This is a genomic window from Variovorax sp. GW821-FHT09B05 (assembly GCF_059418265.1).
Window position 1 is genome coordinate 1 of record NZ_JBWKPN010000016.1, and the last position, 53,729, is coordinate 53,729.

Genomic DNA, 53,729 nt, shown 5'->3' on the forward strand with positions numbered 1-53,729 from the left:
CCCGCAGCGAAATAAAGGAGGAGGCCGAAGGCCGGGGGACATTCGCGGAGGGGAGTACCCCGTCGGCGTGAGCCCGCTCCCAACCGTACCTCCGGCAGCAAGAAGCGCAACTGATCGACCCCCCGAATCCCATCCTAGGTACTCTTGCTGACCGTGATCGTCGGAAACTTCGCCGAGAAATCCTTGGCCTTCTCGGCGATACCCACCGCCACCTGCAGCGCCACGGCGCGGTAGAGCCCGGCGATCTCGCCCTCGGGATCGGCCACCACCGTGGGCTTGCCGCTGTCGGCCTGCAACCGGATGTCGATCGACAAGGGCAGCGCGCCCAGGTAGGCCATGCCGTTCTGCTCGGCCAGCTTCTTGCCGCCATCGGCGCCGAAGATGTGTTCGACATGGCCGCAGTTCGAGCACACGTGCACCGCCATGTTCTCGACCAGGCCGAGGATCGGCACGCCGACCTTCTCGAACATCTTGATGCCCTTCTTGGCGTCGAGCAGCGCGATGTCCTGTGGCGTGGTCACGATCACCGCGCCGGTCATCGGCACGCGCTGGCTCAGCGTGAGCTGGATGTCGCCGGTGCCCGGGGGCATGTCGACGATCAGGTAGTCGAGGTCCTTCCAGTTGGTCTGGCGCAGCAGCTGCTCGAGCGCCTGCGTGGCCATCGGGCCGCGCCAGATCATGGCCTGGTCGGCGTCGACCAGGAAGCCGATCGACATCACCTGCACGCCGTGGTTCTCCAGCGGCTCCATGGTCTTGTTGTCGGTGCTCTCGGGGCGGCCCTCGATACCCATCATCATGGGCTGGCTCGGGCCGTAGATGTCGGCGTCGAGCAGGCCCACGCGCGCGCCCTCGGCCGCCAGCGCCAGCGCCAGGTTGGCCGCGGTGGTGCTCTTGCCCACGCCGCCCTTGCCCGAGGCCACGGCCACGATGTTCTTCACGTTGGGCATCAGCTGCACGCCGCGCTGCACCGCGTGGCTGATGACCTTGGTCGTGATGTTGACCGACACGTTGTCCACGCCCGGCACCGTCTTGGCCGCGGCCACCAGCGCCTTGCGCAGCGCCGCGTGCTGGCTCTTCGCGGGATAGCCGAGCTCGATGTCGAAGGACACGTCGCCCTCCGATATTTGCAGGTTCTTGAGCGCGCGGGTGGACACGAAGTCCTTGCCGGTGTTGGGGTCTGCGACGCTCTGGAGGGCGTTCGAGATCGCCTCGGGGGTGATGGCCATTGATCTAACTCCTGGAAGGCGGGTAGTCTAGTGCGCCCCGTCGGGGCCGACTCCCAACGCTTCGAATAACCGAAAAATGCCAGAGACAAGCCCCGCGACGACCGGCCTGCTGCTCACCGGCGGCGGCGCCCGCGCCGCCTACCAGGTGGGGGTGCTGCAGGCCATCGCCGAGATCCGGCGCGCGGCCGGCGCCGCCGGTGGCGGCAACCCCTTCCCGGTCATCACCGGCACCTCGGCCGGCGCCATCAACGCGGCCGTGCTGGCCTGCGGCGCCGACGACTTCGATGCCGTGGTGGCCCACATCGCGCAGTTCTGGGGCGAGTTTCGCGCCGGCCAGGTCTACCGCGCCGACTCGCTCTCGGTCATCGGCAGCGGCGCGCGCTGGCGCATGCTGCTGGGCCTGGGGCGCTTCGCGGCCAACTGGATGCGCGTGAAGCCGCGCTCGCTGCTCGACAACACGCCGCTGTCGGAGATGCTCGAGCGCATGGTGCCGCTGGACCGCCTGCCGAAACTGATGCAGCAGGGCCACCTGCAGGCGCTGGCGGTCACGGCCTCGAGCTACAGCTCGGGCGAGCACGTGACCTTCTTCGAATCGGGCACGCCGATGGAGCCCTGGGTGCGCTCGCAGCGGCTGTCGGTGGGCTGCCGCATCTCGCACGCCCACCTGCTGGCCTCGGCCGCGATCCCCTTCGTGTTCCCGGCCACGGCGCTGCCGATGGAGGGCCACACCGAGTACTTCGGCGACGGCTCGATGCGCCAGTCGGCCCCGATCGCCGCGGCCATCCACCTGGGCGCGCAGCGCATCGTGGTGATCGGCGCGGGCCGCATGCACGAGCCGCGCGAGGCGCCCGCGCCCAACACCCACAGCGGCTATCCGACCATGGCGCAGATCGCGGGCCATGCGCTGTCGAGCATCTTCCTCGACGCGCTCGCGGTCGACATCGAGCGCCTGCGCCGCATCAACCACACGCTGGGCCTGATCCCCGAGGAGGCGCGCGCCGCGAGCGCGCTGCGCCCGATCGACCTGCTGGTGATCTCGCCCTCGGAGCGCCTCGACGTGATCGCCGCGCGCCACGTCGACGCCCTGCCCGGCGCCGTGCGCCACCTGCTCGGCGGCTCGCAGGTCGCGGCCGACGTCAAGGGCGGCGCGCTCGCGAGCTACCTGCTGTTCGAGTCGGGCTACACGCGCGAGCTGATAGCGCTCGGGCATGCCGATGCGATGCGGCAGCGCGAGGAGGTGCTGCGCTTCTTCGGTTGGGAGGAGGCGAGGCAGCCGGAGTCGACGGCGGCCTGAGCGCCGGCCGTTCAGCCCGCGTCGGAAATCCCGAGCTCCGAGCACACCCGCCCGAGCAGCGCCTTGAGCTGCGCCACCTCGGTCTCGAGCCGCGCCACGTTGGCCTTGAGCGCCGCCACCTCGCCCAGCGAGACATCGTGCGCGGCGCGCGGCGCCTCGTAGCCGCCCGCGGGTGCGACCTCCTCGGCCGGCGTGCCGCTCAGCAAGTGCGCCCAGCGGCTCTCGCGCGCGCCGGGCAGGCGTGCGAGCTTCACCACCAGCGCGCCGGCCGAACGCTCGGACAGCTCGTCGAGGAAGCCCTCGACCGAGGAGATGTCGGCGAAGTTGTGCATGCGGTCGCAGGCGATGCGCAGTTCGCCCGCGGTCTGCGGGCCGCGCAGCATCAGCACCGTGAGCAGGATCACCGACTGCGAGGGAATGCGCAGCACGCGGTCGATGTTGTGCTCGTAGCGCCAGGCGCGGCCGCCGCTGGTCTCGGCCACCAGGCTGTAGCCCTTGAGGCTGTCGATCGCGGCCTGCACCTGCGACTCGCTGAGCTCGAGCACCGGGTTGCGGCTGGTCTTCTGGTTGCAGCCCGACACCAGCGCGTTGAGCGTCAGCGGATAGCTGTCGGGCACGGTGCGCTGCTTTTCGGCCAGCACGCCGAGGACGCGGGTTTCGACTAGGGACAGGACAGGCAGCGCAGTGGTCATGGCTCGGCAGGAAAACGAAGGGGAACGGGATTCAGGGCGAAACGACCGCGAGTATGGGCCCCAGCTCGCGCACGAAGTCGCTGCGCCCGAGCGCGGTCGAATGCAGGGCCGAGACGGTGCCGTCGAGATAGAGCGCGTCGCGGCAGTGCAGCACGTCGCGGAAGTAGAGCGCGAACTCGTGGAAGTTCACGGGCGTCTCGCTGAGCACGAAGATCGCCGTGTGGCCCGACACGCCGACGCCGTTGCGGATCTTGCGCGAGGGCGAGTCGACGATGAACGAGCGATGCACCGCGCCATGGCGCAGCAGCAGCGGGCCCGACTGGGTGGCGATCGACAGCCCGCGCAGCCGCGGCGCGAGCGCCGGGTATTCCGACGACTCGATCACGCGCGGCCCCTCGTCCGAGACCAGGAACACGCCGTTGGGCCGGAGGAAGAAATTGCCGGTGCCGGCCTCGAGGTTGAGCGGCGACTCCTCGCGGCCCTCGCGCACCAGCAGGCCCACGGGCGCGAAGTCGGCGTGGTACATGCCGGCATTCACCGCGAAGTCGAGCCGGCGCCCGCGCTCGGCCAGCCAGGCCTGCAGCCGGTCGAAGCGCTTGAAGGCGATGCCGCTGTCGTCGTTGAGGAACAGCGAGAGCCGGTCCTTGCGCAGGTCGACGCGCACCACCGTGTAGCGCGCCGGCTCGGCGCGTGCCGACGCGGCCAGGCCCAGCACGAGCCCCGCCACCAGCATCGACAGCCACAGCAGGCGCCTGGGCATCGGGATCGTCGGCCGGCGCGCGCGGCCTCAGGCGTTCTGGATGCGCGCCACCAGCGCCTTGGTGAAGGCCTCGGTGCCGGCGCTGCCGCCCAGGTCGCCGGTGCGCACCTGGTCGATGTTGAGCGTGTCGTCGATGGCCTGGCGCAGGCGCGTGGCGAGCTCGGGCAGCTTGCAGTGATCGAGCATCAGCGCGGCCGCCAGCATCAGCGCGATCGGGTTCGCGATGCCCTTGCCCGCGATGTCGGGCGCCGAGCCGTGCACGGCCTCGAAGATCGCGGCATTGGTGCCGATGTTGGCGCCGGGTGCCATGCCCAGGCCGCCGACCAGGCCCGCCACCAGGTCCGACAGGATGTCGCCGAACAGGTTGGTGGTGACCAGCATGTCGAACTGCCAGGGGTTGAGCACCAGCTTCATCGCGCAGGCGTCGATGATGACCGTGTCGAGCTCGAACTGGCCCTTGTACTTCTTCTCGTAGAGGTCCAGGCCGGTCTCGAGGAAGATGCCCGTGAGCGCCTTCATGATGTTGGCCTTGTGCACGATCGTGACCTTCTTGCGGCCGGTGGCCACGGCGGTCTGGAACGCGTACTCGAGGATGCGGCGGCTGCCCTGGCGCGTGTTGATGCCGGTGGCCATGGCCACGGCATGCGGGTCGCCGTCGATCGGCACGTAGTGCTCGTGGCCGATGTACAGGCCCTCGAGGTTCTCGCGCACCACCATCAGGTCGATCTTGTCGAAGCGCCCGCCCGGGATGATGGTGCGCGCCGGGCGCAGGTTGGCGTAGAGCTCGAACTCCTCGCGCAGCCGGACGTTCGACGAGCGGTAGCCGCCGCCCGAGGGCGTCTCGAGCGGGCCCTTGAGCGCGAGCCGGGTGCGGCGGATGCTGTCGAGCGTGGCCGCGGGCAGCGGGTCGCCCGAGGCCTTGACGCCGCCCAGGCCGGCGATCTGGCGGTCCCACTCGAAGGGCGCCTTCAGCGCGTCGAGCGCGGCCAGCGTGGCGTCGACGATCTCGGGGCCGATGCCGTCGCCGGGAATCAGGGTTGCGGGAATGGGGGTGGTCATGAGGGGCGCCCTTGGTCGAGGAATGGGGAGTCGCGGCCGCCGGGGCGCGCGGAGGCCGAAGAATAACGCCGGGCCCATGGCACCGCCTTGACGAGGCCCGGCGCCGCGAGGGTCATTCGCGGGCCAGCCAGGCCAGCGCCTCCTCGCGGCTGTCGAGGAAACGGCAATAGCGGCCCTGGCGGGCCTCGCGCAGGTATTCGGCGAAGCGCTCGCCATGGTCGGCCGCGGGCGACACCACCACGGCCGCGCGCAGGCGGTAGGTCTGAAGCTTCTCGAGGAATTCGCCCGCGAAGCGGGTGCGCAGCGCGAAGAAGGCCGGCGGCAGCACGGCCTCGTCGAGCAGCACGCGGTCGGTGTCGTGCTCGAAGCAGGCGCCGACCACGTCGGTGGCCTCGCGGGCATCGGTCAGCGGATGGGTCCATTCGACGATGCGCGCCGGGCCGTGGACCAGCAGCAGGTGACGGGCGGACGCGTTCATGGCGCGATCTCCTGGTCGAGCAGCGACGCCCGCGCCACGACCCGCCCCGGCGCCAGCAGCGCGCCCGGCGCGATCACCGCGTTGGCGCCGATGCGCGCGCCATCGCCGACCAGGGCGCCGAACTTCTCGCAACCGGTGGGCCGCAGCGTGCCGTCCGCGCCGCGCACCAGGATCTCCTTGGCGGCGCGCTCGTTGCGGTGGTTGCAGACGATGCTGCCGGCCTCCAGGTTGACGCCCGCGCCCAGCACCGAATCGCCGACGAAGTTGAAGTGCGCGAGCGCGGTGCCCGCGAACACGAAGGAGGACTTGAGCTCGGCGCCCGGCCCGATGCTGCAGCGTGCATCGAGCCAGTTGCCGCCGCGCAAGTAGGCACCCGCGGCGATGAAGCAGCCCGGCCCCACGATCAGTGGGCCCTTGAGCACGGCGCCGGGCTCGACGGTGGCGCTGCGGTGCACGGCCACTTCGCCGTCGATGGCGTAGTCGGCGGCCGGCAGCGCCGCCAGCAGCCGGCGCACGATGGCCGGCGCCTGCGGCGGCAGCGCCCAGGGCGCCAGCGCGGCCCAGGGTGCGAGCGGCGAGGCGGCCAGGGTGGCGATGTGGCCCTGGAGAAGATCGGAGTCGGCGGGGTGCGGCATGGGGTCGATGCTGCCATCGAACCCGCCGGAACGCGGCGCCACCTAAAATGCCCGGTTCTCCCGCTGCGTCGCTTCCGACGCTCCCGCAACTCCGAAAGCGCCTCCCCCGATGTCCGCCCCGCGCAAGCTCTTCGTCACCACCGCCCTGCCGTACGCCAACGGCAAGTTCCACATCGGCCACATGATGGAGTACATCCAGGCCGACATCTGGGTGCGGAACCAGCGAATGAACGGTGCCGACGTCAACTTCGTCTGCGCCGACGACGCGCACGGCGCGGCGATCACCATCGCGGCCGACAAGGCCGGCGTGACGCCGCAGGCCTTCGTGGCCGAGATCGCCGCGGGCCGCAAGCAGTACCTCGACGGCTACCACATCGCCTTCGACAACTGGCACTCGACCGACGGCCCCGAGAACCACCAGCTGGCGCAGGACATCTACCGCGACCTGCGCGCCAACGGCCTGATCAGCACCAAGAGCGTCGAACAGTTCTACGACCCCGAGAAGGGCATGTTCCTGGCCGACCGCTTCATCAAGGGCGAGTGCCCGAATTGCCACTCGAAGGACCAGTACGGCGACAACTGCGAGGTCTGCGGCGCGGTCTACGCCCCCACCGAGCTGATCAACCCCTACTCGGCGCTGTCGGGCGCCAAGCCCGAGCTGCGCAGTTCCGAGCACTTCTTCTTCAAGCTGTCGGACCCGCGCTGCGAGGCCTACCTCAAGGAATGGACCGCCGCGCCCGGCCACGTGCAGCCCGAGGTGCAGAACAAGATCCGCGAGTGGCTCTACAAGGACGACGAGGGCAAGGGCGGCCTCGGCGACTGGGACATCAGCCGCGACGCGCCCTACTTCGGCATCGAGATCCCCGATGCGCCGGGCAAGTACTTCTACGTCTGGCTCGACGCGCCCGTGGGCTACCTGGCCTCGCTGAAGAACCTGCTCGACAAGCGCTGCATCGAGCTGGGCGGCGACGGCATCTCGTACACCGAGTACATGGCCGACCCCGAGCTTGAGCAGGTGCACTTCATCGGCAAGGACATCATCACCTTCCACACGCTGTTCTGGCCCGCGATGCTGCACTTCAGCGGCCGCAAGGCGCCCGACGCGGTCTACGTGCACGGCCACCTGACGGTGAGCGGCGAGAAGATGAGCAAGAGCCGCGGCACCGGCATCGACCCGCTCAGGTACCTGTCGCTCGGCCTCAACGCCGAATGGCTGCGCTACTACATCGCGGCCAAGCTCAACGGCCGCAACGAGGACATCGACTTCAACCCCGAGGACTTCGTCGCGCGCGTCAACAGCGACCTGGTGGGCAAGTACATCAACATCGCGAGCCGCGCGGCCGGCTTCGTCGGCAAGCGCTTCGGCGGCAAGCTCGGCGAGGTGTCGGCCGATGGCGACGCGCTGCTGTTCGCGCTGCGCGAGGCGGCCGGCGAGGTCCATGCGCTCTACGACGGCCGCGACTACGCACGCGCGCTGCGCGAGGTGATGGCGCTGGCCGACAAGGTCAACGAGTACGTCGACCAGAACAAGCCCTGGGAACTGGCCAAGAAGGAAGGTGCCGAGGCGCGGCTGCACGACGTGTGCACGGTCTGCATCGAGGCCTTCCGCCTGCTCACGCTGTACCTCAAGCCGGTGCTGCCGGCGCTGGCCGCGAACGTCGAGGCCTTCCTCGGGATCGCGCCGCTCGCCTGGACCGATGCCGCGCAGGCGCTGCCCGCAGGCCATGCGATCAGCGAGTACAAGCACCTGATGCAGCGTGCCGACGCCAAGGTGGTCGACCAGCTGTTCGACGCGCCCGAGCCGGTGGCGGCCCCCGCCGCCGAACCCGCGGCGGATGCGCTGCCCGGCGGCGAGGCCATCGCGCCCACCATAGGCATCGACGACTTCGTGAAGATCGACCTGCGCATCGCGAAGATCGTGGCTTGCGAGAAGGTCGAGGGCTCGACCAAGCTGCTGCGCCTCACGCTCGACGCCGGCGAAGGCAAGACCCGCAACGTGTTCAGCGGGATCGCCTCGGCCTACCAGCCCGAGCAACTCGTGGGCAAGCTCACGGTGCTGGTCGCGAACCTCGCGCCGCGCAAGATGAAGTTCGGCATCAGCGAAGGCATGGTGCTCGCCGCCAGCCACGCCGACGAGAAGGCCCAGCCGGGCATCCACGTGCTCGAGCCCTGGCCCGGCGCCACGCCCGGCATGCGCGTGCGCTGAATCCCGCGTTCTCCCGAAGAGGTCCCACCATGACGACACCGCTGCCGATGTTCTTTCGCGCCACCCTCGCGGCGGCGCTGCTGGCCATGCTCGGCGGCTGCGCGGTGGTCTCGGTGGCGAGCACCGCGGTCAGCGTGACCGCGGGCGCCGTGGGCCTCGCGGCCGACGCGGCGATCGGCACCGCGCGCATCACCGGCAAGGCGGTGGGCGCGGCGGCCGATGCGGTGATTCCCGACGGCGACAAGTAGATGGGCGCGGCGTTCGGGCCTATGCGGCCTGCGCGCCCACCAGCCGCGCCATCTGCACCTTGCTCGTGACGCCCAGCTTGGCATAGACCTGCCGCAGGTGATGGCGCACCGTGGCCGGCGAACTGCCGAGCGTGCGCGCCACCATCTTGTAGCTCTGCCCCTGCGCGAACAGCCGCGCCACCTCGGCCTCGCGGCGGCTCAGCAGCGTGAGGGCGGCCGGCACCGCCATCGGCGCCTCGTGCAATCCCAGCCCCTGCACCAGCACCAGGTGCGGCATCAGCAGCTCGACCAGCGCCTGCGCGCGCGCCCCGAGGCCGGCCGCCTCGCGGCTGTAGAGCGACAGGTGCATCCACCACGGCGACCCGGGCGCGGGCACGATCACGCTGAGCGCCTGGCCGATGCCATGGTCGGCCGCGAAGGCGCGCATCGAGGCCACGGGCGGCAGCTCGTGCGCGGCCAGCGCGACGCCATGGCCGGGCTGCGCCATCGCGGCCGGCACCACGGGATCGATGTGCCGCACGCGGCACCAGTCGTTCACGAAATCGGGCGCCAGGCCGCGCGTGTGGCCGCCCTGCGGCCGCAGGGTGCCGGACTCGAACAGCGAGCGGCCGAACCAGGCGCCGTCGAAGGCGATGTGGCGCGCCAGCCAGTCGAGCAGCGCGCCCGCGCCCAGCCGCTCGGGCTCGGCGGCCAGCGGATAGAGGCCGAGCAGCATCGCACCGAGCTGTTCGGCGGGAACGCCCGACACCGACGGAAAAGCCTGCTGCGCCATGCGGCGCGATCTTAGGCGCGCCCCGTCCGCGCGGGGCGCGGAGATTCCCGCATCGTTCATCTGAACGACTGCCGCGACAAGCCACGCCCACCTACGCTGCAGGCGGCCTTTCACTCCAACGAAGACACAGGACCCCGCCGCCATGCATCTCGCCGACTACAGCCGCCTCGACGCCACCGCGCTCGCCGACGCCATCCGCCGCAAGGAGACCACCGCCGCCGAGGCGCAGCGCTGCGCGCGCGAGGCCGCGGCCGCGCTGAATCCGCGGCTCAACGCCATCATCGAGCTGTTCGACGCGCCGCTCGCGCACGAGGCGCAGGGTCCGTTCGGCGGCGTGCCCTTCCTCATCAAGGACCTGGTGCTGCAGGCCGAGGGCGTGCGCTGCCAGGCCGGCAGCCGGCTGTTCGGCCCGGGCCTGCCCGCGCCCGCCGACAGCGCGCTGATGGCGCGCTTCCGCCGCGCCGGCTTCGCCACGCTGGGGCGCACGCACACGCCCGAGTTCGGCTTCAACGCCACCACCGAGAGCGCCTTCGGCGGCGCCACGCGCAACCCCTGGAACCCGGCGCACAGCACGGGCGGCTCCAGCGGCGGCTCGGCCGCGGCGGTGGCCGCGGGCATCGTGCCGGTCGCGCATGCCAACGACGGCGGCGGCTCGATCCGCATCCCGGCCGCGGCCTGCGGCCTGGTCGGGCTCAAGCCCAGCCGCGGCCGCGTCAGCGCGGGCCCGGGCTACGGCCTGCCGCTGATGGGGCTGGGCATCGAGGGCGTGGTGTGCCGCACGGTGCGCGATGCCGCCGGCGCGCTCGACGCGATGCACGGCCCCGAGCTCGGCGATCCCTTCCTGATGGCGCCGCCCGCGCAGCCCTATGCGCAGGCCATCGGCGCGCCGCCGCGCCGGTTGCGCGTTGCGGTCACGACGCAGTTCCCGGGCACGCAGCCGGCCGCGCGCGCCTGCGTCGAGGCGGTCGAGGCCACGGCGGCGGTGCTCGCCGACCTGGGCCACGTCGTGGAATGGGCCACGCCCGCCTATGCGCACGAGGCCTTCCTCGCGGCCACGCGCACCTTCTGGTCCTCGTTCCTCGCGGCCGGCGTGGCGGGCGTGGCGCAGGCGCTGCAGATCACCGTCGACCAGGCGCTGGCGCAGGTGCAGGCCTGCACGCGCGCCACCGCCGAGCACGGGCTGCGCCTGAGCGCGCTCGACCTGGAACTGGCGCTGATGCAGATGAACGCGGTGTCGCGCGAGGTCGCGCCCTTCTTCGCGCGGCACGACATCCTGCTCTCGCCCACGATGCGCACCCCGCCCGTGGCGCTGGGCGTGCTCGACCAGGACGACGCCACGCGCGACGCGCAGGGCTTCTTCGACCACCTGTTCGACTACGCCGCCTGCACCCCGCTGGCCAACCTCACGGGCCAGCCCGCGATCTCGCTGCCGCTGGCGATGGCCGGCGACCTGCCGATCGGCGTGCAGTGCATGGCGCCGATGGGCGACGAGGCCACGCTGCCGCAGCTCGCCGCGCAGCTCGAGCAGGCGATGCCCTGGTCGGCGCGGCGGCCGGCGCTGCACGCGGCGGCCTGAGTCCTCACCAGCGCATGTTGACCCCGGCGCTCGCCTGCACCGAAGCGCGCGAGCGCAGGCCGCCGCCGAGCGCGAAGCGGCGGCCCAGTTCACCGTAGACGCTGACCGCGGGCCCGAGGCGCCACGAGAAACCGCCCGCGAGCTCGGCCGCGCTGCCGCTGGCGCCGCTCGCGATGTCGGTGGACGCGGCCGGGCCCGCGAAGCGCGCGATGTCGGCGCCCGCGGCCATCCGGTAGAGGTTGATCCGGCCATAGGGCTCGACCACGCCCTCGCCCGCGGCGATGCGGCCCTTCAGCCGCAGGCCGGCGCGCGCCATCCAGCCGTTGGCGCTGTCCTGCGACACCACCGCGGCCGGGATCAGCGCCTCGTCGATGGAGCGGCTCTGGTGGATCAGCTGCAGCTGCGGCTCGAGCGCCCAGCCCGCGCCGAGCTCGAAGGATTGGCCGATCTCGAACGAGGCCACGGTGCTGCGCCCCTTGCCCTCGATCGGCAGCGCGGCCAGCGGCTGCGCCGTGTAGTCGTGGCGGCCGAACTGCAGCACCGCGTCGGCATAGAAGCCGCCGGGCTCGGCAAAGGTGGCATAGCCGCCGAGGTAGCGGCTGCGCAGGTCGGTGCGGCCGACCGCGCCCCACAGGCCGCTCGCGAAGCCCTGCACGTCGGCCTTGCCCTCGAGCTGGCCCACGTAGACGCCGGCACGCCATGCGGTGCCGGCCCAGAGGTCGGTGCCGGCCTGGAAGCCGCTCAGGTGCATCTCGCTGCGCGGATCGACCGCGCCGCGCTGCGCCAGCGTCGGGTCGGCCACGATGACCCGGCCCCAGGCGCGGCGCATGGGCGGGCCGTCGCCGGCGGCCTGCGGCGCGCCGCTGCGCTGGTGCAGGTTCGACAGCATCGTGAGGTCGCTCTCGCGCAATTGCGCGGGCAGCGCGGCGAGCATCGGCACCTGCACGCGGTAAGCCGGGCGCTCGACCGGTGCGGGGGCTGGCGGCAGCGTCGGCGGGGGCGCGGGTGGCTGGGGGTTGCCGCCGCCGGACGAGGGCGGCGCGGGAGGCGGAGGGGGCGGCGGTGGCGTCACTCCCACGCTCGAGCGCAGGTACCAGTTCTCGCCCAGCCCCTGCGCATCGGCCGCGTGCAGCCGGTATTCGAAAGCGCCCGCGTCCACGTGGGTGCCCACGAGCGCGAAGGCGTCGCGCGTGGTCTGCGCGGTGGTGGTGGCGCCGTTGATCGCGCTCACGACCTCGATGCCGTCGCCGGTGGTCAGCGCGCCCAGGCCGCCGAGGTTGACGATCTGCACCTGGGTGCGGCCCGTGACGCTGGCGGCGGCATTGGCGCGCAGGCCGGTCGCGGTGGCGCTCACGGTGCCGGCCTTCAGGGCGCGGGTCTCCTCGCGGCCGCCGCCGTCGATCACCAGCCGGTCGCTGAGGCTGCCGCTGTCGCCGAGCCGGGTGCCCAGGCGCAAGGTGCCGTCCTGCCCGACATAGGGCCCGCGCACGGTCAGCCGCGTGCCGGGCTCGGTACCGACCAGCGACACCGTGCCCGCCACCGTGAGGCCGGCCACGGTCTGGTCGTGGCCCGCGAGGTCGAGCGTGCCGCCGCGGCGCACGTCGTGGTGCGAGGCCTGGCTCAGCGTGTGGGCGCGGCCCGCGCGCAGCACGCCCTCGTCGACCGCGGTGATGCCGCTGTGGTCGTTGCGGCCCGCGAGCACCAGCGTGCCGGGGCCGGTCTTGAGGATGCCGCCCGAGCCCTCGATGCCCACGTTGAAGGTGGCGGTGACGCCCGCGTCGACGCGCACCGGCGCTTCGTCCAGCCGCGGCACCAGCCGCCCGGGCAGCGAGCCCTCGGCATGCGTGCCTTCCTCGAGCCGGTAGCCGTCGCTGCGGAACTGCATGCCCTTGAAGTCGAGCAGGCCGTCGATGGTGACCGCGCCCGCGCGGCCCTGGAAAATCGCCATGTTGCCGTTCCAGGCCTCCGCGTTGCGCCCCGCGATGTCGGTCCATTGCGGCTCGAGGTAGCGCCAGCTGCCGTCGCCGCCCGCGACCACGCCGTCGCCGGCCGTTCCGCCGCCGTCCCAGAACTGGTTGGTGCCGACCGCGCCGCCGCTGACCTCCAGCTCCACGGTCGAGCCGCGCACGTGCACCGCGTGCGTGAAGCCCGTGGGCATGGTGCCGAGCTCGAGGCCGTTGTCGGCGATGCTGCCGTCGACCCGCATCAGGGTCTGCACGCCGTTGCCATAGCCCACGCGCTCGCTGACGTCGAGGTTGCCGTCGAGCGTGAGGTTGCCGGCCACCGTGACGAGGTCGCCCGCGCCCGGCACGCCCGGCGTGCCGAGGTCGTAGTGCAGCCGGCTGCCGGGATCGAGCGCGAGGTCGCCGAGCACGGCGAAGGTGCCCACGCCGCCGTCGCCGGGTGCCAGCGTGCCGCCCGCGCGCACGGTGGCCGCCTTCACCTGTCCGAGGCCGCCCAGCGTGGCGCCGCCGGCCACCTCGACCGTGCTGCGCGGCAGCGCGCCGTTGACCAGCAGCGTGCCGCCGAGCACGCGCGTGCGGCCGTCGGTGTCGTGCGCGCCGCCGAGCGCCAGGGTGCCGGCGTTCTCCTTGTCGATCGCGATGCTGCCGCCGATGGCGCCGTCGTAGGCCACGCGGCCCGGGCCGCGGTCGAACACGACGCGGCCGAAGCCCGAGAGGTTGCCGGTGATGGACCCGGCGTTCGCGCCGTCGCCCACGCGCAGCGTGCTGCCCAGCACGATGTCGCCGCTCTGGGTGTTGTCGCCGGTCAGCGTGACCGGGCTCGAGACCTCGAACCGGCCCGGGCCGGAGATCGCCGCGCCCAGCACCAGCGGCGCCGTGCCGGCGCGCGAGATGGCGAGCGTCGAGCCCGGCGTGGCGAGCACGATGCGCTCGGCCACCAGCGCGTCGACCGGGGTCTCGCCGATCACCAGCACATGGCCGTCGGCCGTGCCCGCCTGCCCGATCTGCAGCGTGCCCGCGCTCACGCGCGCGCCCTCGTCGAGTTGCATCATCCCGGTGCCGCTGCGGCCGATCTGCAGCTCGCCGGCGACGTTGAGCGCGCTGCCCGCGCCGCTCAGCGACACCGTGTTCTCGGTGCCGCCGCCGCCCTGCGAGACGAAGCGCGCGGCATTCACGATGCCGCCGCTGCCGATGCGCAGCAGGGTCTGCACGTCGCGGCCGTCGCTGCTGCCGAGGTTGAACAGGCCCGTGTCGAGCCGGCCCGCGCCCTCCACCACCATCAGCGTGCCGTTGGAGGCATCGACCGAGGCCGCGCTGGCCGGGCCCGAGACGATGCCGACGACGGTGCCGGGCACCAGGTTCACGGTCACGGCCGTGCCGGCGCCCGGCACGCCCGCGCTCCAGTTGGCGGCGTTGAACCAGTCGGCGCGCGCCATGTCGGCATAGGGCGGCGCGGAGGTCCACGCGCTCTGCGCGACGGCGCGCGGCAAGGCGGACGCGCACACCAGGCCGGCGACGGCGGCGGCGATCAGGGTCGGCGTGAAGACGGCACGCGGCCGAAGAACAGGTGTCATGGCGAGGAGGCGCGAAGGGGTGGAACGACCCGTGCGCGCGGGGCCTGGCGGGCCTGTGCGATGCGCAGCGGGGGCTGCGTTCGAATCTAGGAAAACGGGGCGCGCGGCGCGCCCCATAAAGATGGCGGTTCCTACGCGAGCGGCAGCCGCAGCACCACGCGCGTGCCGGGCTCGGCCTTCTCGATGCGCAGCTCGACGCCGGCCTGCGCGGCGCGCTGCCGCATGGAGCGCAGGCCGTTGCCGCGCGCCTCGCCGAGGCCGCAGCCGTCGTCGCGCAGCACGATCTCGATGGCATCGCCACCGACCGTCGTGCTGACCGCCGCGCTGACCGCGAGCACGCGTGCGCGCGCATGCTGCAGCACGTTCGAGATCGCCTCCAGCAGCATGTACTGCAGGTGCCGCGTGGCCTCGTCGGAATCGCAGCGCCAGCGCGGCAGGTTCGCCACCGACCAGTCGAGCGCGAGCCCCGCGGCCTCGATGCGCGGCTGCAGCCGGAAGCGCATGCTCGCGAGCAGCGCGTTGGCGTCGCCGGCCGGCAGGTTGATGGCATCGATCGACAGCCGCAGCTGGTCGAGCGATTCGCGCAGGGTCTGCATCACCTCCGACTTGGTGGCCACGCCGCGCTCGAGCTGCAGCATGGCGGTGATCAGGTGCGCGCCGGCGCCGTCGTGCATGTCGCGCAGGATGCGGGCGCGCTCGGCCGCGACCGCGCTCGCATGCTCGAGCCGGCGCAGCTCGGCATGCTTGTCGGCCAGCTCGGCCTCGCGCAGGCGGATGCGGTCCTCGAGCGACAGGTGCAACTGGCGCAGTTCCTCGCGCGTGCGCTGGAAGCGGATGCCCACGATGGCGAGGATCGCGAGGCTCACCAGCACGGCCGCGAACTTGGTCCAGCCGGCCTCGTCGAAGCGCTCGACCAAAAGCCGCGCGATCACGCTGTCGCGCACCAGCGCGACCCAGCCCGCGACCAGGATCAGCAGCATCCAGGCGCGCTCGCCGGCCCGCTGGCGCCAGGTCTCCCAGCCCAGCCGCAGCGACAGCGCCAGCCAGCCGGCCACCAGCAGCAGGATCCAGCCGAGCACCCAGTTCTGCGTCTGCTGCAGCGTGCCGAGCGCCAGCGCCACCGGGCCCAGGCCCAGCACGCCCCAGACCAGCCATTGCTCGCGCCGCGGCCGGCCGTGCCAGACCTCCCGGATCACGAGGTAGGTGGCGATGTGGCCGAGCCAGAACACCGCAAGCACCACCTTGAACCAGCTCGGCCAGGCGAGCAGGCCCTCCTCCCACCAGGTGGCGGCGATGCGCAGGCTCCACAGCGCCTCGCACAACGCGGCCCAGCCGTAGACGGCCTCGCGCTGCTGCGCCCACAGCATCAGGCAGAACACCGCCACCAGCAGGCTGAACAGCGTGATCACGCGCGGCAGGGTGACGTGGCGCCATTCGAGCGCGTCCCACTGCGGCTGCAGCAGGCGCTCGGCGCCCAGGCGCACCGGCGCGATGCCGGCGCGGCGCGAGGGATCGGCGCGCACCGCGATCTCGAGCAGGTTCTCGCCGTCGCGCAGCAGCGAGGGCGGCACGCGCAGCCACAGCGGGCGGCGGTTCGACCAGCCGTCGTTGATCTGCTCGAGCTTGCCGGCGGCCGCGATCACCTGGCCGTTGAGCTTCACGCGGTAGGCGTTGCCGATGCGGCTAACGAGCAGCGCCTGCGGCTCGTCGGCATGGCCCGCGGGCGCGGCGAAGCGGATGCGCACCTGGGCCCAGCCGACGGCGCGCGGCCAGTGGGCGTCCCAGTGCAGCGGCAGCGTGACCTCGGCCGGCGGCGGCGAAGGGCGGCCGACGAAGCGCAGCTGCAGTTCGCCGCGGTCGAGCGCGAGCACCTCGCTGGCGGCCCCCGCCGCGCCGGGCGCCAGCAACGCGGCGACCAGCGCGAGGACGACAAGCAGCAGGCGGCGCATCAGCCCAGCATGCGCCCCAGCAGCCCCATGCGGCTGGCCTCGAACACGGCCTCGCCGCGCGAATGCACCGCGAGCTTGCTGTAGAGGTTCTTGATGTGGCCCTGCACCGTGTGCTTGGTCACGCCCTGCAGGCGCGCGATCTCGCCGTACGAGTAGCCGCGCGAGATCAGCTCCAGCACCTCGGTCTCGCGCGGGGTCAGCATCATGGCGGCGGCCGGGTCGGGCGCGGCCGATGCGGCGGGCTTCGCCTCGCCGCCGCGCACGTGCAGCAGCAGCTTGCGCGCGATCATCGGCGAGATCGGCGAGGCGCCGTGCTTGATGTCGACGATCACCTGCGCGATGTCGGCCGGCGAGGAGTCCTTCTGGATGTAGCCCACCGCGCCCGCGCGCACGCAGTCGAGCACCGTGTCCTCGTCGCCGAAGACCGAGACCACCAGCACCTCGCAGGCCGGCTGGCTGCGCACCACCTGGCGCAGCAGCTCGAGCGCGTGGCCATCGGGCAGCGCGAGGTCGGTCAACAGGATGTCGGCCTGGTGGCTGTCGAACCAGGCCACGGCCTCGGCCATCAGGCCCAGCGAGGCGACCAGCTCGAGCTCGGGATGGGCGGCGATGCAGGCCTCGAAGAAGTGCCGGACCTCGGCATCGTCCTCGAGCAATGCGACGCGCCAGCGCAGCGCGGAGGTGGAAGCGGCGGGGATGGCGGCGGCGTCGGGCATGGCGGTGGCGCCGAGCTTAGTCGGCGCCCCGCGCTTCGCGCCCCCCATTTTCATGGGGTGACCGGGGCGCGTTTCCCGGCCTCAGGGCGCCTCGGTGCCTCGGTCGGGCGAGGAGCCGCTGCGCACCACGCGCTGGTCGTCGTTGAGCACCGCGGTGAACACCATCGGCGAGTTGGGCGGCTGCAGCCAGCGCCATTCCCATTCGTACTCGCGGCGCAGCGGATAGGGCGTGACCTTGGCCGGCTTGCCGAGCATCTTGCGCAGGTCCTCCATCGCCATGCCGTTGGTCACGCGCGCGAAGTTCTCGGGCGTGAGCACCTGGCGCAGCGCGCTCATCTTTCCGTCGGCGCCGATGGTGACCATGTAGTTCTTCTGGCCCTGGGGCTGGCGGTTGTATTCGAACACCCGGCCGCCGGGCGCATCCCAGACGTTCTCGGGTTCGCCGAAGCGCGCGCGCACGTCGGCCTCGGTCGACACGCCCTCCTCGAGCTGCTCGATGCGCTGCGAATCGCAGCCCGCGACGAGGGCCGCCACCGCCGCCAGCCATACGGCCGCCACCCCGATCCGCCAGACTCGTACCTGCCCCATGCCGTCCCCCGGTAAAATTCGCGCCCACAAAGGTTCAGTCTATGTCCATCTTCCGCCGCCCCCACTACACCTCCGAGATCACCAGCTTCATCGACGAGATGAAAACCAAGAAGCCGACGCTCGAGGCGGAACAGCGCGCCGGCCGCGCCCTGCTCTGGGACAAGCACCTCGACCGCGGCCTGCTCGAGGAATACGCGGAAGCCCGCGTGCCGCAGCAGCCCTACGTCTACCAGACCCAGGCCAAGTAAGAACATGATGCCGATGCGGCATCCGTCGCCCGCCAATGCTGGGCACGGCGCTACGTTTTCGATAGCGCCTGCCCGATGAGCGGACCGCGCGACGAGGACAGCGACACGCTGGTGGTGGCCATGCCCGAGGTGGTCGACCAGGTCGCGCTCGCCCGGCTCTACGGCGAGCCGCTGTTCGCGATGCCGAAGGACCTGTACATCCCGCCCGAGGCGCTGCAGGTCTTCCTCGAGGCCTTCGAGGGCCCGCTGGACCTGCTGCTGTACCTGATCCGCAAGCAGAACTTCAACATCCTCGACATCCCGATGGCCGCGCTGACGCGGCAGTACCTGAGCTACGTCGACGAGATCCGCCAGACCAACCTCGAGCTCGCGGCGGAATACCTGCTGATGGCCGCGATGCTGATCGAGATCAAGTCGCGCATGCTGCTGCCGCCCAAGAAGGCGGCCGAGGGCGAGGAAGCCGAGGACCCGCGCGCCGAGCTCGTGCGCCGGCTGCTCGAGTACGAGCAGACCAAGCTACAGGCCGCCTCGCTTAACGCGATGCCGACCTACGGGCGCGACTTCTGGCGCGCCCAGGTCTACATCGAGCAGTCGCTCAAGCCGCGCTTCCCCGAGGTGGCGGTGGTCGACCTGCGCGATGCCTGGGCCGACATCATGAAGCGCGCCAAGCTCGTGCAGCACCACAAGATCTCGCGCGAGGAACTCAGCGTGCGCGAGCACATGAGCATCGTGCTGCGCCACCTGCAGGGCCAGCGCTTCGTGGAATTCGAGAAGCTGTTCGACATCTCGCGCGGCGCGCCGGTGATGGTCGTGACCTTCATCGCGATGCTCGAGCTGGCCAAGGAAACGCTGATCGAGATCACGCAGGCCGAGGCCTTCGCGCCGATCTACGTGCGGCTGGCCTACTCTCCCGCCTGAAGCGCCATGCGGCCCACTTCCTTCGCGCGCCGCCCGGCGGCGCGGCACCTCCCCCTCACCCCGTCGGGCCGGACCGGTGCGCTGCCGCACCACCGATCCTGACCCTCGTCCCTTCCCGCGCGCCATGGCCTCCTCCCTCGATTTCGACGTCCTCATCGTCGGCAGCGGCCTCGCCGGGCTCTCCGCGGCCCTGCTGCTGGCGCCCACGCACCGCGTGGCGGTGCTGACCAAGCGCGCGCTGGCCGACGGCTCGAGCGGCTGGGCCCAGGGCGGCATCGCGGCGGTGCTGGCCGCGGGCGACAGCTTCGACGCCCATGTCGACGACACGCTGGTGGCCGGCGCCGGCCTGTGCGATCCGGCCGCCACGCGCTTCGTGGTGGAGCACGCGCCCGAGGCCATCGGCTGGCTGCGCGAGCTCGGCGTGCCCTTCTCCGAGGAGGACGGCGACCTGCACCTCACGCGCGAGGGCGGCCACAGCCAGCGCCGCATCGTGCACGTGACCGACGCCACCGGCGCGGCCGTGCAGCAGGTGCTGATCGAGCGCGTGCGCCGCACGCCCAACGTCACGCTGTTCGAGCACCACACCCTGGTCGACCTGGTCGCCGGCGAGCGGCTCGGCGCGCCCGAGGCGGGCTGCGCGGGCCTCTACGCGCTCGACGACGCCAGCGGCGAGGTGCTGGCCTTCCGCGCGCCGCACACCATCCTGGCCACGGGCGGCGCGGGCAAGGTCTACCTCTACACCACCAACCCCGACACCGCCACCGGCGACGGCATCGCCGCCGCCTGGCGCGCGGGCTGCCGGGTGTCGAACATGGAGTTCATCCAGTTCCACCCGACCTGCCTGTATCACCCGCATGCCAAGTCCTTCCTGATCAGCGAGGCGGTGCGCGGCGAAGGCGGGCTGCTGAAACTGCCTGAATCGGCGGGAGGCACCCGCTTCATGCCGCAGCACGACGAGCGCGCCGAGCTCGCGCCGCGCGACGTGGTGGCGCGCGCGATCGACTTCGAGATGAAGAAGCACGGCCTGGACTGCGTGCACCTCGACATCTCGCACCAGAGCCCCGATTTCCTGCGCGCGCATTTCCCGAACATCCTCGCGCGCTGCGCCGAGCTCGGCATCGACATCACGCGCGAGCCGATCCCGGTGGTGCCGGCGGCCCACTACACCTGCGGCGGCGTGGTGACAGACCTGGCCGGCCGCACCGACCTGCCGGGCCTCTACGCGATCGGCGAGACCGCCTGCACCGGGCTGCACGGCGCGAACCGGCTGGCCAGCAATTCGCTGGTGGAGTGCATGGTGTTCGCGCGCGCGGCCGCCGCGGCCATCGGCGCCGCGCCGGCACGCGAGGCGGTGGCGCTGCCGGCCTGGGACGCGAGCCGCGTGACCGATGCCGACGAGGCGGTGGTGATCTCGCACAACTGGGACGAGCTGCGCCGCTTCATGTGGGACTACGTGGGCATCGTGCGCACCAACAAGCGCCTGGAGCGCGCGAGCCACCGCATCGCGCTGCTGCAGGCCGAGATCCACGAGTTCTATGCCAATTTCCACGTCACGCGCGACCTGCTCGAACTGCGCAACCTGGTGCAGGTGGCCGAGCTGATCGTGCGTTCCGCGCAGGCCCGCCACGAGAGCCGGGGCCTGCATTTCAGCCGCGACTATCCTTCGCTCGCCGAGCCCACCGCACCCACGGTGCTGGTGCCGGCCGACCGATAGCCCCACCCGTTCCCGCCTTCTTCAACCCCCAGGATGCCCGGCCACCGACGCCCGCAGGGAGAAACCCAACCATGTCCAACGCCTCCACCCCGAACGAAGCCACCGCCGCCACGCCCTACGGCACGCTGCCGACGGCCTCGCAGCCCGCCACGCGCAAGCCGCTGAGCCTGCCGCGGCTGGCCGAGCTGCATGCGCGCGGCGAGAAGATCGCGATGCTCACGGCCTACGACGCCACCTTCGCCGCCGTGGCCGATGCCGCGGGCGTCGAATGCCTGCTGGTCGGCGATTCGCTCGGCATGGTCTGCCAGGGCCTGTCGAGCACGGTCGGCGTCACGCTCGAGACCATGCGCCATCACACCGACAGCGTCTCGCGCGGGCTGCGCCGCGTGCAGGGCACGGCCTGGCTGATCGCCGACCTGCCCTTCGGCAGCTACCAGGAGTCGCGCGAACAGGCGCTGCGCAGCGCCACCGTGCTGATGCAGGCCGGCGCCCACATGGTGAAGCTCGAGGGCGGCGGCTGGACCACCGAGACCGTGCGCTTCCTGGTCGAGCGCGGCATCCCGGTGTGCGCGCACCTGGGCCTGACGCCGCAGACCGTGCATGCGCTCGGCGGCTACCGGGTGCAGGGCAAGGGCGACGCCGCCGCGGCCCGGCTGCGCGAGGAGGCCCAGGCGCTGCAGGATGCGGGCGCCGCGATGCTGGTGCTCGAGATGGTGCCGGCCGCGCTGGCCGCCGCGCTCACGGCCGAACTCGCGCGCTGCGCCACCATCGGCATCGGGGCCGGCCGCGGCACCGCGGGCCAGGTGCTCGTGCTGCACGACATGCTGGGCCTGAACCTGGGGCGCATGCCGAAGTTCGTGCGCAACTTCATGGACGGCGCCGGCGGCATCCCGCAGGCGCTCGCGGCCTACGTGCGCGCCGTCAAGGACGGCAGCTTTCCCGACGACCGGCTGCACGCCTGGTAACCCACCCCGTTTTTCTCTTTCCTTCCTCACTCCAAGGAGACCGTTCCATGTTCATCGCCCGCACCATCCCCGAACTGCGCGACCACCTGGCGCGCTTCGAACGCCCCGCCTTCGTGCCGACCATGGGCAACCTGCACGACGGCCACATCGCGCTGGTCACGCAGGCGAAGCCGCTGGGCGACGCCACCGTCGCGAGCATCTTCGTGAACCGGCTGCAGTTCCTGCCGCACGAGGACTTCGACACCTATCCGCGCACCTGGGACAGCGACTGCGCCAAGCTGGAAGCCGCCGGCTGCGACGTGCTGTTCGCGCCCGACGAGAAGGCGCTCTATCCCGAGCCCCAGACCTGCAAGGTGCATCCCGACCCGGCGCTGGCCGACATCCTCGAGGGCCACTTCCGGCCCGGCTTCTTCGTCGGCGTATGCACCGTGGTGATGAAGCTGTTCAGCTGCGTGCAGCCGCGCGTGGCGGTGTTCGGCAAGAAGGACTACCAGCAGCTGATGATGATCCGCCACCTGGTGCGGCAGTTCGCGCTGCCGATCGAGATCGTGGGCGGCGAGACGCGCCGCGCCGACGACGGCCTCGCGCTCTCCTCGCGCAACGGCTACCTGAGCGAGGGCGAGCGCGCCGAGGCGGTGCAGCTCTCGCGCGCGCTCAAGGAGATCGCCGAGGCCGTGCGCGGCGGCGGCGAGCTCGCGGCGATCGAGGGGCGCGCGATGCAGGCGCTGGCGCAGCGCGGCTGGCAGCCCGACTACCTGACGGTGCGCCGGCGCCTCGACCTGCAGCCGCCGGCCGCGCTCGACGGCGCCGAGCCGCTGGTGGCGCTCGCGGCCGCGCGCCTGGGCAGCACGCGGCTGATCGATAACCTCGAGATCGAGCCCTGGGCGGCAACGCGATGAGCTATAGCGTCAAGGAGATCTTCTACACGCTGCAGGGCGAAGGCGGCCAGGCCGGCATGCCGGCCGTGTTCTGCCGCTTCGCGGGCTGCAACCTCTGGAGCGGCCGCGAGGCCGACCGCGCCAGTGCCGTCTGCCGTTTCTGCGACACCGATTTCGTCGGCACCGACGGTACGCTGGGCGGCAAGTTCAAGGAAGCCGATGCGCTGGCCGACACCATCGCCGCGCAGTGGCCCGCCGACGATGCCGGCCACCGCCTCGTGGTGCTGACCGGCGGCGAGCCGCTGCTGCAGGTCGACGCCGCGCTGATCGATGCGCTGCATGCGCGCGGCTTCCGCATCGCCGTCGAGAGCAACGGCACCGTGGCCGCGCCCGAGGGCATCGACTGGCTCTGCATCAGCCCCAAGGCCGGCGCGCCCTGGGTGCAGCGGCGCGGCCAGGAACTCAAACTGGTGTGGCCGCAGGAGGGCATCGACCTCGACGCGATGGCACGCAGCGGCGAGTTCGCGCTCCGCTTCCTGCAACCCATGGACGGCCCGCGGCAGGCCGCCAACACCGCGCTGTGCATCGACGCCTGCCTGCGCCAGCCGCTGTGGCGCCTCAGCGTGCAGACCCACAAGTTCACCGGCATCCGCTGATGCCCGCTTTCCCGTTCTTCCGTTCCCCATGCGATTCACGATCAGCCAACGCTTCTTCTTCGACGCCGCCCACACCCTGAAACGCGAGATCGAAGCCGAAGGCAGCCGCCGCATCCACGGCCACACCTACCACGCCGAGGTCTGGCTCGGGGGCGAGCGCGATCCCGCGACCGGCATGGTGATCGACCTGGGCCTGCTGCGGCGCCGGCTCGAGGCAGTGCGCGAGCAGCTCGACCACCGGCTGCTCGACGAGGTGCCCGGGCTGCATCCGCCCACGCTGGAGAACCTGTGCCTGTTCATCGCCGAGGCGTTGGGCGAACTTCAGGCTTCGCTGGCGCGCGTGCGGGTGTGGCGCGAGGCGTTGGGCGACTCCTGCACGCTGGAGTTCTGACTCAGCGCTCCCGCGCGGCGCCGTGACCGACCGCATCCGCAAGCCCGAGGGCCATGGATAAGAACCGCTGCGCAAGAAAAGCCGGACGACGAAGCCGGTTTGATACAACGGCGGGCGTCCCTTTTTTTACAACACGATCCAGGGAGGATTGCAGCTTGAAACCCCATTCGACCCCACGCCGCTTCGCGGCCATCGCCAGCGCCACGGCCGCGCTGCTGCTCGCCGCGGGCTGCGCCCAGACGCAGGCCCCGCCCGCCGCCGCGGGCGCCGGCACGAACAACCTGCTGATCGGCGCCGTGGCCTGGAAGCAGACCGCGGCCGAGTACCGCGCGCTCTATCACCAGGGCTTCAACGTGGCGCGCATGCACGTGGAGGCGGCGCTGCAGAAGCGCCGCCCGGGCGACAAGCCGCTGGCGGTGGTGACCGACATGGACGACACGATCCTGCTGCCGCTCGCCTACTGGGGCTACCTGATCAACGAGGGCCAGGATTTCTTCGACGATCCGAAGTGGGACGCGTGGATTCCGAAGAACCAGATCGTGCCCTCGCCCGGCTCGCAGGAGTTCCTGCGCTTCTGCCGGGAGAACGGCGTGGAGGTGTTCTACGTGACCAGCCGCGAACAGGGCGAACGCACCTACGAGTACGCGATGGAACACCTCAAGGTGCTGGGCGCGCCCTATGCCGACAAGGAGCACCTGACCGTGCTGCGCGACAGCAGCAACAAGCAGCCGCGGCAGGAGCAGATCGCGCAGCAGTTCGACGTGGTGGTCTACCTCGGCGACAACCTCAACGACTTCCGGCGCAAGTACTACGTGAAGAACGTCGACCAGCGGATGCAGGCGATGGAAGCCGACCGCGAGCAGTTCGGCCGCAAGTACGTGCTGTTCCCGAACCCGACCGACGGCCACTGGATGGCCGCGATCTTCGGCGACTCGGAGCCGCCGGCGAGCGACGCCAACCGCGAGCTGTTCAGGAAGGCCGCGACCCGTTCCGCCTGGGACGGGCGCTGAGGGGCTTCGTCAGGCCGCGCCGATCCCCGCCACCAGGCTGCCCGGCGCGATGCCGTTCTTCAGGCCGGCCGTGAAGGCCAGCATGCGGTCGATCGGCACGCGCGCGCGCAGGCCCAGCGCCGGGTCGACGTGGATCTCGCCGGCGCCGGTCTCGAGCGCGTTCGCGAGGTCGGCCAGCCCGTTCATCGCCATCCACGGGCAATGCGCGCAGCTCTTGCAGGTGGCGCCGTTGCCGGCCGTGGGCGCCTCGATGAAGGTCTTGCCGGGGTTGAGCGTGCGCAGCTTGTGCAGCATGCCGTTGTCGGTCGCAACGATGAACTCGGTCGCGTCGAGCTGGCGCGCGGCGTTGAGGATCGCCGAGGTCGAGCCCACGGCATCGGCCAGCGCGATCACCTCGGCCGAGGACTCGGGATGCACCAGCACCTTGGCGCGCGGATGGGCCTGCTTGAGCAGCTCGAGCTCGAGCGCCTTGAACTCGTCGTGCACGATGCACGCGCCGTTCCAGCTCACCATGTCGGCGCCGGTCTGGCGCTGGATGTAGTCGCCGAGGTGGCGGTCGGGGCCCCAGAGGATCTTGCGGCCCTGCGCATGCAGCGCGCCCACCACGTCGAGCGCGCAGCTCGAAGTGACGAGCCAGTCGGCGCGCGCCTTCACGGCGGCGCTGGTGTTGGCGTAGACGACCACGGTGCGGTCGGGATGGGCGTCGCAGAAGGCGCTGAACTCGTCGACCGGGCAGCCCAGGTCGAGCGAGCAGTTGGCGTCGAGGTCGGGCATCAGCACCCGCTTCTCGGGCGACAGGATCTTGGCGGTCTCGCCCATGAAGCGCACGCCCGACACCACCAGCGTGCCGGCCGCATGGTCGCGGCCGAAGCGCGCCATCTCGAGCGAATCGCTGACGATGCCGCCGGTTTCCTCGGCCAGGTCCTGCAGGTCGGGGTGGACGTAGAAGTGCGACACCATGACCGCGTCGCGCTCGCGCAGCAGGCGGCGGATGCGCTCCTTGAGCGCCTCGCGCTCGGTGGGCGTGGGCTCGGGCGGCACGCGGGCCCAGGCGCGGCGGGTGTCGCAGACGCTCCCTTCGGCAGGCTGCTCGTACTCGACATCGATGACGGCGGAGGAAGCCATGCGCGCGTCCCCCTCAGCGGTCCTGGAAGCGCATCGAGAAATCGATGGCCTTGACGTCCTTGGTCAGCGCGCCGACCGAGATCCGGTCGACGCCGGTCTCGGCCAGTTCGCGCAGGCCGTCGAGCGTGACGCCGCCCGAGATCTCGAGCACCGCGCGGCCTTCGCCGGCGGCGTCGTTGATGCGCACCGCCTCGCGCAGGGTCGGCAGGTCCATGTTGTCGAGCAGCACCATGCGCGCGCCGGCGTCGAGCGCCTCCTGCAGCTGCGCCAGCGTCTCGACCTCGATCTCGACGAAGTCGGCGCGCTCGGCCGCCGGGGCCACGGCGCGCAGGGCGGCGGCCACGCCACCGGCCGCGGCGATGTGGTTTTCCTTGATCAGCACGGCGTCGTACAGGCCGATGCGGTGGTTGAGGCCGCCGCCGGTGCGTACCGCGTACTTCTGCGCCAGGCGCAGGCCCGGCAGGGTCTTGCGCGTGTCGACGATGCGCGCGCGCGTGCCCTCGACGATGTCGCTGTAGAGCGCGGCCTTGGTCGCCACGGCGCTCAGCAGTTGCAGGAAGTTGAGCGCGGTGCGCTCGGCGGTCAGCAGCGCGCGGGCCGGGCCTTCCATCTCGAGCACGACCTGGTTCGGCTCGCAGCGCCCGCCCTCGGCGCAGCGCCAGTCGATGCGCACCTGCGGATCGAGCTGCGCCAGCGTGGCCTCGACCCAGGGCGCGCCGCACAGCACGGCCGGCTCGCGCACCAGCACGCGCGCGTGGGCGCGGCGGCCGGCATCGACCAGGGAGGCGGTGAGGTCGCCGTCGGCGACGTCCTCCTGCAGTGCGCGGGCCGCATCGGCCTGGGCCAGCGCGGCGATGGCCGGCGCGGAGAAATCGAAACGGGAACGCATGGGGCGGCTTGTCTTCCGGATGTTGTTATGGGGGCCGCCTTCAGGGCGGCGGCCGGACCGATTCGGGCACCGGGTCGCGCCCGGTGAGCGCGGCCACGGCATCGGCCGGGCTCACGCGGCCGTCGAGCAGCGCGACCACGCCCTCGGCGATGGGCATTTCCACGCCCAGCCCGCGGGCGCGCTGCACCACGGTGCGGGCGCAGTAGACGCCCTCGGCCACGTGGCCGAGCGAATCGACCGCCTGCGCCAGGGTGCGGCCCTGGGCCAGCAGCAGGCCGACCTTGCGGTTGCGCGACAGGTCGCCGGTGGCGGTCAGCACCAGGTCGCCCAGGCCCGACAGGCCCATGAAGGTGTCGGTGCGGGCGCCGAGCGCGAGGCCGAAGCGGGTCATCTCGGCCAGGCCGCGCGTGATCAGCGCGGCGCGTGCGTTGAGGCCCAGCGCGAGGCCGTCGCACAGGCCGGTGGCGATGGCCAGCACGTTCTTGACCGCGCCGCCGACCTCGACGCCGACGATGTCGTCGTTGGCATAGACCCGCAGCGCGGGTCCGTGGAAGGCGTCGACCAGCGCGTCGCGCACCGCGGCATGCGGGCTGGCGGCCACCAGCGCGGTGGGGCGGCCCTCGGCCACTTCCTGCGCGAAGCTCGGGCCGCTGAGCACGCCGGCCAGCAGCTCAGGCGCGACCTGCGCGCGGATCTCGTGGGCCAGCAGGCCGAAGGAGGAAGCGGTGGTGTTCGCGGCCTGCGCGGGCTCCACGCCCTTGCAGAGCCAGGCGACCGGCACGCGGGTGCCGCTGTCGCGCAGGGTTTCTAGCTGCTGGCGCAGCGCGGCCATGGGCGTGGCCACGATGACCAGGTCGGCGCCGGCCTGCGCCTGGCCGATGCCGCCCGCGCGCACCGAGAGCGAGGCTGGCAGTGCCAGCCCCGGCAGGTAGCGGGTGTTCTCGCGGGCCCGGGAGATGGTCTCGGCCTGGGCCGCGTCGCGGGCCCACAGCGTGACCTCGTGGCGGGCGGCCGCATTGACGGCCACCGCCGTGCCCCAGGCGCCGGCGCCATGAACGCAGATCTTCATCGGCGTCGCGGCGTTGCGTGCCGTCGGGCTTACTGCGTGATGATGGGCGAAGGCTGGCCGGCGGCCTGTGCCTGCTGCTGCTCGTACATGGCCTGGAAGTTGATCTCGGCCAGGTGCACGGGCGGGAAGCCGCCGCGCTGGATCACGTCGGCCACGTTGCCGCGCAGGTAGGGGTAGACGATCTGCGGGCAGGCGATGCCGAGGATCGGGCCCATCTGGTCTTCGGGCAGGTTGCGGATCTCGAAGATGCCGGCCTGCTTGGCTTCGACCAGGAACACGGTCTTGTCGCCGATCTTGGTCTGCACGGTGGCGGACACCGACACCTCGAAGATGCCGTCGGCCACGGGCTGGGCGTCCACGCCGAGCTGGATGTCGACGGTGGGCTGTTCCTGTTCCAGCAGGATCGCGGGCGAGTTGGGTTGTTCGAGCGACAGGTCCTTGAGGTAGACGCGCTGGATCTGGAACACGGGATCTTGGGCTTGCTGGTCGGCCATGGCTGAACTTTCGAGGGTCAAAACAAGGCCCGCCGGGGGATGGTTTCCCGCGGCGGGCCGCAGATGGTGAACGGGCGATTATCGCCCTGCGATGTGACGGCTACGGACCGGCGGTCGGCCGGGTCCGGATCAGGCCGCCTGGCCCTGCAGCAGCGGCACCAGGCCGCCGCGGCTGTCGAGCGCCATCAGGTCGTCGCAGCCGCCCACGTGGGTGTCGCCGATGAAGATCTGCGGCACCGTGCGGCGCTGGGTGATCTCCATCATGGCCATGCGCGCCTGGGGATCGCTGTCGATGCGGATCTCCTCGATCTGCTCGACGCCCTTGGACTTGAGGATCTGCTTGGCGCGTGTGCAGTAGGGGCACACGGCGGTGGTGTACATCTTGACGGCTTGCATGGTTCGTATCTCGGTGGGGTTCAGGCCTTTTCAACCGGCAGATTAGCCGCTTTCCACGCCTTGAGCCCGCCGGACACCGCTTGGGCCTGCTCGTAACCCAGCTTCTTGGCCGCGGCCACAGCGCGCTGCGCGCGCGAGCCGTTCTCGCACACCAGCAGCAGCGGCAGGTTCTTGTTCTTGACCGTGGAGGCCAGCTTTTCCTCGAGCTGGGCCAGCGGCACGTTCTTGGCGCCGATCATGTGGCCGGCGGCGAATTCCTCGGGATCGCGCAGGTCGACCAGCACCGCGCGCTCGCGGTTGATGAGGTGCACCGCCGCGTCGGCCGTCAGCGTGCCGCCCCCCGCGCCGCGAATCAGCGGCCAGGCCAGCATGGCGCCCGAGCTGAGCACGATCAGGACCAGCATCCAGTTCGCAGTGACGAATTCGATCAATTTCACGAGGGTTCCTTGGAGAGAGGCAAACCCGGGATTTTAGAATGTCGGGTTTACAAAGCGCTGCCAAAGGCCTCCGACATGCACAAACTGGTACTGATCCGCCACGGCGAATCGACCTGGAACCTCGAAAACCGCTTCACCGGCTGGACCGACGTCGACCTGACCGAGACCGGCGTCGAGCAGGCCAAGCAGGCGGGCCGGCTGCTGAAGGCCGAGGGCTACGACTTCGACGTGGCCTACACCAGCGTGCTCAAGCGCGCCACGCGCACCCTGTGGCACACGCTCGACGAACTCGACCGCACCTGGCTGCCGGTGGTGCACTCGTGGCGCCTCAACGAACGCCACTACGGCGGCCTGCAGGGCCTGAACAAGGCCGAAACGGCCAAGAAGTACGGCGACGAGCAGGTGCTGGTCTGGCGCCGCAGCTACAGCACGCCGCCCCCGCCGCTGGAAGCCGACGACCCGCGCAGCGAACGCAGCGACGTGCGCTACGCCAAGCTCTCGCCCGAGCAGATCCCGCTGACCGAATGCCTGAAGGACACGGTGGCGCGCGTGCTGCCGTTCTGGAACGAGTCGATGGCCCCGGCCATCCGCACCGGCCGCCGCCTCGTGGTGGCGGCGCACGGCAACTCGATCCGCGCGCTGGTGAAGTACCTGGACGGCATCTCGGACGACGACATCGTCGGCCTGAACATCCCGAACGGCATTCCCCTGGTGTACGAGCTCGACGACGATCTCAAGCCGCTGCGGCACTACTATCTGGGCGATGCCGCCGCCGCCGAGAAAGCCGCCGCCGCGGTCGCCTCGCAAGGCAAAGGCTGAAGCCGCGCTGTAGAAAAACCGTGCCCGCCGCTCCACCCGTGGAACCCCGGCGGGCAATTTGTTTCCAAGCTGTGTATATTGGTTCGACAGCCGACAAGGACACTTACCCATGGGCCAGAAACTCAAGATCACCGGCTGGGTCGCCGCCGGCGCCGTTGCAGGCGTCCTGACCACCGCCTCGCTGCAGACCGTCGCGCGCGGCTCGCTCGCGCCACTGCCGCTCGAGGAACTGCAGCAGCTCGCTGCCGTGTTCGGCATGGTCAAGAGCGACTACGTCGAACCGGTCGACGAGAAGAAGCTGATTTCCGACGCCATCTCCGGCATGGTCGCCGGGCTCGACCCGCATTCCCAGTACTTCGACAAGAAGTCCTTCAAGGAATTCAGGGAAGGCACCACCGGCCGCTTCGTCGGCGTGGGCATCGAGATCTCGCAGGAAGACGGCCTGATCAAGGTGGTCTCCCCGATCGAGGGCTCGCCCGCGTTCCGTGCCGGCCTCAAGCCCAATGACCTGATCACCAAGATCGACGACACCGCGGTGCGCGGCCTGTCGCTCAACGAGGCGGTCAAGCGCATGCGCGGCGAGGCCAACACCAAGGTGCTGCTGACGATCTTCCGCAAGGACGAGAGCCGCACCTTCCCGGTCACGATCACGCGCGAGGAAATCCGCACCCAATCGGTGCGCGGCAAGATGATCGAGCCGGGCTACGGCTGGATCCGCCTGTCGCAGTTCCAGGAGCGCACGGTCGACGACTTCGTGAAGAAGATCGACGACCTGTACAAGGAAGACCCGAACCTCAAGGGCCTGGTGCTCGACCTGCGCAACGACCCGGGCGGCCTGCTCGACGCGGCCGTGGCGGTGTCGGCGGCCTTCCTGCCCGAGAACGCCACGGTGGTCACCACCGACGGCCAGCTCGCCGAGAGCAAGGCGGTCTACAAGGCGGCGCCCGAGTTCTACCAGCGCCGCTCCGGCAGCGACCCGCTGCGCAGCCTGCCGGCCTCGCTGAAGTCGGTGCCGCTGGTGGTGCTCGTGAACGAAGGCTCGGCCTCGGCCAGCGAGATCGTCGCGGGCGCGCTGCAGGACCACAAGCGCGCCACCATCATGGGCAGCCAGACCTTCGGCAAGGGCTCGGTGCAGACCGTGCGCCCGCTCGGCCCCGACACCGGCCTGAAGATCACCACCGCGCGCTACTACACGCCCAGCGGCACCTCGATCCAGGCCAAGGGCATCGTGCCGAACGTGCTGGTCGACGAGAGCGCCGAGGGCAGCCCCTTCGCCGCGCTGCGCATGCGCGAGGCCGACCTCGAGAAGCACCTGGCCAGCGGCCAGGGCCCCGAGGTGAAGGACCCCGAGCGCGAGAAGGCCCGCGACGAGGCCCGCAAGCGCCTCGAGGAAGAAGCCAAGAAGCCGCCGCAGGACCGCAAGGTGCCCGAGTTCGGCTCCGACAAGGACTTCCCGCTGGTGCAGGCGCTCAACCGCCTCAAGGGCCAGCCGGTGCTGGTCAGCAAGACGCAGGTGATCGTCGACAACAAGGAAGAGAAGAAGGAGAACTGACCGGCCGGGGCGCGAGCCCCTTCCGGACGCTCCGACTTCGCATCCCACCGCAGGGGACCGGCCAGACCGGTCCCTTTTGCTTTCTCCCCCGCCATGAACGAAGACGACGACCTGCTGCGCTATTCGCGCCACATCCTGCTCGAGGAGTTCGGCATCGATGGCCAGGCGCGCGTGAGCGCCGGCCGGGTGCTGGTGATCGGCGCCGGCGGGCTGGGGTCGCCGGCCGTGCTCTACCTCGCGGCGGCGGGCGTGGGGCGCATCGTGCTGGTCGACGACGACGAGGTCGACCTGACCAACCTGCAGCGCCAGGTCGCCCACACCGAGGCGCGTGTGGGCCAGCCCAAGGTGGCGTCGGCAGCGCAGGCCATGCGCGACATCAATCCCGGCATCGCCATCGAGACCCACGTGCTGCGCCCCGACGCCGACCAGCTGTCGGCGCTGGTCGCCGCGGCCGACGTGGTGCTCGACTGCACCGACAACTTCGTGACGCGCCAGGCCGTCAACCGCGCCTGCGTGGCGCACGGCAAGCCGCTGGTGGCGGGGGCCGCGATCCGCTTCGACGGGCAGCTCAGCGTGTACGACGTGCGCGATCCGGCCTCGCCCTGCTATGCCTGCCTGTTCCCGCCCGACGCGGCCTTCGAGGAGACGCTGTGCGCGGTGCTCGGGGTGTTCGGGCCGGTGGTCGGCACCATCGGCACCCTGCAGGCGCTCGAGGCGCTCAAGCTGCTCGCGGGCATCGGGCCGTCGCTGGCGGGCCGGTTGCTGATGTTCGACGGGCGCAGCGCCTCGTTCGACACCCTGCGCGTGGCGCGCGATCCGCACTGCGGCGTCTGCGCGGCGCAGCGCGCCGCACCCTAGCCCCGCTCGGGGGTCAGGGCTGCTGCTTCGCGCCCTTGGCCCGCGCCGCGCCGTTGGCGGCCGCGCCGGCGGTCGGCTTGTTGGCCTGGGCCAGCACCGCCTTGCAGTCGGAATCCTCGCCGGGGCCGGTCTCGATGGTCGCGGCCAGCGCCAGCAGCGGGTTGACCGCGCCCAGTGCCAGGGCCGCCAGTCCACGGCCCGCCAGCGGCCCGACCTGCAGCCCGCCCTTTGGATCGCCGAAGCTGCCGCTGACCACCAGCGGCGTGCGGATCGACAGCAGGCTCTTGCTCTTGGGCTCCTGGTGGATCACGAAATCCAGCCCCTCGGTGGCGAAATTGGCCTGTCCCGTGGCCGTGAACAGCGCATTGGTGGTGTCCACCAGCAGGGTGCGGCCGGTCGCCAGCCCCTTGTTCACGTCGAAGGCCACGGCCGCGCAGCGCAGTTCCACGTCGCGGTCGCCGCGCAGCAGGAACTTGAGGATGTCGCCGCCCACCAGCGTCGCGAACACCGGCAGCAGGTTGCCGAACTGGCCGCGGCCGGCCAGCACCGCGACATCGCCCGAGGCGCCGCCGAGCCAGTTGGCCACGGTGCTGCCCGAGCCCGAGAGGTTGATGCGGCCGTCGAGCCGGCCCAGGCTGTTGCCGGTGGTCTCGAGCTTGGGGAACAGTCGCGCGAGCTGCATCGCGCGCACGTCGAGCGCGGCGCGGATGTCGGCCGGGTTCTTCGAGCCGTCGATGCGGATCGCGCCGGCCAGCTTGCCGCCGGCCACGCCGAGCTCGAGCGGGTCGAGCGTGAGCACGCTGTCCTTGAGCTTGACCTGCACGCTGCCGCTGTCGAGCGGGACCTCGCGCACGTTGCGGATGCGCTCGGCCGTGTACTTCACGTCGGCATTCATCGCGCGCAGGCGCTCGAAGTCCAGCGGCGCGGTCGGCAGCACCTTGCCGCCCGGGCGCTTGACCTGGGTCACGGTCGGCGGCGGCGCCACGCCCTCGACGGTGGCGGCGGTGCGCGCGGTCGGCGGCAGGCCGATCAGCGGGCCGAGGTCGTCCATGTCCATCACCTTGGAGCGCAGTTCGCCCGCGAGGTAGGGCACCTGGGCGGCCTGGTCGAAACGCATGTCGCCGCCGATGTCGGACAGGCCCAGCTTGCCCTGCAGCGCCTTGGCCTCCCACAGGCTGCCGCGCTTGCTCAGGGTGCCGCGCACCGCGTAGGGCGAGGTCTGCGGCAGCGCGATGCCCAGCAGCGGGAACAGCGCGCCCAGGGTCTGGCCGCGGATGTCGAACTTGGCATCGATGCCGTCGAGGTCCGCGAGCGAGCCCACGGTGCCGCTGGCCTTGAGCTTGGTCTGGCCCGCGGCCGCGTCGATCTCGAGCGGGAACGGCGGCGCGCCGGCCGCGTTGATCTGCATCACGTTGCCGGTGCGGCCCTGGGCCGTGAGCGGCTGGCCCTTGTAGCGGCCCTTGATGCGGTAGTGCACCGGCAGCGCGCCGCGCGCGGTGTCGTAGCTGACGTCGGCATGGATGTCCACGCCCAGGTGCTTGGCCAGGAAGTCGATGGCGCCGCCGTCGATCTCGATGGTGCCGATCACGGGCGCGGTGCCGGCGTCGGAGGTGTCCTTGCCGAAGGCCCAGGTGCGCCGGCCGTCGGCTTCCATCTGCAGGCCCACGGTGGGCGAGGCGAGCACCAGGCGCGGGATGTCGATGCGGCGCGAAATGAGCGGCCAGAGGCGGATGTCGAACTCGGCGCGCTCGGCCTTCACGAGGTAGGGGTCGCGCGCCCACGAGGGGTTGGCGAACTCGATGCCGTCGAACTTGACGGTGGCGCGGCGCCAGCCGAGATCGACGTCGAGCCGGCGCGTGATCTCGAACTTGCGGCCGGTCTTCTCGCTCACGTAACGGTTGACCGGCTCGCGCAGCACGTCCCAGGGGAAGAACAGGATGGCGATCACCAGCGCCGCGAACAGCGCGAGCAGCAGCACGATCAGCTTCTGCCACAGCGGAAATCTGCGCGGGAGGGTGCGGGTGTGATCCATCGCCATGCCTGCATGATGACCGCATCGCGCGCGCCGTCCAGGTCGGCGCAGGGCCGCAACCCGCGTACGGCATCACCTACCGCGCGCCGAGCGACGCCAGGGCCCTCGCCTGCGGGTGCGTCGGAACCCGCCTACAGATGCCTCGCACTGAACCCTGCATGATGCGCGGCAGGGAGGCCTCATCGTCCAGAGCCCGGTCCAGCCAGCACCAGCCCTCTGTCTCAGAGCGCCGGCCGCGCGGCACACATCATTCGGGCAACGTCGGAGGAAGCGCGGTTCGTCATGGATTCCAGATTGAAGACCTACATCGTCGAGGACAACCTCACGATCCGTGAAAACCTCATCGGCACCCTGGAAGAACTGGCGCGCACCGTGGTGGTCGGCTATGCGGAAACCGAAGACCACGCGATCGAATGGCTGCGCACCCATGCCGCCGAATGGAACCTCGCGGTGGTCGATCTGTTCCTCAAGCAGGGCAGCGGGCTGGGCGTGCTGAAGGCCTGCACCGAGCGGCGCCCCGAACAGAAGGTGGTGGTGCTCAGCAACTATGCGACGCCCGACATCCGCAGGCGTTGTGCGCAGTTCGGCGTGGACGCGGTGTTCGACAAGTCCAACGAGATCGACGCGCTGGTCGACTTTTGCCTGCGCGCGGTGGCGTCGCAGCCACCGGGGCCGGGCTGAGCCCCGGCGCGAACGGTGGCTCTCTCAGTCGATCAGCTTGTTCTTGAGGGCGTAGTACGTGAGGTCGCTGTTGGAGGAGAGGTTCATCTTCTCCATCAGCCGCGTGCGGTAGGTGCTCACGGTCTTCACCGACAGCGACAGCGTCTTGGCGATGTCGCCCGCGGTCTCGCCCTTGGCCAGCTTCAGGAACACCTGGAACTCGCGTTCCGAGAGCTGCTCGTGCGGCGCGGCGTCGTCCTTGCGGTCGAGCTGGCGGGCCAGCAGTTCGGCGACGGCGGGGGTGATGTAGCGACGGCCCAGCGCGATGGTGCGGATCGCGTTGACGATCTCCATCGGGTCGCACTCCTTGTTGAGGTAACCGCTCGCGCCCTGCCGGATCAGGTTCATCGCGTAGTGCTCCTCGGGGTACCCGCTCAGGATCAGGATGCCGACGTCGGGCGCCTTGGCACGGATCATGGCGAGCGCATCGATCCCGCTTTGCCCCGGCATCGACAGGTCCATCACCAGCACGTCGAGTTCGGTCGTGCGCACGAGTTCGATCGCCTCGCGACCGCTGGCGGCCTCGCCGGCCACGCGCAGATCCACGTGCTCGGAGAAGAACTGCCTGAGGCCCGATCGCACGATGGCGTGGTCGTCCACAATTCCAATTTTGATCATCTGTTACTTTCGTCGTTGTGTTGCCGGTCCGCGGGCCGCAACATGCCGGTTCCCTGATCGTTGTCAATTATTCACGATCTTGTCTTGAAAGCGGACTCAATAGTTTCATGCGTTGGCTAGCCTTCCCCAAAATGGCCCTGAGCCTGCTGCTCGCGGCACTGGCGGCGCTGGCGCTCGTCGGCATCAACGAGGCGGGCTACCGGCAGTCCAGTATCGCCTTGGCCGAGATCGACGCCGCCCAGAAGGTGCGCAGCGTGCTCAACCAGCTGCTGCAGAACATCCTCGATGCAGAAACGGGCCAGCGCGGCTATCTGCTGACAGGGGAAGCCGCCTATCGGCAACCCTACGACAACGCCATCCAGCAGATCGACGGCAACCTGGCGAGCCTGCGCCAGCAGTATGCCGGCCGGCCGGCCGAGACGGCCCAGCTGGCCGAGCTGTCGAAACACGTGCTGCGCAAGGTGTCCGAGATGGACATGAGCGTGCGCCTGCGCTCGGACGGCAAGGAGGACGCCTGGAAGTTCGTCATCACCACCGACGTCGGCCGCGAGGAGATGGATTCCATCCGCGAGAAGGCCCGGGGCCTGGTGGAGCTCAGCAACAAGACCCTGCACGACAGCCAGACCCAGGTGATGCTGTCGCTGCGGCTGGCGCGCTTCGGCACCAGCATCGTGGCGCTGGCGGCCCTGTTCGCCTTCTTCCTGTACCTGCGCCAGACGCACGTGCTGCGCTCGATCGGCGAGCGCCAGCAGGAGACCCTGCAGCGCGAGCGCAATGCCCTGGAGGACGAGGTGCGCGAGCGCACCACCTCGCTGGCCGAGCTGGCGACCCACCTGCAGGACGTGCGCGAGACCGAGCGCGGCTTCCTGGCGCGTGAGCTGCACGACGAACTGGGCTCGCTGCTGACCGCCGCCAAGCTCGACGTGGCGCGGCTGAAGTCGCGGCTGGCCGATTCGCCCGATGCGATCCAGCGGCTGCAGCATCTGACCGAGCTGCTCAACAGCGGCATCGCGCTCAAGCGCCGCATCATCGAGGACCTGCGCCCTTCCTCGCTGGCCAACCTGGGGCTGGTGGCCTCGCTCGAGATCCTCGGGCGCGAGTTCGGCGAACGTTCGGGCATCCACGTCGACATGCAGCTGGAGCCGGTCAGCACCGACGAGTCGCGCCAGCTCACCATCTACCGGATGGTGCAGGAGAGCCTGACCAACATCGGCAAGTACGCCGAGGCCACCGAGGCCACGATCTCGATGAAGGACCACGGCACGCACGTGGTGGTCGAGGTGGTCGACAACGGCAAGGGCTTCGACGCCCTGAAGATGCGCCCGTCGACCCATGGCCTGGCCGGCATGCGCCACCGCGTGGAAGCGGCGCACGGCAAGCTCACGGTGGAATCGACGCCCGGGCACGGCACGCGCATCGCGGCGATGCTGCCGGTGGCGTAGGCCCGACGCCCTGCCTCGCGTGCCGGCGCATTCGTGCCGGATTTCACGCGATTTCACGGGCGGCCGGGCGGACTCGGCCATCTCCTACGCCCCGCCCCCCCTGCCACTGACAGGTCCGCCATGGGCCGACCCTTAAGGTCTGTCCATGCCGTGTTCCTCCCCATCGGACACGCGGCTTTTCCAACAACGAGGGCAGCCTCCAAGGAGTTCCGCATGTTGCACTACGCAGTGGTCTTTCTGGTCATCGCGCTGATCGCCGCCTTGTTCGGCTTCGGCGGTATCGCCGCCAGCGCCGTCGGCATCGCCAAGATCCTCTTCGTGATCTTCGCAGTACTCGCCATCGCGAGCTTCCTGGCCGGCTTGCTACGAAGCAAGTAGCGTCGGTACGATTCACAGGCTCTCGCAAATCATTCCCGGAAAGGACTTTTCATGAACACGACCAAGACCCCCCAGCAACTCGCCGATGACGCACGCCAGACCGCCAACGACGCTGTCGATACCACGCGTGCCTATGCACAGAATGCGGTGAATGCGGCGGGCGAAAAGGTCCGCGAGCTGCGTCGCGACGCGGAACCGGCGGTCGAACAGCTCGCAGCGCGCGTGCAGCAGGCCGTTCAGCGCGGCCTCGATGCCGCATCGACCACCAGCGCCCGTGCCCAGCGCCGCCTCGAACAGGCCGCCGACTCGACCGGCCGCTACATCTCGGACCAGCCCGTGCGCTCGGTGCTGATCGCTGCCGCGGCCGGTGCCGCCATCACCGCACTGATCGTGCTGGCCAGCCGCCGTCGGGACGACTATTGATCGCCTGAAGCATCGGCCCCGCTCCGCAGCACCATGCTTCATCCGATCTTTTCCACGGTGCTCGGGCACCCGGAGCTCATCGCCGAACACATCGCCAACTACGCGGCCCTGGTCCGGCAAGAGTCGGGCACTGCGGCCCGCGGGCTGATCGCCCGCATCGTCGCGGGCATCCTGGCCGCAGCCACCTTCGTGCTGGCGCTGGGACTCATCGGCGTGGCGGTGCTGCTGGGCGTGCTGCACGGCAGTTTTCATTGGGTGCTGATCGCGGTTCCCGGCGTGGCGCTGGCGATCGCCGCGATCTGCGCCTGGATCGCATCCCGTCCCTTCATCGCCCATGGGTTCGACGATCTGCGTGCGCAGGTCGACGCCGACCTGCAGGCCCTTCACGAAGCCGGAGGCCGCCATGGCCGGCACTGATCCCCGCGCCGTCCTGAGCCCCAAGGAACGGCTGGCGCTGTCGCGCCGCGCGCTGGTGCGCGAACTCAACGGTGGACGCGAACCCGAGCCGGAACCGCGCACGCCGCAGCAGGAACGTGCTCGGCGCGATGCCGAAGCGGCCTTCGCGCAGTCCGACCCCGACGATGCCGGTGCCGCCTTCGAAGGCCAGCGCGCGCACGATGCGGGCGATGGACGCGGCGGCAATGCCCGCGTCTGGGCCTCGGTCGCGCGCAGCATGGCCGAGCGTTGGTGGCGCCGCCATCCGGCGCATGCGGCGGGCCAGTTGGCCCGGCCGCTGCTCGAGCGCTACGCGCGCAAGGAACCGGCCAAGCTGATGGCCATTGCCGCGGCCACCGGCGCGGTGGTGGTGCTGGTCAGGCCCTGGCGGCTGCTGTCGGTGACGGCGGTGCTGGCGGCGGTGCTCAAGACTTCCGACCTGGCCGACATCGTGAACACGCTCATGCAGCAGAAAACAACTCCCCCACGAAAGGATCCCCCATGAAAGCCAATGCCTCCACTCCGGCGAAGGACCACCAGCACCTGGTGCTGGACCAGAAGGGCCTCGATGCCGCGGCCCACAGCCTCGACGACGGCGCCGTCACTCCGGCCTACGGCCCGTGGCGCGACGACATCGTCAAGCTGCTCAACGACGCGCTCGCCACCGAGCTGGTCTGCGTGCTGCGCTACAAGCGCCACTACTTCACCGCCAACGGCGTGGAGTCGCCGGCCATCGCCGACGAATTCCTGGTGCATGCCAACGAGGAATCGGGCCATGCAGACCGCATCGCCGAACGCATCGTGCAGCTGGGCGGTGAACCCGATTTCGCGCCCGATCACCTGCGCGAACGCAGCCATGCCGGCTACGACGAATCGACCGACCTGCAGGCCATGGTGCGCGCCAACCTCGTGGCCGAGCGCATCGCGGTCGAGTCGTACCGCCAGATGATCAACCTGATCGGCGACAAGGACCCGACCACCCGCCGCATGCTCGAGGACATCCTCTCGGACGAGGAAGAGCACGCCGACGAGCTGAAGGACTGGCTGGGCCACTGACACCCGCCACCGCCCAAGAAAAAGCCCGGACATGCCGGGCTTTTTCTTTGGGGGCGGGAGGAAACGAGTCCGAAGACTCGAAAAACTCAGCCCTTCACCTCGAGCCGGTTGTCGACCGAGGTCACGCCCTGCACGCCCTTGGCGATCTGCTCGGCGCGCTCCTTGGCGGCGGCGCTCGGCGCGGGCCCCTGCAGGCTCACGGCACCGGCCTTGGTGTCGACGTCGATCTTGATGGCGCTGAGGTCGGGATCCTTCGCCAGGCCGGCCGAGATGGCGGCGGTGATGGCCGCGTCGTCCACCGTGTTCGCGACGGCGCTGCCGGCGTCCTTCACGGCTTCCTTCGCGTTGGCGGCACCATCCTTCACGCTCTGCGAGTCGATCCGGGTCTTGGCCTCCTCGGCCATCTTCACGGTCTTGTCGCGCGCGGTGTCGACGGCCTGCTCGGTGCGCGCCACGGCGCTGTCGAGCTTCTCGCCGGCGGTGCGGCCATCGTTCTTGTCGCAGGCGGCCAGCGCGAGGCTGCCGCCGGCGATCGCCAGCACGGCGAGCCAGGTGCGCGTGCGCGAAGCGGACGGCTGTATCGAAATGGTCATGGGAACCTCCACATCGATGGAATAAAAAGAAAAAAGGCTGCGCCCTCGCGGGCCGCAGCCATGTCGCCTCAGAGCTTGTCGGCGCCGGACTTGATCGCGTCCTTGGCCTTTTCCTTCACGTCACCGTAGGTGCTCTGCACCTTGCCGGCGGCCTGGTCGGCAACGCCTTCGCCTTCGAGCTTCTCGTTGCCCACGACCTTGCCGGCGACTTCCTTGAGCTTGCCCTTGGCCTGGTCGACGCGGCCTGCCACTTGATCCTTGTTCATTGCGATGTCCTTCCTGATTCGGTCACGAAGCACCCGGAGATCGGGCGCATGGGCCGGCGGCCCATGACGTCAATCTAGCGACCGGATCGGGCGATGGCGCCGCGACGGCGGCTCGAAGCGCTGTAGGACAACCGGGCCCGGCCGGGGTCAGGCGGAGACGATCCAGCCCTCGAGCGGATCGATGTCCAAGGGCAGGCCGTAGCCGGGGCCCGCGCTGTCCGCGCGCTGCAGGCCCCAGGCCGCCTGCACCAGGCACAGCACGGCATCGAGGTCGTCGCCACGCGGGTCGTCGAGCAGCTCGCGGCGCTGCCCGGCCGAGAGAACGAGGCGCAGGCCGAGCCGCGTGCGGCCGGCCTCGAGTGCGGCCAGCAGTTCGGCGCGCGCCGCGCGGCGCTCGGGCGTCTGCCTGGCGAGCTCGTCGCTCTTGTAGCTGCGGCGGCCAATGAGCTCGCGCGCCAGCAGCCCGGGATAGGCCTCGAGCGCCACCCGATCGGCCGGCTGCACCGCGCGCAGCCCCGGCAGATGGGCACCGGCCGACAGCAGCGGCGGCACCCCGGCGTGCAGCATGAAGGCCACCGGCGGATTGACCCACTTCATCGACGGGCTGGAACCCGCGGGCGCATCGGTGGCGCGGTGCGCGAACTTGCCGCCCACCGGCCGCGCGGCGCAGAAGGCCGCGAAGGTCTCGCGGATCTGGGCGCGGGTGAGCGCGGCGTAATGCGCGATCAGCGGCTCGAAGCGCACGGGCCAGCCCAGGTGCTCGACCAGTTCGCGCGGCAGGCTGAACGGGAAGTCGAAACCGCCGACCCAGGCCGGCGTGGCGTGCAGCCAGCGGCTCCAGGCATCGAGCGCGCTGAAGCGCCGCAGTTCGTGCAACGCCACGGCGCCATCGGGCATCGGTTCGCCGGTGGCGACCACGATCGGCTTGCGGGCGGTCGGTGCGCTCGAGAAGTCGCAGCCGAACAGCAGCGGGCCCGGGCACGTCCGCTTCATGGCTCAGCCCAGCGCGAGCGCCACCACGCCCGCGGCGATGAAGAGCGCGCCCAGCAGGCGCAGCAGCCGGTCGCCCTCGCGCAGCAGGTGGCCGCCGATCAGCGCCGCGAACAGCATCGACACCTCGCGCGCGGGCGCCACGTGCGAGATCGGCGCCTGCTGCACCGCGTAGAGCACCAGCACGTACGACACCGGGCTCACGGCCGCCACCACCAGCGCGTACTTCCACTGCGCGCGCCACATGCGCGCGGTGGTCGCGCGGTCGTGCAGCGCGGCCGGCAGCAGCAGCACCAGGCGCACGAGGTTGCCGAAATAGTCGAGCAGGATCGGCGACATCGCGAGGAACTTGACGGCGTAGCTGTCGGCCACGGTGTAGGCCGCGATGAAGCCGCCGGTCAGCACGCCGTAGCGGATGCCCTTGTGCACGCGCTCGCGCTGCGCCGGGTCGTGCGCCTTGTGCCAGAGCTTCGGGCCACCGGCGACCAGGAACACGCCACCCACCACGCCCACGATGCCCGCCACGCCCACGAGGCTGATCTTCTCGCCGAGGAACAGCACCGCCACCAGCGACGACAAGAGCGGCCCCGAGCCCCGCGCCAGCGGATAGACCACCGTGAGGTCCGACTTGCGGTAGCCGCGCAGCAGCACGATGAAATAGAAGATGTGCAGCACGCCGCTGAGCACGACGAAGCCCCATTCGGTCGCGCCCCAGTGGGGCACCACGTTCCAGCCCAGCACGATGCCCACCGGCGCCCAGATGAGCATGTTGAACACGCTGGTCTGGAAGCTGAAGCGCACGTCGCCGTTGGCCTTCTTGGCGACGATGTTCCAGCCCGCGTGGATGAGCCCTGCAAGCAGGATCAGCGCGAATGCGGAAAGAGGCACGGGATCAGATCAGGGAAGTCGCTCGCCCACCGGCCGGCGGGCAACAAAAAGGGGGCCGAGGCCCCCGACGCATTTCAGTGGCGCCCGACGATGGCCGCCGTGGCCATCAGCTCCTCGAGCAACGCCAGCGAGACCTTGCCCGAGACCTTGTACGGGTCGAGCTCGGGCTTCTCGGAGTACTTCAGCAGCGTGGAGGCATTGAGCTTGGAGAGGTTGACCTGCCCCATGGTCCAGCCGCCGAAGCGGCGCTCGAAGATTTCCTCGTAGTGCAGCAGCACCACGTCCTTGTGGCGCGCATCGCGCTGGATGTGGCCGTAGAGCTCGCTGATCGCCATGCGGCCGCCTTCGATCGCCTGCAGGAAGGTGCCGCCGCCGTAGCAGAGGATGCCCGTGATGCCGCAGGTCGTGTTGTGCGAGCGCGATTGCGTGAGGATCGCCTCGATGGCCGCGGGGCTGGTGTCGACGGCGCGGCTGGCGTAGAGGAGTCGGACCAGCATGTCAGCTCTTTCGGGGCAGGAGAGAGAGGAATTCGCGGCGCAGGCTCGGGTCCTTGAGGAACACGCCGCGCATCACGGAGTTGATCATCTTGCTGTCCATTTCCTTCACGCCGCGCCAGGCCATGCAGAAATGCTCGGCCTCCATGACCAGCGCGAGGCCGTCGGGCTGGGTCTTTTCCTGGATCAGGTCGGCCAGTTGCACCACGGCCTCTTCCTGGATCTGCGGACGGCCCATCACCCATTCGGCGAGGCGCGCGTACTTCGACAGGCCGATGACGTTGGTGTGCTCGTTGGGCATCACGCCGATCCAGAGCTTGCCGATGATCGGGCAGAAGTGGTGCGAGCAGGCGCTGCGCACCGTGATCGGGCCGACGATCATCAGTTCGTTGAGGTGCTCGGCATTGGGGAATTCGGTCAGCGAAGGCGGCGGCACGTAGCGGCCGCGGAACACCTCGTTGACGTACATCTTGGCCACGCGCCGCGCGGTGTTGTCGGTGTTGTGGTCGTTCTCGACGTCGATCACCAGGCTGTCGAGCACGCCCTTCATCTTGACCTCGACCTCGTCGAGCAGGGCCTCGAGCTCGCCGGGCTGGATGAACTCGGCGATGTTGTCGTTGGCGTTGAAGCGCCGGCGCGCCGCGTGCAGGCGTTCGCGGATCTTCACGGAGACGGGCGTGCCCTCGTCGTCGTCTTTGGGAACGGGGAGCGTGTCCACTTCGGTTTTCCTCAGCATCGGGCCATCGTACCAGTGAATGCATGCCCGCCGTTCGGGCCGCGAATGCCCGCTCCTTCTGCGGGCCTTGCTATCAATTCGGCAGCAAGAAGTCGGTGACCAGCGGCAGGTGGTCCGACATGCGGGCCCAGATCGGGCCGCGCGGCACGCTGCTGGTCAGCGGTTCGATCTCGCGGCCGTAGATGAAATCGAGCTGCGCCACCGGCAGCCGCGAGGGATAGGTCAGCGTGCGCGGGCCGCGCAGGTCGCTGGTGTCGCGCAGGCCCATGGCGTTCATCGCATAGCGCATGCGCGCGCCCCAGTCGTTGAAGTCGCCGGCCACCACCACCGGCTCGCCGTTCGGCACCTCGCGCTCGATGAATTCGCGCAGCCGCGCCACCTGCCGCACGCGGCTCCCCTTGATGAGCCCCAGGTGCACCACGATGGCGTGCACCGGCCGCCCTTCGACCTCCATCACCACGTGCAGCAGGCCGCGCTGCTCGAAGCGGTGGTCGGAGATGTCCTGGTGGTTGGTGCGCAGCACCGGCCAGCGCGTGAGCAGCGCGTTGCCGTGCTCGCCGTGGCGCGTGATGGCATTGGTCTCATAGACCGCCGTGTAGCCCTCGGGCGCGAGGAAATCGGCCTGCGGCAGCTCGGGCCAGCGCGGAAAGCGCACCGCCGCCTGGCGGTTCATCTTGCGCACTTCCTGCAGGCAGACGATGTCGGCGTCGAGCTGCTCGATGGCATGGCCGAGGTTGTGGATTTCGAGCCGCCGCGCGGGCCCGATGCCCTGCACCCCCTTGTGGATGTTGTAGGTGGCGACCCGGAAGTTGGGCGTCTGCGAGTTCATCGCGCAAATTCTGGCAGCAACAGAATGGCTTCGGCGTTCGATGGGGAAAAGCAGGCGTCGGCGGCCTCGCGGTACGGCAGCCAGCGCCAGTCGGTGTGCTCGCGCGGTGCCAGCACCGGCACCACGCGCTCGGGCACGCACAGGCCGAACAGGTGCTCGGTGTTGTGGGTCACGCCCGGCGCATAGCGCGCTCGCCAGCGCGGATAGATCTCGTAGACGTTGCGCAGGCCCCAATCGACCAGTTGCGGCGCGAGCGCACTGCCCTGCCCGCACAGGATGCCGGTCTCCTCCGCGACCTCGCGCGCGGCCGTGAGCGCCAGCGGCTCGTCTTCCGCGTCCTTGCTGCCCGTGACCGACTGCCAGAACTCGGTCTCGGCGTCGGCGCGGCGGATCAGCAGCACGTCGAGGGCGGGCGTGTGGATCACGACCAGTACGGACTGGGGGATCTTGAAAGGGCGCGTATCAGAAGCCACTGAGCACGGCATCCATGGCGGCTGCGACCTCACTGGCGCGGGAAGCGAACGAAGCGACGGGCTTCTTGAGAAGCTTGGCCGAGAGAGGGGCCGCCAGGTGCGGCATCAGGCACAAGGTCTCCCCGCCCATTTCCACCGGCGGGCACAAGTTGACCGGTGCCTGGCGCGCGCCGACGCGAAACACGGGAATGACAAGGCGGGTCGACAAGTGATCGAGCAGGCCGCTTTGCACGTCGATGACGTAGGGAACCGTCCGGCGCGCCTCGGGCCGAGGGTTCTCGTAGATATCGAACTGCGCCATTCAAGGCGCTTCCTGCCAGGCCACCATCCCCTCGCACCACAAGCCCTGTTTCTCCACCAGTTCGTTCTGCTCGGCGATCCAGTCCTTGTATTGCGCATTGAACTCGCGCTTGCGCTGAGCCATCGACTTCTTCTGCTCCAGCGCCTCGAGTTCCGCAAAGCGCGCGGCCGAAACGAGAACGACCGCCACGCGGTCGTTCTTCATCACATGCACCGGCTCACGCTCGGCCTGGCCGAGGTAGTAGCCGAATCGGTTCTTGGCTTCGGTGGCGGTGATCTGCATGGCTGGCTTCCGGGGAGTGATTAGCCATTTTAGCCACCGCCCTTCCCGGAGCAAGCGCCGCCGATCAGGCCGCCTGCTGCGGCTGCACGTTGCGCAGCCGGATGTGCAGTTCGCGCAGCTGCTTCTCGTCGACCGGGCTCGGCGCCTGCGTCAGCAGGTCCTGCGCGCGCTGGGTCTTCGGGAAGGCGATCACGTCGCGGATCGACTCGGCGCCGGTCATCAGCATGACGAGGCGGTCCAGGCCGATGGCGATGCCGCCGTGCGGCGGCGCGCCGTACTGCAGCGCGTCGAGCAGGAAGCCGAACTTGAGCTGCGCGTCCTCGGCGCTGATCTTCAGCGCGCGGAACACCTTGCTCTGCACTTCCTCGCGGTGGATACGCACCGAGCCGCCACCCATCTCGATGCCATTGAGCACCATGTCGTAGGCCTTGGCGATGCATTTCTCGGGCGCGGTGTCCATGAGGTCCTCATGGCCGTCCTTCGGCGCGGTGAACGGATGGTGCACGGCGCTCCAGCGCTGTCCTTCCTCGTCGAACTCGAACATCGGGAAGTCGACCACCCACAGCGGTGCCCAGCGGTCGTCGAACAGGCCGCTCTTCTTGCCGAAGGCGCTGTGGCCGATCTTCACGCGCAGCGCGCCGATGGCGTCGTTGACCACCTTCTCCTTGTCGGCGCCGAAGAACAGGATGTCGCCGTTGCGCGCGCCGGTGCGGGCGATGATCTCGGCCAGCGCGTTGTCGTCGAGGTTCTTCACGATCGGGCTCTGCAGGCCCTCGCGGCCGGCCGCCGCGTCGTTGATCTTGATGTAGGCCAGGCCCTTGGCGCCGTAGATCTTCACGAACTCCTGGTAGGCGTCGATCTCGCCGCGCGACAGGCCGCCCTCGGCACCGCCGCCCGGCACGCGCAGCGCGACCACGCGGCCGCCCTTCATCGTGGCGGCGTTCGAGAACACCTTGAATTCCACGCGCTTCATCAGCTCGGTGAGTTCGGTGAACTCGAGCTTCACGCGCAGGTCGGGCTTGTCCGAGCCGTACTTGAACATCGCCTCGCCATAGGTCATGGTCGGGAACACCGGCAGCTCGATGCCCGCGGCGTTGCGGAACACATTGCGGATCATGCCTTCGAACATCTCGCGGATCTCTTCCTCGGCCAGGAACGAGGTCTCGATGTCGATCTGCGTGAATTCGGGCTGGCGATCGGCGCGCAGGTCCTCGTCGCGGAAGCACTTCACGATCTGGTAGTAGCGGTCGTAGCCGGCCACCATCAGCAGCTGCTTGAACAGCTGCGGCGACTGCGGCAGCGCGAAGAAGCTGCCGTCGTGCACGCGGCTGGGCACCAGGTAGTCGCGCGCGCCTTCGGGCGTGGACTTGCCGAGCATCGGGGTCTCGATGTCGATGAAGCCGTTGGCGTCGAGGAACTTGCGCGTTTCCATCGTCACCTTGTAGCGCAGCATCAGGTTGCGCTGCATCGCGGGGCGGCGCAGGTCCAGCACGCGGTGCGTGAGGCGCGTGGTTTCCGACAGGTTGTCGTCGTCCAGCAGGAACGGCGGCGTGACCGAGGGGTTGAGCACCTTGAGCTCGTGCGCGAGCACTTCGATCTTGCCGCTCTTGAGCTGGTCGTTGGTGGTGCCTTCGGGGCGTGCGCGCACCAGGCCCGTGATCTGCACGCAGAACTCGTTGCGCAGGTTCTCGGCGACGGCGAAGGTCGAGGCGCGATCGGGGTCGCACACCACCTGCACGTAGCCTTCGCGGTCGCGCACGTCGATGAAGATCACGCCGCCGTGGTCGCGGCGACGGTTGACCCAGCCGCAAAGGGTGACGGTCTGGCCCAACAGGGCTTCGGTCACGAGACCGCAATAGTGAGTACGCATGGCCATGGCTAGATTCCGGCGCCGTTGCGGCGCGTTCGTTTTTATGGGTTGGACGGTTTGGTCGTCGCGATGCTGGCGGGGCTGCCGGGAACGACGACCCCCATCGAGACGATGTACTTGAGCGCCTCGTCCACGCTCATCAGGAGCTCGATGCAGTCGCTGCGCTTGAGCATCACGAAGTAGCCGCCCGTGGGATTGGGCGTGGTGGGCACGTAGACGCTGAGGAACTCCTCGTTGCCCAGGTGTTCCGCGACCTCGTTGCCGGGCGCGCCGGTGACGAAGGCGATGGTCCACACGCCCTCGCGCGGCCACTGCACCAGCACCGCGGTGCGGAAGGCGTTGCCGTTCTCGGAGAACAGCGTGTCGGAGACCTGCTTGACGCTCGAGTAGATCGAGCGCACCACCGGGATGCGGCGCACCACGGCGTCGCCCCAGCCGAGCAGGCGCTTGCCGACGAAATTGCTCGCGGCGGCGCCCACCACCAGCAGGATCGCCAGCGTGAGCAGCACGCCCAGGCCGCGCACCCGGTGGTCGCTGAGCCAGACCTGCCACTGCTCGGGCAGCAGCCACAGCGTCTGGTCGAGCGTGCCGATGATCCAGTTCAGCACGCCAAGCGTGATGACCAGCGGCACGATCACCAGCAGGCCGGACAGCAACCATTTGCGCAGGGCGAGCATCGGGAGGTTTCTTCTCTGGGACAGCGACGGGCGGTTCGGCGCCTCAGTCGGCGCTCTTGGCGGCCGGCGCGGGTGCAGGGGCCGGCGCGGGAGCCGGGCTGGGCGCGGCGGCGGGTGCATCGGCAGACTTGGCGGCGCCGTCGCCCGAGGCGGCCGGCGCGGTGGCGGCTTCGGACTTCTTGCCGCCGCCGTCACGGAAGTCGGTGACGTACCAGCCCGAGCCCTTGAGCTGGAATCCGGCCGCCGTGACCTGCTTTTCGAATGCGCTCGCGCCGCATGCCGGACACACCGTGAGCGGCGGATCGGACATCTTCTGCAGGGCATCCTTGGCGAAGCCGCAGGCGCTGCACTTGTAGGCGTAGATGGGCATGGGAAATCGAGTGGGGAAAGCGACCGGGCGGCCGCTCGCAAAGCCCTCGATTATAGGGGCGCCCCCCGGCCGGCCGGCGCCCCGGGGATTGCGCCCGGCGCGAGATTCAGGCCGTTTCGGTCGCCAGCGGGCGGTGCGGCGTGTGAGTGTTCACCACCCATTGCGGCGCCAGCGAGCCGAGCACCATGCCCGCGAACGAGGCCAGCACGCCCGCGAGCTGGGCCGGGAACACCGCGCCCCAGGGCATCGCCATGAACAGCAGCCAGGTGCCGATGCCGAACAGGATCGCGGCGATCGCGCCCTGGGTGGTGGCGCGCTTCCAGTAGAGGCCGAACACCAGCGGGATGAAGGCCCCGACCAGCGGCACCTGGTAGGCGCCCGAGACCAGTTCGTAGATCGGCGTGCCCTGCATGCGGATCGCATAGGCCAGCACCGCCGCGCTGAACAGCAGCACCGTGATGCGCATGGTCCGGAGGTTCTCGCGGTCGGTGCCCGCGGGGCGGAACTGGCGCCAGATGTTCTCGGTGAAGGTGACGCTGGGCGCCAGCAAGGTGGCCGAGGCGGTCGACTTGATGGCCGACAGCAGCGCGCCGAAGAACAGCACCTGCATCACGAACGGCATCTTCTCGAGCACCAGCGTGGGCAGCACCTTCTGCGGATCCTCCTTGAGCAGCGTGGCGGTCTGCTCCGGCATGATCAGCAGCGCGCTGGCCACGAGGAACATCGGCACGAAGGCGAACAGGATGTACGCCAGGCCGCCGATCACCGGGCCGCGCGTGGCGGCCTTGACGCTGTTGGCCGACATCACGCGCTGGAACACGTCCTGCTGCGGGATCGAGCCGAGCATCATGGTGATGGCAGCGGCGAAGAAGAAGACCATGTCGTGCCAGTTGGGCTCGGGCCAGAACTTGAACAGGTCCTTGCTGACCGCGAAGGCGACCACCTTGTCGGCGCCGCCGGCCATGTTGCCCGCGAACATCGCGATGATGGCCAGGCCGGCCACCAGGATGATCATCTGGATGAAGTCGGTGACCGCCACCGACCACATGCCGCCGAACAGCGTGTAGGCCAGGATCGAGACCACGCCGATCACCATGCCGGTCGACAGCCCGATGGCGCCGCCCGAGAGCACGTTGAACACCAGCCCCAGCGCCGTGACCTGCGCCGAGACCCAGCCCAGGTAGCTCAGCATGATGATCAGCGTGCAGGCCACCTCCACGCCGCGGCCGTAGCGTTCGCGGTAGTAGTCGCTGATGGTCAGCAGCGTCATGCGGTAGAGCTTGCCCGCGAAGAACAGGCCCACGAGGATCAGGCAGGTGCCGGCGCCGAACGGGTCTTCGACCACGCCGTTGAGGCCGCCCTCGATGAACTTGGCCGGGATGCCCAGCACCGTCTCGGAACCGAACCAGGTCGCGAAGGTGGTCGTGACGATCATGAAGAGCGGCAGGTGCCGCCCGGCGATCGCGAAGTCGGTGGTGTTCTTCACGCGCCGGGCCGCATACAGGCCGATGGCGATGGTGAGCAACAGATAGACGATGACCAGGGTCAGCAGCACGTCAGGTTCTCCTCTTTCCTCGATTCCAAGGCAGCACGCCTCTCTTTTTCAGGCCGTGGCGGCCAGCGTCCGCGCGGTTCAGAAAAGTCGAACGCGCACCAGCAGCTGCATGGCCAGCAGACCCAATACAAAACCTATGCCACCGTAGAGGATGGACTGGAGCAACCGGTTGGTGCGCTTCTGCGCGGCCAGCAGCTCCAACAGCTCGCGCCGGTGGTCGGGCGGCCGATTCTCCAGGAAATCGTGCAGCAGGCGCGGCAATTCCGGCAACAGCTTGGCGTATCGCGGCGCCTCGTCCTTGAGCTGCTGGAACAGCTTCTTGGGGCCGATCTGGTCGACCATCCACTTCTCGAGGAAGGGCTTGGCCGTGTGCCAGAGGTCGAGCTCGGGATCGAGCTGGCGGCCCAGCCCCTCGATGTTGAGCAGGGTCTTCTGCAGCAGCACCAGCTGCGGCTGGATCTCGACGTGGAAGCGGCGCGAGGTCTGGAACAGCCGCATCAGCACCATGCCGAGCGAGATCTCCTTGAGCGGCCGGTCGAAGTAGGGTTCGCAGACGGTGCGGATCGCGGCCTCGAGCTCGTCGATGCGCGTGCCCTCGGGCACCCAGCCGCTCTCGAGGTGCAGCTCGGCCACGCGCTTGTAGTCGCGCCGGAAGAAGGCCACGAAGTTCTGCGCCAGATACTCCTTGTCGGACTCGGTGAGCGTGCCGATGATCCCGAAGTCCAGCGAGATGTAGCGCCCGAAGGTCTGGGGCTCGAGGCTGACCTGGATGTTGCCCGGGTGCATGTCGGCATGAAAGAAGCCGTCGCGGAACACCTGGGTGAAGAAGATGGTGACGCCATCGCGCGCGAGCTTCGGGATGTCGACGCCCGCGGCGCGTAGCCGCTCGAGCTGCGCGATCGGCACGCCGTTCATGCGCTCCATCACGATCACCTCGGGATGGCAGAAGTCCCAGAACATCTCGGGGATCAGCACCAGGTCGAGCGAAGCCATGTTGCGGCGCAGCTGCGCGGCATTGGCGGCCTCGCGCACCAGGTCGAGCTCGTCGTGCAGGTACTTGTCGAACTCGGCCACCACCTCGCGCGGCTTGAGCCGCTTGCCGTCGGGCGAGAGCTTCTCGACCCAGCCGGCCATCATGGCCATCAGGCCCAGGTCCTTCTCGATCACGCCGCGCATGTTGGGGCGCAGCACCTTGACCGCCACCTCGCGCAGCTGGCCGTCGCCGGTGCGGATGGTCGCGAAGTGCACCTGCGCGATCGAGGCGCTCGCGATCGGCGTTTCGTCGAACTGCACGAACACGTCGCCGACAGGCCGGCGGAACGCGCGCTCGATGGTCGCCACGGCCACCGCCGAGGGGAACGGCGGCACGCGGTCCTGCAGGAAGGTCAGCTCGTCGGCGATGTCGGGCGGCAGCAGGTCGCGCCGCGTGGAGAGCACCTGACCGAACTTGACGAAGATCGGGCCCAGCCGCTCGAGCGCCTCGCGCAGCCGCTGGCCACGCGGTGCGTCGAGCCGGCGGCCGAAGGAGACGATGCGTGCGACCACCCGCAGCCAGGGCTTCTGGAAGCTCGTGAGCACGAGCTCGTCGAGGCCGTAGCGCAGCGCGACCCAGACGATGAAGAGGCTGCGATAGAAGCGGCTCATTCGGCGGTGCCCGCCGAACCGATACCGGATCTGCCGGCCGCCGCGCGGTTGCCCACGAACTGGCGCAATGCGCCCACCACGCGCCGCACCGCATTGCCGATGGCATGCGCGGGCACATCGCCGATCACGCGCGCGAGGTCGTCCTCGACGTCCCAGCGCACGTGGTCGACCAGCCAGTTGACCTCGGCCGCGAGCTGCACGTCGCCCACGATCTGCACCGAGGGCTTGTCGCCGCGCAGCGTGGCGCGCGCGATCTCGAAGGGGTTGTCATCGGTGACCGACAGCGTGAGCTCGGGCAGCGAGCCCGGCGGCGCCAAGTCGAGCAGGCCGGCGGGCGTGGCCACCAGCTCCATCGTGACGAAGCGCCACTGGAAGCGCACCACGCGGCCCTGCTGGCGCACCAGCCGTTGCTGGGCCTCGGGCTCCTGCTGCAGCACATGGTTGAGGAACAGCACGGCGCGGTGCTGGATCTCGTGCACGGCCCAGGGCGGCGGCTGCAGGCGCTCGCCGACGCGATTGAACAGGTCGCCGAGCAAAGAAAAAGGGGACGATGGTGTGGCCATGGTCCCCATTATCCTTTCTGCAGGCGGCCGGGCCGCCTTCGAAGCCGCTGCTTATTGCAGGGCTTGCACGCCGGCCACGAGCCAGCCGTTGCCGCCGGTGGTCGGACGCGTCATGTTCCAGACTTCGCGGAACGGGCCCGGGCCCGCCGAAGCGTCTTCGCGGATCATGCCGGAGAACTCCACGCTGGCCATGTAGGCATCGGCCAGTTCCTCGATGCCGAGCAGCTTGGCGTCGAGCATGACCACCTCGGTCTTGTTCGACACGCCACCGGTGTGGCTGGCGCGGTCGGCGAGCTGGCTGCGGATTTCCTCGATCATCTCGTCGGTCATCATCGAACGCAGCATGGTGATGTCGGCACGGTCCCAGGCATCCTGCAGGGTCACGAAGTTGCGCTTGGCGGCGGTCAGGAAACCGTCGACATCGAAGCCGGCCGGGATGCCCCAGCTCTGCGAACCGGCCAGGGCCGAACCGATCATGCTGCCGCCACCGGCCGCGGCACCCGCGGACGAGAGGCTGCTGCCGTGCGAGGTCGCGGCGGGCGTGGCATCGAAGTTGGTGGCGTTGCGCTCCCACGGACGGGCCGAGGCGTCGTTGCCGACGTTGCTCGGGCTGTACTGCGCCGGCGCTGCCGGGTTGCCCGGACCGCCCGCGCCCTGGAAGGCGAAGCCGCCCTGGCGTGCACCGGCGGGCTGCGAGCGCGACTTGATCATGCGCCACACGAACACCGCGGCCAGCACCAGCAGGCCGATCAGCAGGATGTTGCCGAAGCCCGCGCCCAGGCCCAGCGAGCTCGCGAGCCATGCGAGGCCCAGGCCCGCGGCCAGGCCGCCGAGCATGGCGCCCCACGGGCGCTTCGGTGCCGCGGCGGCGGGTGCCGGCGTGGCGGGCTTGGCGGCCGCGTTGGTGGCGTTCTGTTGCGCGGGCGCGGCCGGCGGCGTGGCCTGGCGTTGCGTCACGTTCGAGGATTGGCGGCCGACGGATTTACCGCCGCCCATGCGCGCCGCGTCGGCCTGGATGCTGACGAGCGCGAGTGCGCCAGCCAGAAGCAAAGTACTCAAACTCTTCATAAGGTCTCCTCTCGAACGAAATCTCGTCTGATCAACACTTGATTCCAACATGGAGGGCGACCACGCCACCCGTCATGTTGTGATAGTCCACATGCCCGAAACCGCCCTCTTTCATGAGGGACTTGAGCTCGTCCTGGCCCGGATGCATGCGGATCGATTCGGCCAGGTAGCGGTAGCTCGCGTCGTCGCCCGCCACCACCTTGCCCAGGCGCGGCAGCACGTTGAAGGAGTACCAGTCGTAGACCTTCTCGAGCGGCTTCGCGACCTTCGAGAACTCGAGCACCAGCAGCTTGCCGCGCGGCTTGAGCACGCGGTTCATCTCCTTGAGCGCGACGTCCTTGTGCGTCATGTTGCGCAGGCCGAAGGCGACGGTGACGACGTCGAAGTGGTCGTCGGGGAACGGCAGCTTCTCGGCGTCGCAGACGGTGGTGGGCAGCACCACGCCGGCGTCGAGCAGGCGGTCGCGGCCGGTACGCAGCATGGCTTCGTTGATGTCGGTGTGGACCACCTGGCCGCTGGCGCCGACCTTCTTCGCGAAGGCCAGCGCGAGGTCGCCGGTGCCGCCCGCGATGTCGAGCACGCGCGAGCCTTCGCCCACGTTCGCGACCATGACGGTGTAGGCCTTCCATGCGCGGTGAAGCCCCATCGACATGAGGTCGTTCATCAGGTCGTAGCGCGTGGCGACCGAGTCGAACACGCCGCGCACGCGGCCGGCCTTCTCGCTCTCGTCGACTTTCTCGAAGCCGAAATGGGTGGTGGTCATGCGACCGATGTTAGGCCGTTCGTCCTCGCATCAAGACGACGACCCCGCTGTACCGGCGGTCATTTGTTGCTTTTTCTGCAAACGCAGAGGTCTTGTAACGCCCGTCA

Annotated in this window: 59 protein-coding genes; 22 read left to right on the forward strand and 37 right to left on the reverse strand. The window is 70.0% G+C overall.

Translation table 11 applies throughout. The features are described 5' to 3' along the window. Positions 1-134 precede the first annotated feature (134 nt). A complete protein-coding gene (gene apbC / locus AC07RM_RS31815; protein WP_296778871.1) occupies positions 135-1,226 on the reverse strand; it encodes an iron-sulfur cluster carrier protein ApbC in 1,092 nt (363 codons plus the stop codon). Positions 1,227-1,302: 76 nt separating this feature from the next. On the opposite strand from apbC, the gene AC07RM_RS31820 reads away from it, so the two are divergent. Continuing rightward, positions 1,303-2,520, forward strand: coding sequence for a patatin-like phospholipase family protein (locus AC07RM_RS31820; protein WP_495337033.1), 1,218 nt, complete (start codon positions 1,303-1,305; stop codon positions 2,518-2,520). 11 nt (positions 2,521-2,531) lie between these two features. Here AC07RM_RS31820 and AC07RM_RS31825 read toward each other — a convergent pair whose 3' ends face one another. The 5 genes from AC07RM_RS31825 to AC07RM_RS31845 form a co-directional block, all read right to left on the reverse strand. After that, a complete protein-coding gene (locus AC07RM_RS31825) occupies positions 2,532-3,212 on the reverse strand; it encodes a YceH family protein (protein WP_495337034.1) in 681 nt (226 codons plus the stop codon). A gap of 31 nt (positions 3,213-3,243) precedes the next feature. Next, on the reverse strand, positions 3,244-3,972 hold the full coding sequence (locus tag AC07RM_RS31830; protein WP_495337035.1) for a phosphodiester glycosidase family protein: 729 nt from the start codon (positions 3,970-3,972) through the stop codon (positions 3,244-3,246). A 27-nt stretch (positions 3,973-3,999) separates the two neighbouring features. Continuing rightward, the gene (locus AC07RM_RS31835; RefSeq protein ID WP_093340921.1) at positions 4,000-5,031 is read right to left on the reverse strand and encodes an isocitrate/isopropylmalate dehydrogenase family protein; all 1,032 of its coding nucleotides are present in this window, start codon (positions 5,029-5,031) and stop codon (positions 4,000-4,002) included. A gap of 112 nt (positions 5,032-5,143) precedes the next feature. Next, a complete protein-coding gene (locus tag AC07RM_RS31840) occupies positions 5,144-5,509 on the reverse strand; it encodes a DUF4180 domain-containing protein (RefSeq protein ID WP_495337036.1) in 366 nt (121 codons plus the stop codon). Continuing rightward, on the reverse strand, positions 5,506-6,144 hold the full coding sequence (locus AC07RM_RS31845) for an LbetaH domain-containing protein (RefSeq protein WP_495337037.1): 639 nt from the start codon (positions 6,142-6,144) through the stop codon (positions 5,506-5,508). The genes AC07RM_RS31840 and AC07RM_RS31845 overlap by 4 nt, the downstream gene beginning before the upstream one ends. A gap of 109 nt (positions 6,145-6,253) precedes the next feature. Between AC07RM_RS31845 and metG the strand changes: the two genes are divergently transcribed. Both metG and AC07RM_RS31855 read left to right on the forward strand, forming a co-directional pair. Continuing rightward, positions 6,254-8,350, forward strand: a complete 2,097-nt coding sequence (gene metG / locus AC07RM_RS31850; RefSeq protein ID WP_495337038.1) for a methionine--tRNA ligase — start codon at positions 6,254-6,256, stop codon at positions 8,348-8,350. Positions 8,351-8,379: 29 nt separating this feature from the next. Then, a complete protein-coding gene (locus AC07RM_RS31855) occupies positions 8,380-8,598 on the forward strand; it encodes a hypothetical protein (RefSeq protein ID WP_281077628.1) in 219 nt (72 codons plus the stop codon). Between the two features lie 19 nt (positions 8,599-8,617). Here the strand turns inward: AC07RM_RS31855 and AC07RM_RS31860 are convergent, their stop codons facing one another. Next, a complete protein-coding gene (locus AC07RM_RS31860; RefSeq protein WP_495337040.1) occupies positions 8,618-9,370 on the reverse strand; it encodes a response regulator transcription factor in 753 nt (250 codons plus the stop codon). A gap of 142 nt (positions 9,371-9,512) precedes the next feature. Between AC07RM_RS31860 and AC07RM_RS31865 the strand changes: the two genes are divergently transcribed. Continuing rightward, on the forward strand, positions 9,513-10,946 hold the full coding sequence (locus tag AC07RM_RS31865) for an amidase (protein WP_495337041.1): 1,434 nt from the start codon (positions 9,513-9,515) through the stop codon (positions 10,944-10,946). Positions 10,947-10,950: 4 nt separating this feature from the next. On the opposite strand, the gene AC07RM_RS31870 is transcribed toward AC07RM_RS31865, so the two are convergent. The 4 genes from AC07RM_RS31870 to AC07RM_RS31885 form a co-directional block, all read right to left on the reverse strand. Next, a complete protein-coding gene (locus tag AC07RM_RS31870; protein WP_495337042.1) occupies positions 10,951-14,484 on the reverse strand; it encodes an autotransporter outer membrane beta-barrel domain-containing protein in 3,534 nt (1,177 codons plus the stop codon). A gap of 131 nt (positions 14,485-14,615) precedes the next feature. Beyond that, on the reverse strand, positions 14,616-16,433 hold the full coding sequence (locus AC07RM_RS31875) for a sensor histidine kinase (protein WP_495337043.1): 1,818 nt from the start codon (positions 16,431-16,433) through the stop codon (positions 14,616-14,618). After that, complete coding sequence (locus tag AC07RM_RS31880) at positions 16,433-17,149, reverse strand: response regulator (RefSeq protein WP_208510524.1); 717 nt, start codon at positions 17,147-17,149, stop codon at positions 16,433-16,435. The genes AC07RM_RS31875 and AC07RM_RS31880 overlap by 1 nt, the downstream gene beginning before the upstream one ends. An 81-nt stretch (positions 17,150-17,230) precedes the next feature. Then, positions 17,231-17,707: an outer membrane protein assembly factor BamE gene (locus AC07RM_RS31885; protein ID WP_495337044.1), complete on the reverse strand. Its 477-nt coding sequence runs from the start codon at positions 17,705-17,707 to the stop codon at positions 17,231-17,233. 71 nt (positions 17,708-17,778) lie between these two features. On the opposite strand from AC07RM_RS31885, the gene AC07RM_RS31890 reads away from it, so the two are divergent. The 8 genes from AC07RM_RS31890 to AC07RM_RS31925 all read left to right on the forward strand — a co-directional run bounded on the left by AC07RM_RS31890 (position 17,779) and on the right by AC07RM_RS31925 (position 24,517). After that, a complete protein-coding gene (locus AC07RM_RS31890; protein WP_057597652.1) occupies positions 17,779-17,985 on the forward strand; it encodes a DUF3460 family protein in 207 nt (68 codons plus the stop codon). A 75-nt stretch (positions 17,986-18,060) separates the two neighbouring features. Continuing rightward, positions 18,061-18,903, forward strand: a complete 843-nt coding sequence (locus AC07RM_RS31895) for a segregation and condensation protein A (RefSeq protein WP_057597651.1) — start codon at positions 18,061-18,063, stop codon at positions 18,901-18,903. Between the two features lie 124 nt (positions 18,904-19,027). Then, positions 19,028-20,617 carry an L-aspartate oxidase gene (gene nadB, locus AC07RM_RS31900; RefSeq protein WP_495337045.1) on the forward strand — a complete coding sequence of 530 codons (1,590 nt, stop codon included), beginning with the start codon at positions 19,028-19,030 and terminating at the stop codon, positions 20,615-20,617. A 71-nt stretch (positions 20,618-20,688) separates the two neighbouring features. Next, complete coding sequence (gene panB, locus AC07RM_RS31905; RefSeq protein WP_495337046.1) at positions 20,689-21,582, forward strand: 3-methyl-2-oxobutanoate hydroxymethyltransferase; 894 nt, start codon at positions 20,689-20,691, stop codon at positions 21,580-21,582. A 47-nt stretch (positions 21,583-21,629) separates the two neighbouring features. Continuing rightward, positions 21,630-22,481: a pantoate--beta-alanine ligase gene (panC, locus tag AC07RM_RS31910; RefSeq protein WP_495337047.1), complete on the forward strand. Its 852-nt coding sequence runs from the start codon at positions 21,630-21,632 to the stop codon at positions 22,479-22,481. Next, a complete protein-coding gene (queE, locus tag AC07RM_RS31915; RefSeq protein ID WP_495337048.1) occupies positions 22,478-23,116 on the forward strand; it encodes a 7-carboxy-7-deazaguanine synthase in 639 nt (212 codons plus the stop codon). Before panC ends, queE begins: the two co-directional genes overlap by 4 nt. Positions 23,117-23,144: 28 nt before the next feature. Beyond that, positions 23,145-23,507 (forward strand): 6-pyruvoyl trahydropterin synthase family protein, encoded by a 363-nt coding sequence (locus tag AC07RM_RS31920; RefSeq protein ID WP_495337049.1) that lies wholly within the window; start codon positions 23,145-23,147, stop codon positions 23,505-23,507. Positions 23,508-23,662: 155 nt separating this feature from the next. Beyond that, the gene (locus AC07RM_RS31925; RefSeq protein WP_495337050.1) at positions 23,663-24,517 is read left to right on the forward strand and encodes a 5'-nucleotidase, lipoprotein e(P4) family; all 855 of its coding nucleotides are present in this window, start codon (positions 23,663-23,665) and stop codon (positions 24,515-24,517) included. A 9-nt stretch (positions 24,518-24,526) separates the two neighbouring features. On the opposite strand, the gene nadA is transcribed toward AC07RM_RS31925, so the two are convergent. From nadA to AC07RM_RS31955, 6 genes are all read right to left on the reverse strand, one after another. Next, entirely contained in the window at positions 24,527-25,642 is a 1,116-nt protein-coding gene (nadA, locus tag AC07RM_RS31930; RefSeq protein WP_495337051.1) for a quinolinate synthase NadA, read from the reverse strand. A gap of 13 nt (positions 25,643-25,655) precedes the next feature. Beyond that, complete coding sequence (gene nadC, locus AC07RM_RS31935) at positions 25,656-26,531, reverse strand: carboxylating nicotinate-nucleotide diphosphorylase (protein ID WP_495337052.1); 876 nt, start codon at positions 26,529-26,531, stop codon at positions 25,656-25,658. Positions 26,532-26,571: 40 nt separating this feature from the next. After that, on the reverse strand, positions 26,572-27,600 hold the full coding sequence (locus AC07RM_RS31940; protein ID WP_495337053.1) for an NAD(P)H-dependent glycerol-3-phosphate dehydrogenase: 1,029 nt from the start codon (positions 27,598-27,600) through the stop codon (positions 26,572-26,574). Between the two features lie 29 nt (positions 27,601-27,629). Then, a complete protein-coding gene (gene secB / locus AC07RM_RS31945; protein ID WP_093340950.1) occupies positions 27,630-28,094 on the reverse strand; it encodes a protein-export chaperone SecB in 465 nt (154 codons plus the stop codon). Positions 28,095-28,223: 129 nt separating this feature from the next. Beyond that, a complete protein-coding gene (gene grxC, locus AC07RM_RS31950; RefSeq protein WP_057592036.1) occupies positions 28,224-28,490 on the reverse strand; it encodes a glutaredoxin 3 in 267 nt (88 codons plus the stop codon). A 20-nt stretch (positions 28,491-28,510) separates the two neighbouring features. Then, entirely contained in the window at positions 28,511-28,927 is a 417-nt protein-coding gene (locus tag AC07RM_RS31955; RefSeq protein WP_495337054.1) for a rhodanese-like domain-containing protein, read from the reverse strand. A gap of 75 nt (positions 28,928-29,002) precedes the next feature. Here AC07RM_RS31955 and gpmA point away from each other — a divergent pair, with 75 nt between their 5' ends. The 3 genes from gpmA (at position 29,003) to AC07RM_RS31970 (ending at position 32,156) form a co-directional block, all read left to right on the forward strand. Next, positions 29,003-29,746, forward strand: coding sequence for a 2,3-diphosphoglycerate-dependent phosphoglycerate mutase (gpmA, locus tag AC07RM_RS31960; protein ID WP_093340953.1), 744 nt, complete (start codon positions 29,003-29,005; stop codon positions 29,744-29,746). A gap of 109 nt (positions 29,747-29,855) precedes the next feature. Then, a complete protein-coding gene (locus AC07RM_RS31965) occupies positions 29,856-31,298 on the forward strand; it encodes a S41 family peptidase (RefSeq protein ID WP_093340955.1) in 1,443 nt (480 codons plus the stop codon). A 93-nt stretch (positions 31,299-31,391) separates the two neighbouring features. Next, positions 31,392-32,156, forward strand: a complete 765-nt coding sequence (locus tag AC07RM_RS31970; RefSeq protein ID WP_296787552.1) for a HesA/MoeB/ThiF family protein — start codon at positions 31,392-31,394, stop codon at positions 32,154-32,156. Between the two features lie 13 nt (positions 32,157-32,169). Here AC07RM_RS31970 and AC07RM_RS31975 read toward each other — a convergent pair whose 3' ends face one another. Next, on the reverse strand, positions 32,170-34,188 hold the full coding sequence (locus AC07RM_RS31975) for an AsmA family protein (RefSeq protein WP_495337055.1): 2,019 nt from the start codon (positions 34,186-34,188) through the stop codon (positions 32,170-32,172). A gap of 282 nt (positions 34,189-34,470) precedes the next feature. Here AC07RM_RS31975 and AC07RM_RS31980 point away from each other — a divergent pair, with 282 nt between their 5' ends. Next, positions 34,471-34,869, forward strand: a complete 399-nt coding sequence (locus AC07RM_RS31980; RefSeq protein ID WP_093340958.1) for a response regulator — start codon at positions 34,471-34,473, stop codon at positions 34,867-34,869. Between the two features lie 24 nt (positions 34,870-34,893). On the opposite strand, the gene AC07RM_RS31985 is transcribed toward AC07RM_RS31980, so the two are convergent. Then, complete coding sequence (locus AC07RM_RS31985; RefSeq protein WP_057592041.1) at positions 34,894-35,526, reverse strand: response regulator; 633 nt, start codon at positions 35,524-35,526, stop codon at positions 34,894-34,896. A gap of 131 nt (positions 35,527-35,657) precedes the next feature. Between AC07RM_RS31985 and AC07RM_RS31990 the strand changes: the two genes are divergently transcribed. From AC07RM_RS31990 to AC07RM_RS32015, 6 genes are all read left to right on the forward strand, one after another. After that, positions 35,658-36,968, forward strand: a complete 1,311-nt coding sequence (locus AC07RM_RS31990) for a CHASE3 domain-containing protein (RefSeq protein ID WP_296787548.1) — start codon at positions 35,658-35,660, stop codon at positions 36,966-36,968. 213 nt (positions 36,969-37,181) lie between these two features. Further along, entirely contained in the window at positions 37,182-37,346 is a 165-nt protein-coding gene (locus AC07RM_RS31995) for a DUF1328 domain-containing protein (RefSeq protein WP_082321940.1), read from the forward strand. A gap of 51 nt (positions 37,347-37,397) precedes the next feature. Then, positions 37,398-37,769 carry a hypothetical protein gene (locus AC07RM_RS32000; RefSeq protein ID WP_093340961.1) on the forward strand — a complete coding sequence of 124 codons (372 nt, stop codon included), beginning with the start codon at positions 37,398-37,400 and terminating at the stop codon, positions 37,767-37,769. Between the two features lie 33 nt (positions 37,770-37,802). Beyond that, entirely contained in the window at positions 37,803-38,186 is a 384-nt protein-coding gene (locus tag AC07RM_RS32005; protein ID WP_093340962.1) for a hypothetical protein, read from the forward strand. Beyond that, on the forward strand, positions 38,173-38,709 hold the full coding sequence (locus tag AC07RM_RS32010; RefSeq protein WP_208507601.1) for a hypothetical protein: 537 nt from the start codon (positions 38,173-38,175) through the stop codon (positions 38,707-38,709). The genes AC07RM_RS32005 and AC07RM_RS32010 overlap by 14 nt, the downstream gene beginning before the upstream one ends. Next, the gene (locus AC07RM_RS32015; RefSeq protein ID WP_093340965.1) at positions 38,706-39,260 is read left to right on the forward strand and encodes a ferritin-like domain-containing protein; all 555 of its coding nucleotides are present in this window, start codon (positions 38,706-38,708) and stop codon (positions 39,258-39,260) included. The genes AC07RM_RS32010 and AC07RM_RS32015 overlap by 4 nt, the downstream gene beginning before the upstream one ends. 86 nt (positions 39,261-39,346) lie before the next feature. Here AC07RM_RS32015 and AC07RM_RS32020 read toward each other — a convergent pair whose 3' ends face one another. The 18 genes from AC07RM_RS32020 to ubiE form a co-directional block, all read right to left on the reverse strand. Further along, positions 39,347-39,853: a BON domain-containing protein gene (locus AC07RM_RS32020; protein ID WP_093340967.1), complete on the reverse strand. Its 507-nt coding sequence runs from the start codon at positions 39,851-39,853 to the stop codon at positions 39,347-39,349. Between the two features lie 68 nt (positions 39,854-39,921). Further along, complete coding sequence (locus tag AC07RM_RS32025; RefSeq protein WP_093340968.1) at positions 39,922-40,119, reverse strand: CsbD family protein; 198 nt, start codon at positions 40,117-40,119, stop codon at positions 39,922-39,924. A gap of 147 nt (positions 40,120-40,266) precedes the next feature. Next, positions 40,267-41,112 (reverse strand): DUF429 domain-containing protein, encoded by an 846-nt coding sequence (locus AC07RM_RS32030; protein ID WP_495337056.1) that lies wholly within the window; start codon positions 41,110-41,112, stop codon positions 40,267-40,269. A 3-nt stretch (positions 41,113-41,115) separates the two neighbouring features. After that, a complete protein-coding gene (locus AC07RM_RS32035) occupies positions 41,116-41,997 on the reverse strand; it encodes an EamA family transporter (protein ID WP_208507597.1) in 882 nt (293 codons plus the stop codon). A gap of 74 nt (positions 41,998-42,071) precedes the next feature. Further along, on the reverse strand, positions 42,072-42,494 hold the full coding sequence (locus AC07RM_RS32040; RefSeq protein ID WP_093340973.1) for a BLUF domain-containing protein: 423 nt from the start codon (positions 42,492-42,494) through the stop codon (positions 42,072-42,074). Between the two features lies 1 nt (position 42,495). After that, positions 42,496-43,227: a GTP cyclohydrolase I gene (gene folE / locus AC07RM_RS32045; protein ID WP_093340974.1), complete on the reverse strand. Its 732-nt coding sequence runs from the start codon at positions 43,225-43,227 to the stop codon at positions 42,496-42,498. A gap of 73 nt (positions 43,228-43,300) precedes the next feature. Beyond that, entirely contained in the window at positions 43,301-44,056 is a 756-nt protein-coding gene (locus tag AC07RM_RS32050) for an endonuclease/exonuclease/phosphatase family protein (protein WP_093340976.1), read from the reverse strand. Beyond that, positions 44,053-44,529, reverse strand: coding sequence for a dihydroneopterin triphosphate diphosphatase (gene nudB, locus AC07RM_RS32055; protein ID WP_495337057.1), 477 nt, complete (start codon positions 44,527-44,529; stop codon positions 44,053-44,055). Before nudB ends, AC07RM_RS32050 begins: the two co-directional genes overlap by 4 nt. Beyond that, complete coding sequence (locus AC07RM_RS32060; RefSeq protein ID WP_495337058.1) at positions 44,519-44,830, reverse strand: CcdB family protein; 312 nt, start codon at positions 44,828-44,830, stop codon at positions 44,519-44,521. The genes nudB and AC07RM_RS32060 overlap by 11 nt, the downstream gene beginning before the upstream one ends. After that, positions 44,831-45,112 carry a type II toxin-antitoxin system prevent-host-death family antitoxin gene (locus tag AC07RM_RS32065; RefSeq protein WP_093340980.1) on the reverse strand — a complete coding sequence of 94 codons (282 nt, stop codon included), beginning with the start codon at positions 45,110-45,112 and terminating at the stop codon, positions 44,831-44,833. It abuts the gene before it with no gap. Between the two features lie 64 nt (positions 45,113-45,176). Further along, entirely contained in the window at positions 45,177-46,988 is a 1,812-nt protein-coding gene (aspS, locus tag AC07RM_RS32070; protein WP_093340982.1) for an aspartate--tRNA ligase, read from the reverse strand. Between the two features lie 35 nt (positions 46,989-47,023). After that, the gene (locus AC07RM_RS32075; RefSeq protein ID WP_093340983.1) at positions 47,024-47,659 is read right to left on the reverse strand and encodes a DUF502 domain-containing protein; all 636 of its coding nucleotides are present in this window, start codon (positions 47,657-47,659) and stop codon (positions 47,024-47,026) included. Positions 47,660-47,702: 43 nt separating this feature from the next. Beyond that, a complete protein-coding gene (locus AC07RM_RS32080) occupies positions 47,703-48,029 on the reverse strand; it encodes an FmdB family zinc ribbon protein (protein WP_296787535.1) in 327 nt (108 codons plus the stop codon). A gap of 106 nt (positions 48,030-48,135) precedes the next feature. Beyond that, positions 48,136-49,584: a high affinity choline transporter 1 gene (locus AC07RM_RS32085; protein WP_287753028.1), complete on the reverse strand. Its 1,449-nt coding sequence runs from the start codon at positions 49,582-49,584 to the stop codon at positions 48,136-48,138. Positions 49,585-49,662: 78 nt separating this feature from the next. Continuing rightward, positions 49,663-51,228, reverse strand: a complete 1,566-nt coding sequence (gene ubiB, locus AC07RM_RS32090) for a ubiquinone biosynthesis regulatory protein kinase UbiB (RefSeq protein WP_431510261.1) — start codon at positions 51,226-51,228, stop codon at positions 49,663-49,665. After that, a complete protein-coding gene (locus AC07RM_RS32095; protein ID WP_093341266.1) occupies positions 51,225-51,791 on the reverse strand; it encodes a hypothetical protein in 567 nt (188 codons plus the stop codon). The genes ubiB and AC07RM_RS32095 overlap by 4 nt, the downstream gene beginning before the upstream one ends. A 51-nt stretch (positions 51,792-51,842) precedes the next feature. Further along, positions 51,843-52,859 carry a Tim44 domain-containing protein gene (locus tag AC07RM_RS32100; protein WP_203202632.1) on the reverse strand — a complete coding sequence of 339 codons (1,017 nt, stop codon included), beginning with the start codon at positions 52,857-52,859 and terminating at the stop codon, positions 51,843-51,845. 31 nt (positions 52,860-52,890) lie between these two features. Next, the gene (gene ubiE, locus AC07RM_RS32105; protein ID WP_057592061.1) at positions 52,891-53,622 is read right to left on the reverse strand and encodes a bifunctional demethylmenaquinone methyltransferase/2-methoxy-6-polyprenyl-1,4-benzoquinol methylase UbiE; all 732 of its coding nucleotides are present in this window, start codon (positions 53,620-53,622) and stop codon (positions 52,891-52,893) included. Between the last annotated feature and the right edge of the window lie 107 nt (positions 53,623-53,729).

Excerpts from the sequence above, each read along its gene's own strand:
- aspS (WP_093340982.1), bottom strand. The coding sequence starts at position 46,988 with ATGGCCATGCGTACTCACTATTGCGGTCTCGTGACCGAAGCCCTGTTG.
- AC07RM_RS32095 (WP_093341266.1), bottom strand. The coding sequence starts at position 51,791 with ATGGCCACACCATCGTCCCCTTTTTCTTTGCTCGGCGACCTGTTCAAT.
- AC07RM_RS32050 (WP_093340976.1), bottom strand. The coding sequence starts at position 44,056 with ATGAACTCGCAGACGCCCAACTTCCGGGTCGCCACCTACAACATCCAC.
- AC07RM_RS31995 (WP_082321940.1), top strand. The coding sequence starts at position 37,182 with ATGTTGCACTACGCAGTGGTCTTTCTGGTCATCGCGCTGATCGCCGCC.
- AC07RM_RS31820 (WP_495337033.1), top strand. The coding sequence starts at position 1,303 with ATGCCAGAGACAAGCCCCGCGACGACCGGCCTGCTGCTCACCGGCGGC.
- AC07RM_RS32040 (WP_093340973.1), bottom strand. The coding sequence starts at position 42,494 with ATGCTGGTCCGACTCCTCTACGCCAGCCGCGCCGTCGACACCAGCCCC.
- AC07RM_RS31855 (WP_281077628.1), top strand. The coding sequence starts at position 8,380 with ATGACGACACCGCTGCCGATGTTCTTTCGCGCCACCCTCGCGGCGGCG.
- AC07RM_RS31870 (WP_495337042.1), bottom strand. The coding sequence starts at position 14,484 with ATGACACCTGTTCTTCGGCCGCGTGCCGTCTTCACGCCGACCCTGATC.
- grxC (WP_057592036.1), bottom strand. The coding sequence starts at position 28,490 with ATGCAAGCCGTCAAGATGTACACCACCGCCGTGTGCCCCTACTGCACA.
- AC07RM_RS31845 (WP_495337037.1), bottom strand. The coding sequence starts at position 6,144 with ATGCCGCACCCCGCCGACTCCGATCTTCTCCAGGGCCACATCGCCACC.
- ubiB (WP_431510261.1), bottom strand. The coding sequence starts at position 51,228 with ATGAGCCGCTTCTATCGCAGCCTCTTCATCGTCTGGGTCGCGCTGCGC.
- AC07RM_RS31880 (WP_208510524.1), bottom strand. The coding sequence starts at position 17,149 with ATGCCCGACGCCGCCGCCATCCCCGCCGCTTCCACCTCCGCGCTGCGC.
- AC07RM_RS31965 (WP_093340955.1), top strand. The coding sequence starts at position 29,856 with ATGGGCCAGAAACTCAAGATCACCGGCTGGGTCGCCGCCGGCGCCGTT.
- AC07RM_RS31875 (WP_495337043.1), bottom strand. The coding sequence starts at position 16,433 with ATGCGCCGCCTGCTGCTTGTCGTCCTCGCGCTGGTCGCCGCGTTGCTG.
- AC07RM_RS31860 (WP_495337040.1), bottom strand. The coding sequence starts at position 9,370 with ATGGCGCAGCAGGCTTTTCCGTCGGTGTCGGGCGTTCCCGCCGAACAG.
- AC07RM_RS32060 (WP_495337058.1), bottom strand. The coding sequence starts at position 44,830 with ATGGCGCAGTTCGATATCTACGAGAACCCTCGGCCCGAGGCGCGCCGG.
- AC07RM_RS31975 (WP_495337055.1), bottom strand. The coding sequence starts at position 34,188 with ATGGATCACACCCGCACCCTCCCGCGCAGATTTCCGCTGTGGCAGAAG.
- ubiE (WP_057592061.1), bottom strand. The coding sequence starts at position 53,622 with ATGACCACCACCCATTTCGGCTTCGAGAAAGTCGACGAGAGCGAGAAG.
- AC07RM_RS32100 (WP_203202632.1), bottom strand. The coding sequence starts at position 52,859 with ATGAAGAGTTTGAGTACTTTGCTTCTGGCTGGCGCACTCGCGCTCGTC.
- AC07RM_RS31890 (WP_057597652.1), top strand. The coding sequence starts at position 17,779 with ATGTCCATCTTCCGCCGCCCCCACTACACCTCCGAGATCACCAGCTTC.
- AC07RM_RS32025 (WP_093340968.1), bottom strand. The coding sequence starts at position 40,119 with ATGAACAAGGATCAAGTGGCAGGCCGCGTCGACCAGGCCAAGGGCAAG.
- AC07RM_RS32010 (WP_208507601.1), top strand. The coding sequence starts at position 38,173 with ATGGCCGGCACTGATCCCCGCGCCGTCCTGAGCCCCAAGGAACGGCTG.
- AC07RM_RS32000 (WP_093340961.1), top strand. The coding sequence starts at position 37,398 with ATGAACACGACCAAGACCCCCCAGCAACTCGCCGATGACGCACGCCAG.
- AC07RM_RS32080 (WP_296787535.1), bottom strand. The coding sequence starts at position 48,029 with ATGCCCATCTACGCCTACAAGTGCAGCGCCTGCGGCTTCGCCAAGGAT.
- AC07RM_RS31830 (WP_495337035.1), bottom strand. The coding sequence starts at position 3,972 with ATGCCCAGGCGCCTGCTGTGGCTGTCGATGCTGGTGGCGGGGCTCGTG.
- apbC (WP_296778871.1), bottom strand. The coding sequence starts at position 1,226 with ATGGCCATCACCCCCGAGGCGATCTCGAACGCCCTCCAGAGCGTCGCA.
- AC07RM_RS31840 (WP_495337036.1), bottom strand. The coding sequence starts at position 5,509 with ATGAACGCGTCCGCCCGTCACCTGCTGCTGGTCCACGGCCCGGCGCGC.
- panC (WP_495337047.1), top strand. The coding sequence starts at position 21,630 with ATGTTCATCGCCCGCACCATCCCCGAACTGCGCGACCACCTGGCGCGC.
- AC07RM_RS32005 (WP_093340962.1), top strand. The coding sequence starts at position 37,803 with ATGCTTCATCCGATCTTTTCCACGGTGCTCGGGCACCCGGAGCTCATC.
- panB (WP_495337046.1), top strand. The coding sequence starts at position 20,689 with ATGTCCAACGCCTCCACCCCGAACGAAGCCACCGCCGCCACGCCCTAC.
- queE (WP_495337048.1), top strand. The coding sequence starts at position 22,478 with ATGAGCTATAGCGTCAAGGAGATCTTCTACACGCTGCAGGGCGAAGGC.
- AC07RM_RS31970 (WP_296787552.1), top strand. The coding sequence starts at position 31,392 with ATGAACGAAGACGACGACCTGCTGCGCTATTCGCGCCACATCCTGCTC.
- nadB (WP_495337045.1), top strand. The coding sequence starts at position 19,028 with ATGGCCTCCTCCCTCGATTTCGACGTCCTCATCGTCGGCAGCGGCCTC.
- nadC (WP_495337052.1), bottom strand. The coding sequence starts at position 26,531 with ATGCGTTCCCGTTTCGATTTCTCCGCGCCGGCCATCGCCGCGCTGGCC.
- AC07RM_RS31940 (WP_495337053.1), bottom strand. The coding sequence starts at position 27,600 with ATGAAGATCTGCGTTCATGGCGCCGGCGCCTGGGGCACGGCGGTGGCC.
- AC07RM_RS32075 (WP_093340983.1), bottom strand. The coding sequence starts at position 47,659 with ATGCTCGCCCTGCGCAAATGGTTGCTGTCCGGCCTGCTGGTGATCGTG.
- AC07RM_RS31825 (WP_495337034.1), bottom strand. The coding sequence starts at position 3,212 with ATGACCACTGCGCTGCCTGTCCTGTCCCTAGTCGAAACCCGCGTCCTC.
- AC07RM_RS31980 (WP_093340958.1), top strand. The coding sequence starts at position 34,471 with ATGGATTCCAGATTGAAGACCTACATCGTCGAGGACAACCTCACGATC.
- folE (WP_093340974.1), bottom strand. The coding sequence starts at position 43,227 with ATGCTGAGGAAAACCGAAGTGGACACGCTCCCCGTTCCCAAAGACGAC.
- gpmA (WP_093340953.1), top strand. The coding sequence starts at position 29,003 with ATGCACAAACTGGTACTGATCCGCCACGGCGAATCGACCTGGAACCTC.
- secB (WP_093340950.1), bottom strand. The coding sequence starts at position 28,094 with ATGGCCGACCAGCAAGCCCAAGATCCCGTGTTCCAGATCCAGCGCGTC.
- AC07RM_RS31835 (WP_093340921.1), bottom strand. The coding sequence starts at position 5,031 with ATGACCACCCCCATTCCCGCAACCCTGATTCCCGGCGACGGCATCGGC.
- AC07RM_RS31990 (WP_296787548.1), top strand. The coding sequence starts at position 35,658 with ATGGCCCTGAGCCTGCTGCTCGCGGCACTGGCGGCGCTGGCGCTCGTC.
- AC07RM_RS31895 (WP_057597651.1), top strand. The coding sequence starts at position 18,061 with ATGAGCGGACCGCGCGACGAGGACAGCGACACGCTGGTGGTGGCCATG.
- AC07RM_RS32065 (WP_093340980.1), bottom strand. The coding sequence starts at position 45,112 with ATGCAGATCACCGCCACCGAAGCCAAGAACCGATTCGGCTACTACCTC.
- AC07RM_RS31985 (WP_057592041.1), bottom strand. The coding sequence starts at position 35,526 with ATGATCAAAATTGGAATTGTGGACGACCACGCCATCGTGCGATCGGGC.
- AC07RM_RS31865 (WP_495337041.1), top strand. The coding sequence starts at position 9,513 with ATGCATCTCGCCGACTACAGCCGCCTCGACGCCACCGCGCTCGCCGAC.
- metG (WP_495337038.1), top strand. The coding sequence starts at position 6,254 with ATGTCCGCCCCGCGCAAGCTCTTCGTCACCACCGCCCTGCCGTACGCC.
- AC07RM_RS32020 (WP_093340967.1), bottom strand. The coding sequence starts at position 39,853 with ATGACCATTTCGATACAGCCGTCCGCTTCGCGCACGCGCACCTGGCTC.
- AC07RM_RS32015 (WP_093340965.1), top strand. The coding sequence starts at position 38,706 with ATGAAAGCCAATGCCTCCACTCCGGCGAAGGACCACCAGCACCTGGTG.
- AC07RM_RS32030 (WP_495337056.1), bottom strand. The coding sequence starts at position 41,112 with ATGAAGCGGACGTGCCCGGGCCCGCTGCTGTTCGGCTGCGACTTCTCG.
- AC07RM_RS31920 (WP_495337049.1), top strand. The coding sequence starts at position 23,145 with ATGCGATTCACGATCAGCCAACGCTTCTTCTTCGACGCCGCCCACACC.
- nadA (WP_495337051.1), bottom strand. The coding sequence starts at position 25,642 with ATGGCTTCCTCCGCCGTCATCGATGTCGAGTACGAGCAGCCTGCCGAA.